50 protein-coding genes and 1 pseudogene (1 of these 51 only partly in view) are annotated in these 56,607 nt (G+C 71.6%); 25 read left to right on the top strand and 26 right to left on the bottom strand.

The features are described from left to right. Positions 1-419, top strand: partial view of a pyridoxal phosphate-dependent aminotransferase gene (locus ACWC94_RS24835; protein ID WP_450799116.1) — the 3' end only. 793 nt of this gene lie to the left of the window's left edge; only the last 419 of its 1,212 coding nucleotides appear in the window; its start codon lies beyond the left edge, outside the window; the stop codon is at positions 417-419. Between the two features lie 112 nt (positions 420-531). After that, entirely contained in the window at positions 532-954 is a 423-nt protein-coding gene (locus ACWC94_RS24830) for an SCO4983 family protein (RefSeq protein ID WP_450799115.1), read from the top strand. A 261-nt stretch (positions 955-1,215) separates the two neighbouring features. On the opposite strand, the gene ACWC94_RS24825 is transcribed toward ACWC94_RS24830, so the two are convergent. Next, complete coding sequence (locus ACWC94_RS24825) at positions 1,216-3,036, bottom strand: phosphoenolpyruvate carboxykinase (GTP) (protein WP_450799114.1); 1,821 nt, start codon at positions 3,034-3,036, stop codon at positions 1,216-1,218. 308 nt (positions 3,037-3,344) lie between these two features. Between ACWC94_RS24825 and trhA the strand changes: the two genes are divergently transcribed. The 4 genes from trhA (at position 3,345) to ACWC94_RS24805 (ending at position 7,139) form a co-directional block, all read left to right on the top strand. Further along, a complete protein-coding gene (trhA, locus tag ACWC94_RS24820; RefSeq protein ID WP_450799112.1) occupies positions 3,345-4,058 on the top strand; it encodes a PAQR family membrane homeostasis protein TrhA in 714 nt (237 codons plus the stop codon). A 112-nt stretch (positions 4,059-4,170) separates the two neighbouring features. Further along, positions 4,171-5,736, top strand: a complete 1,566-nt coding sequence (locus ACWC94_RS24815; RefSeq protein ID WP_450799111.1) for an MFS transporter — start codon at positions 4,171-4,173, stop codon at positions 5,734-5,736. Between the two features lie 5 nt (positions 5,737-5,741). Beyond that, positions 5,742-6,374 (top strand): TetR/AcrR family transcriptional regulator, encoded by a 633-nt coding sequence (locus ACWC94_RS24810; protein ID WP_450799110.1) that lies wholly within the window; start codon positions 5,742-5,744, stop codon positions 6,372-6,374. Between the two features lie 33 nt (positions 6,375-6,407). Next, positions 6,408-7,139 (top strand): Mut7-C RNAse domain-containing protein, encoded by a 732-nt coding sequence (locus ACWC94_RS24805; protein ID WP_450799109.1) that lies wholly within the window; start codon positions 6,408-6,410, stop codon positions 7,137-7,139. A 151-nt stretch (positions 7,140-7,290) separates the two neighbouring features. Here the strand turns inward: ACWC94_RS24805 and ACWC94_RS24800 are convergent, their stop codons facing one another. The 6 genes from ACWC94_RS24800 to ACWC94_RS24775 all read right to left on the bottom strand — a co-directional run bounded on the left by ACWC94_RS24800 (position 7,291) and on the right by ACWC94_RS24775 (position 16,610). Then, positions 7,291-9,693 carry a galactose oxidase-like domain-containing protein gene (locus ACWC94_RS24800; RefSeq protein WP_450799108.1) on the bottom strand — a complete coding sequence of 801 codons (2,403 nt, stop codon included), beginning with the start codon at positions 9,691-9,693 and terminating at the stop codon, positions 7,291-7,293. Next, positions 9,690-10,868: a glycosyltransferase gene (locus tag ACWC94_RS24795; protein WP_450799107.1), complete on the bottom strand. Its 1,179-nt coding sequence runs from the start codon at positions 10,866-10,868 to the stop codon at positions 9,690-9,692. Before ACWC94_RS24795 ends, ACWC94_RS24800 begins: the two co-directional genes overlap by 4 nt. Beyond that, positions 10,865-12,517 (bottom strand): ArnT family glycosyltransferase, encoded by a 1,653-nt coding sequence (locus ACWC94_RS24790; RefSeq protein ID WP_450799106.1) that lies wholly within the window; start codon positions 12,515-12,517, stop codon positions 10,865-10,867. Before ACWC94_RS24790 ends, ACWC94_RS24795 begins: the two co-directional genes overlap by 4 nt. Beyond that, positions 12,514-13,782, bottom strand: a complete 1,269-nt coding sequence (locus ACWC94_RS24785; RefSeq protein WP_450799105.1) for a glycosyltransferase — start codon at positions 13,780-13,782, stop codon at positions 12,514-12,516. The genes ACWC94_RS24790 and ACWC94_RS24785 overlap by 4 nt, the downstream gene beginning before the upstream one ends. A gap of 223 nt (positions 13,783-14,005) precedes the next feature. Then, complete coding sequence (locus ACWC94_RS24780) at positions 14,006-16,039, bottom strand: thioredoxin domain-containing protein (RefSeq protein WP_450799104.1); 2,034 nt, start codon at positions 16,037-16,039, stop codon at positions 14,006-14,008. Further along, a complete protein-coding gene (locus ACWC94_RS24775) occupies positions 16,020-16,610 on the bottom strand; it encodes an ArsR/SmtB family transcription factor (RefSeq protein ID WP_450799103.1) in 591 nt (196 codons plus the stop codon). Before ACWC94_RS24775 ends, ACWC94_RS24780 begins: the two co-directional genes overlap by 20 nt. Positions 16,611-16,710: 100 nt before the next feature. Between ACWC94_RS24775 and ACWC94_RS24770 the strand changes: the two genes are divergently transcribed. Next, a complete protein-coding gene (locus ACWC94_RS24770; protein WP_450799102.1) occupies positions 16,711-17,115 on the top strand; it encodes a hypothetical protein in 405 nt (134 codons plus the stop codon). A gap of 26 nt (positions 17,116-17,141) precedes the next feature. Here the strand turns inward: ACWC94_RS24770 and ACWC94_RS24765 are convergent, their stop codons facing one another. Beyond that, entirely contained in the window at positions 17,142-17,333 is a 192-nt protein-coding gene (locus ACWC94_RS24765) for a hypothetical protein (RefSeq protein WP_450799101.1), read from the bottom strand. Between the two features lie 156 nt (positions 17,334-17,489). Here ACWC94_RS24765 and ACWC94_RS24760 point away from each other — a divergent pair, with 156 nt between their 5' ends. Continuing rightward, the gene (locus ACWC94_RS24760) at positions 17,490-20,693 is read left to right on the top strand and encodes a tetratricopeptide repeat protein (RefSeq protein WP_450799100.1); all 3,204 of its coding nucleotides are present in this window, start codon (positions 17,490-17,492) and stop codon (positions 20,691-20,693) included. Between the two features lie 9 nt (positions 20,694-20,702). Here the strand turns inward: ACWC94_RS24760 and ACWC94_RS24755 are convergent, their stop codons facing one another. Together ACWC94_RS24755 and mca are read right to left on the bottom strand one after the other, a co-directional pair. Further along, positions 20,703-20,948, bottom strand: coding sequence for a hypothetical protein (locus ACWC94_RS24755; RefSeq protein ID WP_450799099.1), 246 nt, complete (start codon positions 20,946-20,948; stop codon positions 20,703-20,705). Continuing rightward, positions 20,941-21,822, bottom strand: a complete 882-nt coding sequence (gene mca, locus ACWC94_RS24750) for a mycothiol conjugate amidase Mca (protein WP_450799098.1) — start codon at positions 21,820-21,822, stop codon at positions 20,941-20,943. The genes ACWC94_RS24755 and mca overlap by 8 nt, the downstream gene beginning before the upstream one ends. Positions 21,823-21,936: 114 nt before the next feature. Here mca and ACWC94_RS24745 point away from each other — a divergent pair, with 114 nt between their 5' ends. Beyond that, entirely contained in the window at positions 21,937-22,335 is a 399-nt protein-coding gene (locus ACWC94_RS24745; protein ID WP_450799097.1) for a DUF4307 domain-containing protein, read from the top strand. A gap of 188 nt (positions 22,336-22,523) precedes the next feature. Further along, positions 22,524-23,024: a transcription elongation factor GreA gene (gene greA, locus ACWC94_RS24740; protein ID WP_450799096.1), complete on the top strand. Its 501-nt coding sequence runs from the start codon at positions 22,524-22,526 to the stop codon at positions 23,022-23,024. An 81-nt stretch (positions 23,025-23,105) separates the two neighbouring features. Here greA and ACWC94_RS24735 read toward each other — a convergent pair whose 3' ends face one another. The 3 genes from ACWC94_RS24735 to ilvA all read right to left on the bottom strand — a co-directional run bounded on the left by ACWC94_RS24735 (position 23,106) and on the right by ilvA (position 26,417). Further along, positions 23,106-23,963 (bottom strand): ABC transporter permease, encoded by an 858-nt coding sequence (locus ACWC94_RS24735; protein ID WP_450799095.1) that lies wholly within the window; start codon positions 23,961-23,963, stop codon positions 23,106-23,108. After that, on the bottom strand, positions 23,960-24,958 hold the full coding sequence (locus ACWC94_RS24730; RefSeq protein WP_450799094.1) for an ATP-binding cassette domain-containing protein: 999 nt from the start codon (positions 24,956-24,958) through the stop codon (positions 23,960-23,962). The genes ACWC94_RS24735 and ACWC94_RS24730 overlap by 4 nt, the downstream gene beginning before the upstream one ends. Before the next feature lie 229 nt (positions 24,959-25,187). Beyond that, positions 25,188-26,417 carry a threonine ammonia-lyase gene (gene ilvA / locus ACWC94_RS24725; RefSeq protein WP_450799093.1) on the bottom strand — a complete coding sequence of 410 codons (1,230 nt, stop codon included), beginning with the start codon at positions 26,415-26,417 and terminating at the stop codon, positions 25,188-25,190. 162 nt (positions 26,418-26,579) lie between these two features. Between ilvA and ACWC94_RS24720 the strand changes: the two genes are divergently transcribed. From ACWC94_RS24720 to ACWC94_RS24710, 3 genes are all read left to right on the top strand, one after another. Next, the gene (locus ACWC94_RS24720; protein ID WP_450799181.1) at positions 26,580-27,086 is read left to right on the top strand and encodes a MarR family winged helix-turn-helix transcriptional regulator; all 507 of its coding nucleotides are present in this window, start codon (positions 26,580-26,582) and stop codon (positions 27,084-27,086) included. A 143-nt stretch (positions 27,087-27,229) separates the two neighbouring features. Continuing rightward, the gene (locus tag ACWC94_RS24715) at positions 27,230-27,730 is read left to right on the top strand and encodes a sigma factor-like helix-turn-helix DNA-binding protein (RefSeq protein WP_450799092.1); all 501 of its coding nucleotides are present in this window, start codon (positions 27,230-27,232) and stop codon (positions 27,728-27,730) included. 187 nt (positions 27,731-27,917) lie between these two features. Beyond that, complete coding sequence (locus tag ACWC94_RS24710; RefSeq protein ID WP_450799091.1) at positions 27,918-28,166, top strand: hypothetical protein; 249 nt, start codon at positions 27,918-27,920, stop codon at positions 28,164-28,166. A gap of 162 nt (positions 28,167-28,328) precedes the next feature. On the opposite strand, the gene ACWC94_RS24705 is transcribed toward ACWC94_RS24710, so the two are convergent. Continuing rightward, a complete protein-coding gene (locus tag ACWC94_RS24705) occupies positions 28,329-29,483 on the bottom strand; it encodes a cystathionine gamma-synthase (protein WP_450799090.1) in 1,155 nt (384 codons plus the stop codon). Between the two features lie 216 nt (positions 29,484-29,699). Between ACWC94_RS24705 and ACWC94_RS24700 the strand changes: the two genes are divergently transcribed. Further along, a complete protein-coding gene (locus ACWC94_RS24700) occupies positions 29,700-30,818 on the top strand; it encodes a hypothetical protein (RefSeq protein ID WP_450799089.1) in 1,119 nt (372 codons plus the stop codon). A gap of 52 nt (positions 30,819-30,870) precedes the next feature. Here ACWC94_RS24700 and ACWC94_RS24695 read toward each other — a convergent pair whose 3' ends face one another. Next, the gene (locus ACWC94_RS24695; protein ID WP_450799088.1) at positions 30,871-31,137 is read right to left on the bottom strand and encodes a hypothetical protein; all 267 of its coding nucleotides are present in this window, start codon (positions 31,135-31,137) and stop codon (positions 30,871-30,873) included. A 506-nt stretch (positions 31,138-31,643) separates the two neighbouring features. Between ACWC94_RS24695 and ACWC94_RS24690 the strand changes: the two genes are divergently transcribed. Genes ACWC94_RS24690 through ACWC94_RS24680 form a run of 3 tightly spaced genes read left to right on the top strand, consistent with a single transcriptional unit; the run spans position 31,644 to position 34,695 of the window. Beyond that, positions 31,644-32,312, top strand: a complete 669-nt coding sequence (locus ACWC94_RS24690) for a hypothetical protein (protein ID WP_450799087.1) — start codon at positions 31,644-31,646, stop codon at positions 32,310-32,312. 20 nt (positions 32,313-32,332) lie between these two features. Then, positions 32,333-33,922 (top strand): hypothetical protein, encoded by a 1,590-nt coding sequence (locus ACWC94_RS24685; protein ID WP_450799085.1) that lies wholly within the window; start codon positions 32,333-32,335, stop codon positions 33,920-33,922. Then, positions 33,919-34,695, top strand: a complete 777-nt coding sequence (locus ACWC94_RS24680) for a TIR domain-containing protein (protein ID WP_450799084.1) — start codon at positions 33,919-33,921, stop codon at positions 34,693-34,695. The genes ACWC94_RS24685 and ACWC94_RS24680 overlap by 4 nt, the downstream gene beginning before the upstream one ends. Positions 34,696-34,770: 75 nt before the next feature. On the opposite strand, the gene ACWC94_RS24675 is transcribed toward ACWC94_RS24680, so the two are convergent. Then, complete coding sequence (locus ACWC94_RS24675) at positions 34,771-35,709, bottom strand: macro domain-containing protein (RefSeq protein WP_450799082.1); 939 nt, start codon at positions 35,707-35,709, stop codon at positions 34,771-34,773. Positions 35,710-35,810: 101 nt separating this feature from the next. On the opposite strand from ACWC94_RS24675, the gene ACWC94_RS24670 reads away from it, so the two are divergent. Together ACWC94_RS24670 and ACWC94_RS24665 are read left to right on the top strand one after the other, a co-directional pair. Continuing rightward, positions 35,811-37,172: a macro domain-containing protein gene (locus tag ACWC94_RS24670; RefSeq protein WP_450799081.1), complete on the top strand. Its 1,362-nt coding sequence runs from the start codon at positions 35,811-35,813 to the stop codon at positions 37,170-37,172. A gap of 169 nt (positions 37,173-37,341) precedes the next feature. Then, positions 37,342-38,106 carry a hypothetical protein gene (locus ACWC94_RS24665; protein WP_450799080.1) on the top strand — a complete coding sequence of 255 codons (765 nt, stop codon included), beginning with the start codon at positions 37,342-37,344 and terminating at the stop codon, positions 38,104-38,106. Positions 38,107-38,370: 264 nt separating this feature from the next. Here the strand turns inward: ACWC94_RS24665 and ACWC94_RS24660 are convergent, their stop codons facing one another. Further along, positions 38,371-39,417: an NAD(P)-dependent alcohol dehydrogenase gene (locus ACWC94_RS24660; RefSeq protein ID WP_450799079.1), complete on the bottom strand. Its 1,047-nt coding sequence runs from the start codon at positions 39,415-39,417 to the stop codon at positions 38,371-38,373. 169 nt (positions 39,418-39,586) lie between these two features. On the opposite strand from ACWC94_RS24660, the gene ACWC94_RS24655 reads away from it, so the two are divergent. After that, on the top strand, positions 39,587-40,480 hold the full coding sequence (locus ACWC94_RS24655) for a helix-turn-helix domain-containing protein (RefSeq protein ID WP_450799078.1): 894 nt from the start codon (positions 39,587-39,589) through the stop codon (positions 40,478-40,480). Positions 40,481-40,556: 76 nt separating this feature from the next. Here ACWC94_RS24655 and ACWC94_RS24650 read toward each other — a convergent pair whose 3' ends face one another. The 4 genes and pseudogenes from ACWC94_RS24650 to ACWC94_RS24635 form a co-directional block, all read right to left on the bottom strand. Continuing rightward, entirely contained in the window at positions 40,557-43,856 is a 3,300-nt protein-coding gene (locus tag ACWC94_RS24650; RefSeq protein WP_450799077.1) for a S8 family peptidase, read from the bottom strand. 180 nt (positions 43,857-44,036) lie between these two features. Further along, positions 44,037-44,183: pseudogene (locus tag ACWC94_RS24645) on the bottom strand (ABC transporter ATP-binding protein); the annotation flags it as partial. 60 nt (positions 44,184-44,243) lie between these two features. Beyond that, the gene (locus ACWC94_RS24640; protein ID WP_450799076.1) at positions 44,244-45,491 is read right to left on the bottom strand and encodes a L,D-transpeptidase; all 1,248 of its coding nucleotides are present in this window, start codon (positions 45,489-45,491) and stop codon (positions 44,244-44,246) included. Between the two features lie 230 nt (positions 45,492-45,721). After that, complete coding sequence (locus ACWC94_RS24635) at positions 45,722-46,066, bottom strand: hypothetical protein (RefSeq protein ID WP_450799075.1); 345 nt, start codon at positions 46,064-46,066, stop codon at positions 45,722-45,724. Positions 46,067-46,176: 110 nt separating this feature from the next. Between ACWC94_RS24635 and ACWC94_RS24630 the strand changes: the two genes are divergently transcribed. Both ACWC94_RS24630 and ACWC94_RS24625 read left to right on the top strand, forming a co-directional pair. Further along, positions 46,177-46,497 (top strand): hypothetical protein, encoded by a 321-nt coding sequence (locus ACWC94_RS24630; RefSeq protein WP_450799074.1) that lies wholly within the window; start codon positions 46,177-46,179, stop codon positions 46,495-46,497. A gap of 42 nt (positions 46,498-46,539) precedes the next feature. Then, entirely contained in the window at positions 46,540-47,298 is a 759-nt protein-coding gene (locus tag ACWC94_RS24625) for a hypothetical protein (protein ID WP_450799073.1), read from the top strand. Between the two features lie 80 nt (positions 47,299-47,378). Here ACWC94_RS24625 and hutH read toward each other — a convergent pair whose 3' ends face one another. From hutH to ACWC94_RS24610, 3 genes are all read right to left on the bottom strand, one after another. Further along, positions 47,379-48,917, bottom strand: coding sequence for a histidine ammonia-lyase (hutH, locus tag ACWC94_RS24620; RefSeq protein ID WP_450799179.1), 1,539 nt, complete (start codon positions 48,915-48,917; stop codon positions 47,379-47,381). 88 nt (positions 48,918-49,005) lie between these two features. Next, positions 49,006-50,148, bottom strand: coding sequence for a diguanylate cyclase domain-containing protein (locus ACWC94_RS24615; protein WP_450799072.1), 1,143 nt, complete (start codon positions 50,146-50,148; stop codon positions 49,006-49,008). 315 nt (positions 50,149-50,463) lie between these two features. After that, the gene (locus ACWC94_RS24610; RefSeq protein WP_450799071.1) at positions 50,464-51,258 is read right to left on the bottom strand and encodes an enoyl-CoA hydratase/isomerase family protein; all 795 of its coding nucleotides are present in this window, start codon (positions 51,256-51,258) and stop codon (positions 50,464-50,466) included. 194 nt (positions 51,259-51,452) lie between these two features. On the opposite strand from ACWC94_RS24610, the gene ACWC94_RS24605 reads away from it, so the two are divergent. Then, the gene (locus tag ACWC94_RS24605) at positions 51,453-52,115 is read left to right on the top strand and encodes a hypothetical protein (RefSeq protein WP_450799070.1); all 663 of its coding nucleotides are present in this window, start codon (positions 51,453-51,455) and stop codon (positions 52,113-52,115) included. On the opposite strand, the gene ACWC94_RS24600 is transcribed toward ACWC94_RS24605, so the two are convergent. Together ACWC94_RS24600 and ACWC94_RS24595 are read right to left on the bottom strand one after the other, a co-directional pair. Next, entirely contained in the window at positions 52,090-53,196 is a 1,107-nt protein-coding gene (locus ACWC94_RS24600; protein ID WP_450799069.1) for an adenylate/guanylate cyclase domain-containing protein, read from the bottom strand. The two genes, ACWC94_RS24605 and ACWC94_RS24600, sit on opposite strands and share 26 nt — an antisense overlap. Positions 53,197-53,684: 488 nt before the next feature. Further along, positions 53,685-54,545 carry a biotin--[acetyl-CoA-carboxylase] ligase gene (locus tag ACWC94_RS24595; protein ID WP_450799067.1) on the bottom strand — a complete coding sequence of 287 codons (861 nt, stop codon included), beginning with the start codon at positions 54,543-54,545 and terminating at the stop codon, positions 53,685-53,687. A gap of 110 nt (positions 54,546-54,655) precedes the next feature. Between ACWC94_RS24595 and ACWC94_RS24590 the strand changes: the two genes are divergently transcribed. Together ACWC94_RS24590 and ACWC94_RS24585 are read left to right on the top strand one after the other, a co-directional pair. Further along, positions 54,656-56,239, top strand: a complete 1,584-nt coding sequence (locus tag ACWC94_RS24590; protein WP_450799066.1) for an acyl-CoA carboxylase subunit beta — start codon at positions 54,656-54,658, stop codon at positions 56,237-56,239. A gap of 9 nt (positions 56,240-56,248) precedes the next feature. Beyond that, the gene (locus ACWC94_RS24585) at positions 56,249-56,458 is read left to right on the top strand and encodes an acyl-CoA carboxylase epsilon subunit (protein ID WP_450799065.1); all 210 of its coding nucleotides are present in this window, start codon (positions 56,249-56,251) and stop codon (positions 56,456-56,458) included. Positions 56,459-56,607: the final 149 nt, after the last annotated feature.

The following is a 56,607-nucleotide window of genomic DNA, read 5'->3' as shown; positions in this document are numbered from 1 at the left end:
GCCTGACGATCCTGGCGAACATGCGCCTGTGCGCGAACATGCCGGGACAGCACGGGGTGGTCGCCGCGCTCAGCGGACGCCAGTCGATCAACGACCTGGTACTGCCGGGCGGACGGCTGAAGGAGCAGGTGGACACCGCCTACGAGCTGCTGACGCAGATCCCGGGCGTGAGCTGTGTACGGCCCAAGGGCGCGCTGTACCTCTTCCCGCGCCTCGACCCCCAGGTCTTCAAGATCAAGGACGACCGGCGGATGGTCCTGGACCTGCTGCGCCAGGAGAAGATCATGGTCGTCCAGGGCACGGGCTTCAACTGGCCGGAGCCGGACCACTTCCGCGTGGTGACCCTCCCGACGGTCGGCGATCTCCGGGACGCGATCACCCGGATCGGGCACTTCCTGGACGGGTACAGCCAGCCCTGACCCCCCCGCACCCGGAGCGGGAGGACTGCGGGAGCAATTCCTGACCCGACTCAACTTTAGACGAAATCCAAGCTAGGATGGCTTCCTGTCAGAGCACAGGAGGCCATCACCCATGTACGAACCGATCCGCACCAAGTCGGTCCACAGCACGATGGCCGGCACCCCCTCCGACTTCCCCCACCGGTCGCGCGAGGAGGAGCTGGACATCCAGCTCGCCGGGCACCTCGCGGCCCTGCTCGCCGTGACCGACGAGCTGCGCGGGCTGACCCCGTCGGCCGACCTGGAGACCTCCGCCGAGCGGCTCGCCGCACAGGTGGCCCGCCTCCGGGGAGGACGCGCCCCGCTGCGGGCGACGCCGTCCGCGGCCGGCGACCCCGCAGCGCTGCACCGGCGCGCGCACACCCTCGCCGGGCGTGCGCTCGTGGTCGCCGCCTCGCGCGCGGACACGGCGGCGGCGATCCTCGCGGCCGAGCGGATGGACGCCCACGGTGCCGCCCTGTCGGCCGACCCGAAGAAACTCAGCGCGGCCCGCTGACCCCGCCTCCCAGGGGTCCCCTGATCGGCCCCGGTCCGCGTGCACCCGCAGCGACGCGCGGACCGGGCGCCCTGCACCGCACTGGCTCCGGCCGGCTTCTCCAGGTGCGGTGCTCTTCCTCTTCGAGCGCTGCTGCACTTGCAGCAACGCAAACCGGGGCCCCGCACGTCGTGGTGCGGGGCCCCGGTGGGTGGTGTCCACGGCCGGCCGTGACGATCGCTGGTCAGGGCATCCAGACCGGCCGTGGAGTCTCGGGCGGGACTAGCCCAGGCGCTCCACCAGCGCGCGGTACTGGTCCCACAGCTCCTTCGGGGTGTGGTCGCCGAAGGTGTTGAGGTGCTCGGGGACCAGGGCGGCCTCCTCGCGCCAGACCTCCTTGTCGACCGTGAGCAGGAAGTCCAGGTCGGACTCGGACAGTTCGAGGCCCTTGGTGTCCAGCGCGCCCTTGGCCGGCAGCACGCCGATCGGGGTCTCGACACCCTCCGCCTTGCCGTCCAGGCGCTCCACGATCCACTTCAGGACACGGGAGTTCTCGCCGAAGCCCGGCCAGACGAACTTGCCCTCGTCGTTCTTGCGGAACCAGTTGACGTAGTAGATCTTCGGCAGCTTGGACTGGTCCTTGCCCTTGGCGACGTCGACCCAGTGGCCCATGTAGTCGCCCATGTTGTAGCCGCAGAACGGCAGCATCGCGAACGGGTCGCGGCGCAGCTCGCCGACCTTGCCCTCGGCGGCGGCGGTCTTCTCGGAGGCCACGTTGGCACCCAGGAAGACACCGTGGTTCCAGTCGAAGGACTCCGTCACCAGCGGCACCGCGCTGGCGCGCCGGCCGCCGAAGAGGATCGCCGAGATCGGCACGCCCTTGGGGTCCTCCCACTCCGGCGCGATGATCGGGCACTGGGACGCGGGGACCGTGAAACGGGCGTTGGGGTGCGCGGCCGGGGTCTCGGACTCCGGCGTCCAGTCGTTGCCCTTCCAGTCGGTGAGGTGGGCCGGAGCCTGTTCGGTCATGCCCTCCCACCACACGTCACCGTCGTCGGTGAGCGCGACGTTGGTGAAGACCGCGTTGCCCCACAGGGTCTTCATCGCGTTGGCGTTGGTGTGCTCGCCGGTGCCGGGCGCGACGCCGAAGAAGCCGGCCTCGGGGTTGATCGCGTACAGACGGCCGTCCTCGCCGAACCGCATCCAGGCGATGTCGTCGCCGATGGTCTCCACCGTCCAGCCGGAGATCGTGGGCTCCAGCATGGCGAGGTTCGTCTTGCCGCAGGCGCTCGGGAAGGCGGCGGCGACGTACTTGGACTCGCCCTGCGGCGGGGTGAGCTTGAGGATCAGCATGTGCTCGGCCAGCCAGCCCTCGTCGCGCGCCATGACGGAGGCGATGCGCAGGGCGTAGCACTTCTTGCCGAGCAGGGCGTTGCCGCCGTAGCCGGAGCCGTAGGACCAGATCTCGCGGTCCTCGGGGAAGTGGGAGATGTACTTGGTGGAGTTGCAGGGCCACGGCACGTCCTCCTGGCCCTCCTCCAGCGGGGCGCCGAGGGAGTGGACGGCCTTCACGAAGAAGCCGCTGTCGCCCAGCTCGTCCAGGACGGCCTGGCCCATGCGCGTCATCGTGCGCATGGAGACGGCGACGTAGGCGGAGTCGGTGATCTCCACGCCGATCGCGGACAGCGGGGAGCCGAGCGGGCCCATGCAGAACGGGACGACGTACATGGTGCGGCCCCGCATGGAGCCGCGGAACAGGCCCTTCTCACCGCTGAAGATCTCCCGCATCTCGGCGGGGTCCTTCCAGTGGTTGGTCGGGCCGGCGTCCTCCTCCTTCTCGGAGCAGATGAAGGTCCGGTCCTCCACACGCGCGACGTCGGTCGGGTCGGAGGCGGCGTAGTAGGAGTTCGGGCGCTTGATCGGGTCGAGCTTCTTGAAGGTGCCCTTGGCCACCAGCTCCGCGGACAGCCGGTCGTACTCGGCCTCGGAGCCGTCACACCAGACCACGCTGTCCGGCTGCGTCAGTTCGGCGATCTCGTCGACCCACGAGATCAGTTCCTGGTGTCGGGTGGGAACGCTGGAAGCCGAGTTGTCGCGCGCCACGGTTGCTCCTAAGTGAGGGATTTATACCCTTGTAAGGGATTTTTTTCCTTGTTGCCCCGTGGGGGCTGCGACCCGGACGCTTCGTTGGTGCTCATCCGGTGCCGACCGCACTCATTTGATCATCCGACGTGAGTGCGCATATGTCCAGGGGGTCTCACAGGTGAGCGACGTGAGGAAAACCACGGTTTCCAGGCCCGTTTACGTTTCCTTTACGTCCAGGTTTGCGTCACCTGAAGGTCTTTTTGCGTTCGATCGACCAAGAGCCGCGCTGATACCCGACTTACGGCGGCGTAGGTACCATGCCCCGCATGACTGCGTCCGCCCCCGACGCGCGCACGGAGACGCCGGCCAGCGGCCGCGGTCCCGTCGCGCTCTCGTTGCCGCATCCGGTCAAGCCCAGGCTCCGCGGCTGGCTGCACCTCGGCATGTTCCCGGCCGTACTCATCGCGGGCCTCGTGCTCACCGCCCTCGCCGACTCCGGCAGAGGCCGTGTCGCCTGCGGGATCTACGTCCTGACGGCCTGCCTGCTCTTCGGCGTCAGCGCGCTGTACCACCGGGGCAACTGGAGCCCCCGCATGGACGGCGTCCTGCGCCGGCTGGACCACGCCAACATCTTCCTGATCATCGCGGGCACCTACACCCCGCTGACCCTGCTGCTCCTGCCCGGCGCGAAGGGGCAGTGGCTGCTGTGGGGCATCTGGGCCGCCGCCGCGGCCGGCATCGTCTTCCGCGTCTTCTGGGTCGGCGCCCCGCGCTGGCTCTACACGCCCTGCTACATCGCGATGGGCTGGGCGGCCGTCTTCTTCCTGCCCGACTTCCTGCGCACCGGCGGCATCGCGGTGCTGGTCCTGGTGATCGTCGGCGGCCTGCTCTACAGCGCCGGCGGGGTCGTCTACGGCATCAAGCGGCCGAACCCGTCCCCGCGCTGGTTCGGCTTCCACGAGGTCTTCCACTCCTTCACGCTCGCCGCGTTCGTCGTCCACTACGTCGGCATCTCACTGGTGGCCTACCAGCACGCGTAACCCCCGTCCCGCCTCCTTTTCCGGCCACGGCTCACCCGCCGTGGCCGTTTTCGTGCGCCTGACACCGACTCGATATTGACAGTTGAACACTTTTGAGAGTTACTCTCATTTCATGGTTACTGTCACGCACACCGACGAGACGCGGCACGACCCCCGCCGCTGGTGGGCCCTCGGGGCCCTGGTCGCGAGCATGCTGGTGCTCGGCTTCGACACCACGATCCTCAACGTGGCGCTGCCGACGATGGCCGGGCAGCTCGGCGCCACGACGGGCCAGCAGCAGTGGATGGCGGACGCGTACGTCGTCGTCTTCGCCGCGCTGATGCTCCCGGCCGGACTCCTCGGGGACCGGTTCGGGCGCCGCCGGATGCTGATCACCGGGCTCGTGGTCTTCCTGGCCGGCTCCGTCCTGGGCACCCTGGCCGGCGAGGTGACCGTGGTGACCGCCGCGCGCGCGGTGATGGGCGTCGGTGCCGCGCTGATCATGCCGCTGGCGATGTCCGTGCTGCCGTCCCTGTTCACACCCGACGAGCAGGGCAAGGCCATCGCCCTCGTCTCCACCGGCTCGGCGCTGGGCATGCCCCTGGGCCCCATCATCGGCGGCTGGCTGCTGGAGCACTTCTGGTGGGGCTCGATCTTCCTGATCAACGTCCCGATGGTCGCGATCGCCGTCCTCGCCTGCGTGTTCCTGCTGCCCGAGACCCGCGACCCGGCCACTCCCAGGGTGGACGCGCTGTCCACCGCGTTCACCACCGCCGGACTCGGCGCCCTCATCTACGCGATCATCGAGGCCCCCGACCGGGGCTGGGGCGACCCGCTGGTTCTCGGCATGTTCGCCGGGGCGGCGGTCCTGCTCACCGGGCTGGTCCTGCGCTCGCGCCGCGTCGAGCGCCCCATGCTCGACATGACGCTCCTGGCCCACCGCGGCTTCCTGCTCAACACCGTCGCCGCGACCCTGGTGATGTTCGTCCTGTCCGGCCTGATGTTCGTACTCCCGCCCTACCTCCAGGCGGTCCTCGGCAACGACACCCTCGGCACGGGCCTACGGATGCTGCCGATGGTCCTCGGTCTGTCCGTCGCGGCGAAGCTCGCCCCGCCGGTCACCGCCCGCTTCGGTGCGCGCGCCTCGGTCACGGCCGGTCTGGTGGTCCTCGCCTTCGCCGCCCTCCTCGGCAGCCGTACGACGACCGACTCCGGCTACGGCTTCACCGCACTGTGGCTCACCATCGCCGGCCTGGGCTTCGGCTTCGCGCTCGTCCCGGCCATGACCGGCGCGCTCGCCACCCTGCCCCGGGACCGGGCCGGCAGCGGCTCCGGGCTGCTGATGACCCTGCGCCAGGTCGGCTCCGCGATAGGCATCGCCCTGCTCGGCAGCCTGCTGGCCAACGCCTTCCGCGACCGGCTCGACGTGACCGGCCTGCCCGCACCGGCCGCCCACACCGCCGGGGACTCGGTCGTCGCCGCCCGTCTGATCGCCGAGAAGACCCACTCCGCCCACCTCGCCGCCTCCGCGAACAGCGCGTACGTCCACGGCACGACCGTCGTCCTGCTGGTGTGCGGTGCCGCCGCCCTGGTCTCCGCGCTGCTGGCGGCGGCGTTCCTGCCCGGGACGGCGGCGGCGCGGCCCGCGGAGGCCGTCGCTCCCGGCGTGGCCGCCGCGGTGGAGGATGCCCGACAATGACCCGCATGACGGCCGCACGTTCCTCCTTCTCCCCCGCCGACCGCCCGCAGCTGAGTCTCCGCGAGCGCAAGAAGATCAAGACCCGTGAGGCGATCCGCACCGCGACGTACGCACTGATCGGGGAGCAGGGGTACGACGCCACGACGATCGACCAGATCGCCGATCGGGCCGAGGTGTCGCCGTCGACCGTCTTCCGGTACTTCCCGACCAAGGAGGACATCGTCCTCACGGACGAGTACGACCCGGTCATCCTGGAGGAGATCCGGACGCGGCCCGCCGACGAACCCTGGTCCGAGACCATTCGGTACGTCCTGCACCGGGCCATCGAGTCCGGCATCGACGACGACCCCGCGGTCTCCCGGCTGCGCACCCACCTCATGGTCCAGGTCCCGGCGGTGCGCTCACGGATGATGGAGAGCATGTCGGCCACCGGCCGCATGCTCTGCCAGGCCATCGGCGAACGCACCGGACGCGACCCCGAAGGCCTGGAGGTCCGGGTGCACGCCATGTCCCTGATCGGCACCCTGATGGAGACGACCATGTACTGGGCGGAGAACGACCACCGGGACGACTTCCACGGCCTGGTCGACCGCGCCCTCGACGTCCTGGAGCACGGCCTGCCCGCCGAAAACCGCTGAGGTCCGGGCGGCCCCCCGTGCGATGCTGACGGGGTGAACCGAGCCGAGATCCACGTCGAAGTCGCCCCCGCGCTCCACCTGTTCGTACCGGCCGCCCGACGGGCCGGTGCCACGCCGCTCGGCACCGACGGCGTCTCGACGCTCGGCCACGTCATCGAGTCCCTCGGCGTCCCGCTGACCGAGGTCGGCGCGCTGGTCGTGGACGGCCGCGACGTGCCCGTCTCGCACATCCCGGCGGCGGGCGAGACGGTGTCCGTCCGCCCCGTCACCCGCCCCCAGCGGATCCCCGGCGCCCCGCTCCGCTTCCTCCTCGACGTCCACCTCGGCACCCTGGCCCGCCGGCTGCGCCTGCTCGGCGTGGACACGGCGTACGAGTCGACGGACATCGGCGACCCGGCGCTGGCCGCGCGCTCGGCGGCCGAGAAGCGGGTGATGCTCAGCCGCGACCGGGGCCTGCTGCGCCGCCGCGAACTGTGGGCCGGGGCCTTCGTCTACAGCACCCGCCCCGACGACCAGCTGCACGACGTCCTCGACCGCTTCGCCCCCGACCTGAAGCCGTGGACCCGCTGCACCGCCTGCAACGGCCTGCTGAGGCAGGCCACGAAGGCCGAGGTCGCCCACCAGCTCAAGCACGGCACGCAACGCTCGTACGACGTCTTCGCCCAGTGCACGGCATGTGGCCGCGCCTACTGGAAGGGCGCACACCACGACCAGCTGGAGGCGGTCGTGGAGCGGGCGTTGAGCATGCGCACCCAGAGGGACTGAGTACCCGGCCCGATCCACGGGGGCCGGTTCTGGCTGGCGGTCTTCGCCGGTCTCGCGGCACTGGTGCGGCCCAGGGCCCGGTGGACGTACGCCAGGCTCTGGACCGTGTTCCCGCGGTGGAGCGCCCGGCTCACCCTGGGCGCGATGATCCTCAGCGGCGCGTGACGTCCCCCTTCCCGCACGCCACCCCGTCCCGGTTGCGGTCCAGGCCCAGCGGGTCGTCGCCACCGTTGACCTTCAGCCGGCCGTAGTGGTTCTGCTTGAGCCAGGTGCAGCGCGCCGCCGCCGTCTTCTTCACCCTGGGCGGGAAGACCGTCGGCACACAGACGTTGACCGAGCCGTAGTGCCGGTCGCAGCCGGAGATCGTCGGACTGACCGCTTGCGAGGCGCGCTTCTGGCCCGGGCCGGACTCCTTGCCGGTCAGAGCGTCGGCGAAGGCGTGGACGTGCGGGGCGGCGGTGGTGGGGCCGAGGGCCGCCGGGCCCGTCAGGTGCACCCACCTGGCCACCGAGGGAACCCCGTTGGCGTCGACCGCGAAGAGCATGTACCAGCCGGGCGGGGCGATGTTCGGGTTGTTCGTCACGTTCAGGTCGACGTTGTTGCCGTCCACGCTCAGCGGCAGGTCGACGAAACGCTGGTTCGGGTCGGAGGAGTGGGTGACCGCGGCCGGGCGGATCAACTCGGCCTTGGCGACGGGGTGGTCGACGGTGATCCGCTGGGTGTCGCCGTACTTCCACTCCTGGTTGATCACCGAGGTGATCGTCGGCCGGGTGCCCTTGTAGAGGTAGGGCGGGGTGTAGACCGACACGTTGTGGTTCCAGCTGCCGTTGCCCGGGTTGTCGCCGGTGGCCATCACCCGGCCGTCGGGCAGCAGGAACGCCGTGGAGTGGTAGCCGCGGGACTCGGGGTCGGCGGCCACGGGGTCGAAGGTGTTGGTGCCGGGGTCGTAGAGCGAGGACTCGTACACCGCATTGGCCCGGTTGTGCAGGGCGCCGCCGGTCTCCATCACCTTGCCGTCGGGCAGCAGGACCGTGGAGACGTACATCTTGCCCTGGTTACCGCTCTCGGCGACCTTTCCGGCTCCGAGGTCGACCGTGCCCTGCGGGAGCGGCGGCCCGGCGACGTACGACGGGCTGGCCTGCTTGAGGTCGATCACGTCGGTCAGCCGGTTCGCGTCCGGGTTGGATTCGATGTTGCCGCCGCCGATGGTCAGCACCCTCTGGTCCTGCGCCGGGGGCAGCAGCACGGACGCCGACTGGTCGCGCTGGTCCTTGTTCTGCAGGCCGGGGATCTGGGTGATCGTGTTGGCGTCGTAGTCGTAGATCGCCGATCCTGTGCCGGGGATGTTGTTGCCGAAGACATGGCTGCCCGTGTAGAAGAGGCGGCCGTCCTGCATCAGGACCATCGCCGGGTACAGGCCCCAGAAGGACCAGGTCTGGTGGACCTTCCAGCTCGGCAGCCACTGCTGGTCCTTGTCCGACCAGCGGTCGGCGGTCACCGAGCCCGTGGAGTCCTCGCGCAGCCCGCCGAAGGTGATGACGTCACCGTTGCCGAGTTCGGTGGCCGACGGGTACCAGTGGCCGTCGTTGAGGTCGTTGGTCTTGGTGTACGTCTCCGTCCCGGGGTCGAAGACGTACGAGTCCTTGAACCCCTCGTAGCCGTGCCCGCCCGCAACCGAGTACGCCTTGTTGCCGCTCAGGACCAGCACCCGGCCGTCCTGGAGCTGCACATGCCCGGCGCAGAACAGGTCCTTCGGTGTCGGGATGACCTTGTAGGTGCCGTTCGCCGGGTCGTACACCGCGGAGGTGAACGTGCCCGCGTTGAAGGCGTCCTCGCTGTTGCCCGAGCCGGCGATCAGCAGCACCTTGCCGTTGTTGAGGACCACGGAGTGCATGGAGCGGACCGGGTTCTGCGTCGGCAGCACCGACCAGCTGCCGTTGGCGCACTGGTCGCTCGTGCCGGTGCACTGGGCGGGCGGCAGCGGGTCGGGGACCTGCTCCATGGTGTAGTCGTCGGTGGTCGCCGAGCCGGTGCCGTAGACGGAGACACCCCAGGTGATGCGGTCGGTGCCGGCCGGTATCTCGGGGGTGCGGACCGTGGCCCGGGTCCAGTCCGACGCCATCTGGAGGGTCTTGACGTCGGTCCAGTACTGCCAGCCGGTCGTGCTGTCGTGCCGGAAGAGGGTGACGTTCGCGTCCGGGGTCGTGGTCTTGTACCAGAGCCCCAGGTCGTACTGCTTGCCGACACCGACGGCGGGCGCGCAGTCGGTGGACTCCAGGAACATCGCCTTGCGGTCGCCGTCGACCCGGCGCGTCAGGGTGACCTTCATGGCCTTCGCACCGGAGTGCGCGTCGGAGGTGGTCTCGTAGGTGAAGTCGTTGTCGCCCCAGCCCGCCTTCTCCCAGCAGTACGGCATGTCGCCGGTGCCGGCGGTCTCGAAGCCGGGGTTCTTGATCAGGTTGGCGGCCTCGGCGCTCTGCGGCGAGGTGAGGAGCAGACCGGCGGTCAGGGCGCCCACCCCGACCAGTGCGGTCCGTCTGCGGTATCTGCTCACACGGCTCTCCTTGCGGTCGTACGGTCCCCACGGCGGCGACGGGGGAGATAAACCAGCGCCTCGGTGCCGACGAAGCGCAGGACGAAGGTCAGCACCAGCGCCAGCGAGGTGGCAGGCAGGGCGCCCATCCCGAAACGGGCGACGAGCAGCGCGATCAGCGGGATGCGCAGCACCAGGTCGGCGTTGGCGAGGAGCGCGAACCGGCCGAGCCGGTCCCACCAGCGGCGGTGCGCGCGCCGGTCGCGGAACAGCAGGTGCTCGATGAGCAGGAAGTTCCAGGCGACGCCCACCTGGTTGGCGAGGATCTCGGCGGGCACGTAGTGCGTGCCGAGAGCGGTGAGGGCGTAGAGGCCCACCAGGTTCGGTGCGAAGCCGCTCGCGCCGATCAGCCCGAAGCCGGCCATGCGGGCGGCGGGTGAGGCGGTGCGCAGGCCCCCCAGGTGGCGCAGGAACCGGAGCCCCTCCCGCGCAGTGGACTTGGACTCGCCGGCGAACCGGTCCTGGAAGACGAACGGCACCTCGGCGACCCGGCCGGGACGGCCGCGGACGGCCAGCTCCAGCAGGATCTTGTAGCCGAGAGGCTTCAGCACGTCGGCGGTGACCGTGCTGCGCCGGATGGCGAAGAAGCCGCTCATCGGGTCGCTGATGCCGTGCAGCCGGCGCGGGAAGAGGGCCTTGGCGGGCCGGGTGGCGCCGCGCGAGACGGCCACCCGGTAGCCGCCGGCGAGCCCGGCCCCGCTGCCTCCCTCGATGTACCGGGAGGCGACGACGAGCCCGGCGTTCGCCCGCTCGCCGGTGGCGATCAGCTCCGGTACCAGCGACGGCGGATGCTGGCAGTCGCCGTCCATGACGACGATCCACTCCGAGGTCGCCGCCCTCAGCCCCTCGACCACCGCCCCGCCGAGCCCGCCGACGGGTTCCTCGCGGTGCAGTACGGCCACCGGGAACGGGCAGTCCTGGGCGGCCCGGCGGATCACCTCGGGGGTGTCGTCGGTGGAGTCGTCCACGAAGACCACCTCGCAGGGCAGCCGCGCGGGCACCGAGTCGGTGATCTGCCGCAGCAACCGCCGGATGTTCGCGGACTCGTTGAAGGTCGGTACGACGATGGTGACGGCACCGGGTTCGGGGACTTCCACGGCGTCGAGGCCGGGTACCGGAGCGGTGTACTCGCTCATCGGGCACCCCCCGTGGCGGTGGCCCGGATCCGCCGGATCTCGATGCGGTCCTCTGCGGTGCCGAAGGTGGCGACCGGCGTGGAGTGCTGGAGGGCGGCCCTGACGGTCGGCAGGTCCTTGGCGTCGCGGCGGACGGTCGGCGAGGCGACGACGTAGTCGAGGTCCCGCCAGCCGTGCGGCAGGGTCCTGGTGACGGCCGGGTCGAGGTCGGCCTTGTAGAACCAGATGGCGCCGAGCCCGGGCCGGTAGCCGGCGTGCACGAGGTCCAGCCAGAGGGCGTCGTCGACGAGGACCCGGGTGTCCTCCGGGTCCGCCACCCGCGTGCCGAGCCAGTGGGAGGCCTGCCGGTAGGGCCGGTTGGCGTCGGCGGTGACGGCGGTGCGGTCGCCGTCGTACCAGTGCGGTACGACGTAGGCGCCGGCGGCGAGCGCGAGGACGGCGGCGAGCGCGTACCGGCCGCCGGTGACGTACCGCTTCTCGTTCCCGGACCGCCCCCGGCGGGTGACCACGTGGGCGACGGAGGCGGTGCCCCCGGCGAGGACCAGGGCGAGGAAGGGCAGCGCACCGATGACGTACATGGCGGGCAGATAGCCGCCCGGGCGCAGGGCGACGGCGGCGAGGACGGCGACCGTGAGCGCCGGTCCGGCCAGCGCGCGGGCGGTGACCGACCAGCGCCAGGTGAGCAGCAGGAGCAGGGCTCCGGCGAGGCCGCCCAGCGGCAGGACGCGGTCGTAGTACAGCCAGGACTGCAGGACGCCGTACGAGCCGGAGCCCGCATCGAGGATGAATCCCGAACCCGGCCTGGACATCTGGTAGGTGATGCCGTCCCAGAGCGAGACGTGTCCGGCGCCGGGCAGCAACTCGCCCTTGAGCAGGGCGAACAGCGGATAGGAGAAGCCGGTCAGGGCGCAGGCGGTGACGGCTCCGGTGAGGGCGAACTTGCGGGTGTCACGGTGACTGTGCCGCCACATGGTGACGAACAGGGCGGGGAGGACGACGAGCATCGTCTCCTTGGTGAGGACGCCCGCGGCGGCGGCGAGGCCCGCGCCGAAGTGGTGCCAGAGGTGGCGGCTGGGCGAGGCGGCGAGGCAGAACGCCAGCAGCAGCCACATCACGGCGATGTTGTCGAGGAAGATCTCCCGGCTGAGGACGACCGCGAGCGGGGACAGCCCGAACAGGGCCATGCCGAGTCCGGCGGCCCAGCGGGGCAGCGAGAGCCGGCGCCCGAGGACGTAGAGGAGGACCGCGCTGACCCCGCTGATCCCGAGCATGACGAGCCGCATGGTGCCGACGGTCATCGAGCCGGGGCTGAGGGCCGAGGGGAGCCGGCTGAGCAGGGCTATCTGGATCCAGCCGAGCGGTGGATGGTCGTACCAGTAGGTGTAGTGGGCCAGACCCCGGCCCTGCTGGACGGCCCAGGCCTGGGCGAGGTAGGTGCCCTCGTCGTCGCTGAGGGTCGGGTAGGCGGAGATGTTCCAGCCCTGGACGACGAGGACCGCCGTGAGCAGGACACCGCACAGGAGCAGGTCGGGGCGGGAGGAGCGGAGCCGGAGCGGCGGCTGTGTTCGACCGGCCGAACGGGCTGTGGGCGCAGGTGTGTGCTGCGCGGGGACCTTCGCTGCGGTCACCGCGGGAAGTGTGGAGGTCACGCAGGAACGTCCTCTCGGGCGGGCTCGGCCGCAGTGAGGTGCGCGCCGACGTGCGTGGTCAACTCCCAGTCGTTGCGGCCACGTTGCTCGCGCCACACGGCGCGGATCGCGGCACCGGCGAGGAGGACCTGGTAGAAGGGGCCGCCCACGATGAGCTTCACGTAGTGGACGAAGCGGACCCTCAGGTCGTACTGCTTGCCGAAGTCGTGCAGCCCGACCACCTCGAAGACGAAGGTGACGGCGGCGGTGACCAGCGGCAGGAAGGTGAGGAAGGCGACGCCGACGGGGACGTCGAGGAAGAGCGCGACGGCCGCGTTGAGCGGGATGACCACGCCGGAGAAGGCCTGCAGGAACGGCGTCACCAGCGTGTACCGGGCGAGCAGCCGCTGCCCGAACGCGGGCAGTTGCTTCCAGTCCTTCTTCCGGTACACCTGCAGGAAGCCCTGGTTCCACCGGGTGCGCTGCTTGAGCAGCGACATCAGCGAGCCCGGGGTCTCCTCGCGGGTGACCATGTCGGAGTCGTAGGCGACGACGACCTTCTTGCCGACACTGGACAGCCGGACACCCAGGTCGCAGTCCTCGGCGAGGCAGTCGGGGTCCCAGCCGTCCGCTTCCCTGAGGACGTCGGTCCGGACGAAGACGGTGTTCCCGCCGAGCGGGATGAACCCCTTCTGCGCGTGCAGGTGCAGCCGGGAGCGGAACCAGAAGAAGTACTCCAGACAGTTGCGCAGGCTGTACCAGCTGGAGTGGAAGTTGATGAGCTGGACGCCGCCCTGGACGACGTCCGCGCGGGTGGTGCGGAAGGCGTGGTCGACGTGGGCGAGCAGCTCCGGGTGGACCTGGTCCTCGGCGTCGAAGACGCCGACGACGTCACCGCGGCAGTGCGGCAGCGCCGTGTTCATGGCCTTCGGCTTGTTCTTCTTCTCGTGGGTGTCGACGACGACCCGGACGCGCGCGTCCCGCGCGGCGGCCCTCTCGGCCACCTCGGTGGTCTCCGGATCGTCGTGCCCGACGATCACGATGATCTCGAAGTCGGTGTGTGTGGATTCCAGCAGCCGCTGGATGGTGTGGTCCAGCACCGCCTGCTCGTGCCGGGCGGGCAACAGCAGTGAGAACGAGAGGCCTTCGCCGCCGTCCGGTCTGCCGAACCGGGTGGAGGCCAGCACCTCGGGCGTGCGCCACGCGTGCATCTGCCACCACAGGGTGAAGGCCGCCATCCAGAACAGAGCCAGCGAGACGGCACCGATGAAGACAGACGTGAGCAAAAAGATCCCCCCAGATCCCTGAATCCCCCTGTGCGGGAGACGGTGAGTGATCACTCGTCGACCCGCTGTGGAGAGAGTAGGTGGGATCTGTGAAGCGCGGGAGCTGTTCCGATAAATAGCTTGTTTCGGAACGGTGGTACCGGTAGCAGGATCTATCCGCTTATCCGAACATATGCTCCTCTTTCGTACAGTTCACACCTTCCGGCACCGGGGTTCCTGACGCTCAGCGCCTGTTCAGGGACGCCCGCAACCTCTCCGGATCGGTGGTCGGCGCGTCGCAGGTGAAGTGACGGCAGACGTACGCCGCCGGTTCACCGGCCACGAGCGGGCGGTCGGCGAGAAGCGGGAACTCGTCACTGTCCACGGCGCCGACGGCGACCACGGCACCCGGGGCCGTACCCAGAAGTGCCGTACGGTGCAAGAGGGTCGTCCGTTCGTCCCCGAGGCCGGGGCCGACGACGGCGACCTCCTTCGGCCCGTCGAGGAGGGCCTCGGCGACGGCGAGCCCCCAGCCGATGAACCGGGGCACACGCGGCCCGAGGGTCTTCACGACCCCCAACGCGCGTTCAGCGGCCGTGCGATGGGCCTCGGATCCGGTGTGCGCGGCATAGCCCAGCAGGGCGCCGGCCGCGGCGGTCCAGCCGGACGGGGTGGCGTTGTCGGTGGGGTCCTGCGGCCGGCGGATGAGCCGCTCGGCGTCGGAGGCGGTGTCGTAGAGCGCACCGGTGTCCGGGTCGGTGAAGCGGGCGAGCACATGGCCGAGGAGCAGCCCGGCGAAATCGAGCCAGACGCCCTCGCCCGTCACGGACGCGAGCGCGAGGAAGCCCTCGGCGACATCGGCGTAGTCCTCCAGCACACCGGCGTTGGGGCCGACGCGTCCGTCCTTGCTGGTGCGGGCGAGGCGGGCGTGCTCGTCGAGGTGGACGCGGACGAGGAGGTCGGCGGCGCCGAGGGCGGCCTCGATCAGGTCGGGCCGGTCGAAGTAGGCGCCGGTCTCGGCGAGCGCGGCGACGGCGAGACCGTTCCAGGCGGCGACGACCTTGTCGTCCCGGCCGGGCGCGGGACGCTGCGCGCGCTCCCGGAGCAGGCGCTCCTTGACGGAGGCGATCCTCCGGGCGTCGGACAGGACGTCCTCCTGCGGGAGCTGGAGGACGGACTGCCCGTGCTCGAAGGTCCCTTCCTCGGTCACGCCGAAGTACTGGGCGGCGAGTTCCCCGTCCGCGTCCCCGAGGAGCGCACGCAGCTGCTCGGGCGTCCACACGTAGTACGCGCCCTCGACATGCCGCCCGCTGCCGTCGTCACTGTCGGCGTCGAGCGCGGAGGCGAACCCTCCCTCGTCCGTGCGCAGTTCACGCACGAGGAAGTCGGCGGTCTCCAGGGCGACGCGCCGGGCGAGGTCCGAGCCGGTGGCCCGCCACAGGTGCGCGTACACCCGGCACAGCAGGGCGTTGTCGTACAGCATCTTCTCGAAGTGCGGCACGACCCAGTCGCGGTCGACGGAGTAGCGGGCGAACCCGCCGCCGAGCTGGTCGTAGAGACCGCCCCGGGCCATGCGCTCGCAGGTGTCCTGCGCCATCTGCAGCGCGCCCTCGGCACCCGTGCGCGCATGATGCCGCAGCAGGAACTCCAGCACCATGGACGGCGGGAACTTCGGCGCCCCGCCGAACCCGCCGCGCTGCGGGTCGTACTCGCGGGTCAGCCCCAGGAGAGCCTGGGCGAGTTCCGCTTCGCCGGGCGGCTGCGGGGCCTGCTGGACGATCTCCCGCTGGGCGAGGTCACGGACGATCTTCCCGGCCACCTCGGAGACCTCGTCACGCCGGGTGTCCCAGGCCTGCCGGACCCCTTCCAGGACCTGCCGGAAGGAGGGCATCCCGTGCCGCGGCGCGGGCGGGAAGTACGTCCCGAAGTAGAACGGCTCGGCATCCGGGGTGAGGAACACCGTCATCGGCCAGCCGCCCTGCCCGGTGGCGGCCTGTACGGCCTCCATGTAGACGGCGTCGACGTCGGGCCGCTCCTCGCGGTCGACCTTGATGTTGACGAAGTGCTCGTTGAGGTAGTCGGCGGTGGCCTGGTCCTCGAAGGATTCGTGAGCCATGACGTGGCACCAGTGACAGCTGCTGTATCCGACGCTCAGCAGCACGGGTTTGCCGGTCCCGCGGGCCTCGTCGAAGGCCTCGGCCGACCAGGGCCACCAGTCGACGGGGTTGTCGGCGTGCTGGAGCAGATACGGGGACGTCTCATGGGCCAGTCGGTTCACCGTTCCACTCTCCCACGGGCTCGGGCAGCGCGTAGAAACGCATGAACACCGGGCGTGCCCCTTCGGGGGCCTCCTCGCGCGGGTGGCCGTAGCGCCCGAGCAGGGCGTGGTACTCCCGCATGAAGTCGAGCAGTTCCTCCCTGGTCAGCCAGGTGCCGTGGCGCTGGATCTGGGACCAGCCCCCGGGGCCGCGGTACTCCTGGTAGGCGCGGTGGTAGAGGGCGGTGTCCAACTCGATCTTGATGCGGGCGACCTGGGCGGCGGCCGCGTACTCCTCCGGGGGCATCGCGGCCGGGTCGGGGGTGGTGTGGTTGAAGGGCAGGCTCCGCCACCAGCGCTCCCGGCCGCCGGACTTCTCCGGGATCTCCTCGATGAGCCGCTGCTCGGCGAGTTTGCGCAGGTGGTAGCTGGTGGTGCCGGAGCTTTCGCCGAGTTCGCGGGCGAGGACCGTGGAGTTCGCCTCGCCGTGCCGGCCGAGGTACTCGAGGATCCGGCGGCGCAGGGGGTGGCCGAGGGACTTGTAGAGGGCGGTGCGCTCCAGGCTGGTCATCTCGGGCATGCCGTCGGTCATGCGGCCACCGTAACCCCGAGAACCCTGAGAAGCCCCTGAGGTCTGCCCACTTTTCTTTGCAAAATTTCCTCTGCGATCTACGGTGGGAGCAGTCGGAGAGATGACGGTGAGGGAGGGCGCGACCGTGCGGAAGAAGTGGCCGTGGGTCCTGCTGGGCGCGGCGGGGGCCTTGCTGGTGCCGTGGATGGTGGTGCTGGCCGTGACCCTGCCGGGCAGCACCGAGGTGGACAACTGGCCGCTGGCCTGGATCGGCCTCGACGTCCTCATGGCGACGGGCTGCTCGGCAACGGCCCTCCTCGGCCTGCGCGGTGACGCCAGGGCCCGCCTGACGGCCTCGGCGACGGCGTCGGTGGCGGTGCTGGACGCCTGGTTCGACATCACGACGGCGGGCACGGGAGCTCCGCTGGCCGAAGCGCTGCTGTGCGCGGTGGCGGAGGGGGCGTTGGCGGGGGCCTGCGTGTACCTGGCGGTGTCCAGGCGGCGAGGACCGGCGGACACCCGCTGAGACGCCCGGGCACACCCCGGACGCGCTCAGCCGGTGAGCGTGCCCAGCACCCGCACGGGGCTGATCCGTATCACCACCCGCGTCACCTCCGGTGGCAGTTCCCGGTACCCCCGGCCGGCGTCCTCGGTGACCGTCGCCGTGCCCCGCACCTCGGCGTAACGCAGGGGGTCAGCCGGGTCGTACGGGGTCGCCCGACGGCTGCCTGTCGATCGGACCACCTCCGCCCGACCCTCCTTCCCGCACGCCGAACGGCACACGCACACCAGGACGTTGCCGCACCTCCCCAACTCCCCACCGACGACCACCTCTCCCGCTTCCGCCCATGTCGAAGGACACTCATACGCAAGGACGGTGCGGCCAAAGGGGGACGGGACATGCGGGACGGGCATCGGGCGGAGGCCGAGCGGCTGCTGGTGCGGGCGGTCGAGGAGGAGGTCCGGCGCTCGGGCGGGCGGATCGACGGGCAGGTGCTGCTGTCCCGGGCGCGCGGTGCGCTGGACGCGATGGCGGGGGCGGCCGGCGAGGAGTACGAGGTCTACACCCGTGCGCTGGACGAGGCCGAGGCGGGCCGGCTGACCTTCGGGCAGCGGTACGCCCGCCAGGGCGCCGGAACCGCCTTACTGGTGGCGGCCGTTGCCGCGGTGGCCGCCACCGTGGCCGACCTGTCGCTCGGCACCGGCACCGCTACGGCCGTCGGCGCGGGCGTCACCGCGGGCGTGGTCGGGGCCGCCGCCTCCGTGGTGAAGGCGGCCGGGGCCCATGTGCCCGCCGCGCACCACCGCGCGGGCGCCGCCGGACAGCCGGGGGGACCCGAGCAGCTGCGGCTGCAGTGGCTGACCGCGCTGGAGGTGCGCGGCATCCGCCCGTTCCTCGACCAGCAGCGGGTGATCAGTGCCTCCACGGGCCCGAAGAAGACCGGCGGCCCCGCGCTGCGCGGCGCGGACAAGAGCGCCGCGGCCCGCCGGCGCACGGTACTGGAGCAGTCCTTCGGTCAACTCCCCGACCCGGACGGTCCGTTCGCGGGGCGCCGGGCGGAGCTGGCGCGGATCCGGCAGTGGGCGCAGGCGGCCAGAGCGGCCACGGAGACGCGGCCGACCGTTGTCGTGCTGCACGGCGAGCCCGGCTCCGGCCGGACCACGCTCGCGGTGCGCGCGGCGCACGATCTGCGGGACCACTTCCGCGGCGCGGTGGTCGTGGACCTGCGCGGCGGCACGCGCGAGGAGGCACCGCTCGCGACCCGGGACGCCCTGCTGCATCTGCTCAACCGGCTCGGCGCACCCCGCGAGCAGTTGCTCTTCCGGGAGCGCTCCTCCCCCGACCAGCAGGTCAAGCGGCTCGGCGAGCTGTACCACCAGCACCTGGCCGGGCTGCCGGTGACGATCGTGCTGGACGACGCCTCGGACCCGGAGCAGGTGCGGGCGCTGGTGCCCGAGCGCTCCGACAGTCTGGTCCTGGTCACCGCCCGTACCGCCCTCGAACTCCCGGCCGACCTGCCGGCCTGGGTGCACCACCTGCCGGTCCAGGCGCTGGACGCGGCCGGTGCCGAGGAACTGCTCGGCGCGGCGGCCGAGGACGCGTCGGGTCCGTACGACGCCGAGTCCGCCGAGCGGATCCAGGCGCTGTGCGCCGGGCTGCCGCTGGCGCTCAGGGTCGCGGGCTCCGCGCTCGGCCCGCGCTCGCCCCGGCAGCTGGCCGCGGACCTGGGCGCGTACGGCCCGGTGGAACCGGTGGAGCGGGCCCTGTGGCTGCGCTACACCGACCAGCCCGAGCCGGCGCGCCGGCTGCTGCGCAGGCTCGCGCTCGCGGGCCGGGCCTCGCTGGGCGCCGCGGCGGCCGCCGCCCTGCTCGCCACGGACGAGTCGGAGGCCACGCGCCACCTCGCCGCGCTCGCCGCGGCCGGCCTCATCGACCATGTGCGCGGCAGCCGCTACCGGCTGCACGACCTGGTGCGCGCCTTCGCCCAGGCCCGGCTGCTGGACGAGGAGGACCCGGCCGAGCGCACGGCGGCGCAGGAACGGCTGATCGTGAACTACGCCGAGCTGGCCGACTCGGTGCTGCGTCTGGTCGACGGGAACATGTCGACGCGCGCGCACCAGTTCGGCCCGCACGGCTTCACCTCGCTGGACGAGGCGCTGCGCTGGCTGGACGACGAGTCCAGCTTCATCACCGCGGCCCTGCGGCACGCGGAGGGCGTGGACCAGTCGGCGGTGCTGAACCTTCTGGGCGCGCTGTGCGACTACTGCCTGCTGCGCGGCGACCTGTACCGGCTCGGCGAGATCAGTGAGCTGACGCAGGCCGTGGACCAGGGGCTGCTGGTGCGGTCGGTGCAGTGGCGTACCGGTATCGCGGCCCGGCAGCTGGGCGAGCTGGACAAGGCGCGCACCACGCTGACCTCGGTGGTGGACCTGTACCGGGAGGCGCACCACGACGCCGGTGCGGCCCGCGCCCTGTGCTCCCTCGGGATCACGCTGCACCACCAGGGCAACCTCACCGAGGCCGCCGCCAGGCTGCAGGAGGCACTGGACCTGCAGGCGGCACCGGAGCTGGCGACGGACCGGGCCTGGACGATGCACGCCCTGGCCGCCGTCCAGCGCGACCGGGCCCGGCTGGCCGAGGCGCTGGAGCTGCTCACCCGCTCCCTGGTCCTGCACCGCGAGGGCGGTTCGCTGCACGGCGAGGCCTGGGCGCACTTCCAGCTCGGGCAGCTGGCCCTGCGGCTGGGGGACGCGCCGCGCGCGGAGACCGAGCTGCGGGCCGCCCTGGAGCGGTACGGCCGGACGCACGACGCACGCGGCGAGGCCTGGGCGCTGACCCAGCTGGCCCGGGCCCGTCTGGTCGACGGCGACGCCTCGCCGGCCGTGGAGGGCCTCAGGCAGGCCGCCGCCCGGCACCGGGAGAACGAGGACGCGCGCGGCGAGGCATGGACGCTCTACTACCTGGGCCAGGCGCTGGAGGAGACCGGCGAGCTGGATCCCGCGGTCCGTGACCTGGAGCGCTCCCGGACGATGTTCTCGCGGATGCGGGACGTCTACGGCCTCGCCTGCGCCCGGCACCACTCGGCCCGGGTCACCCGCGACCAGCGGGCCGCGCAGACCGGCTCGCTGCGCAACTCCGGCTTCGCCCGGCAGCTCCTCGTCGACGCCCGCACCGACTTCCAGCGCATCGGTGTCGCGCACGGCGAGGCATGGACCTGCCTGGAGCTGGTGGTGGTCGACGCGGGCAACGCCCGTACCCAGGCGGCGCTGGCCCTGTGCGACGAGGCACTGGACCTGTTCGCCTCCTACGGCGACCGGCGCGGCGAGGACTGGGCCCGCTTCCTGCGCTGCACCCTGCTGCCCTACGCGGCACCGGGCGGGGTGGAGGTGGGCACGGCGGTCGCCCAGGAGGAGCTGGCCCAGCTGGCCCGCGCCGACCACGCCCTGCGGGACGAGAAACTCGCCGACTACGTCTCGGCGTACGCCCTGCTGCTGGAACGCGGCGTCAGCCTGGAGGACGGCTGGCAGGCCTGGCGCCTGCGCATGACTCCGGACCGCCACGCCCGGGAGGTGATGGGGGTGGCGGTACCGGCGTGGCGCTGACGCTCGGGGTCAGCCCCGGCGGGCCGTGGAGTCGGCCTTCTCGGCCTGCTTCTCCTCGGGCTCCGGGGCTTCCTTGAAGTCGACCTTCCGCATGTGCTTGCTCATCGACTTCATCAGGCCCCACACCGCCAGGGCCATCACCGCGAAGACGACGAAGCCGAGGACACCGGGGGTGACCTTGTTCTGGTCGACCTCCTTGGCGAGGGGGACGAGGTGCGTCACTGCCAGGCTCACGCTTGCACTCATGTCAGGCATTGTCGCGGATGCCCGCGAAGAGGTCGTCCTCGGGGAGGGAGGTGTCGACGAGAGACTTCGCCAGCTCGTACTCCTCCGTCGGCCAGACCTCCTTCTGCAGCTCCATCGGCACCTTGAACCAACCGCCGTCGGGGTCGATCTGCGTGGCGTGCGCGATCAGCGCCTTGTCGCGGATCTCGAAGAAGTCCGCGCACGGAATGTGCGTGGTCAGGGTGCGCTCGGTGCGCTCGAACTCCTGCCAGCGCTTGAGCCACTCCCCGTACGGCGACTCCATGCCGCGCTCGAGCAGGGCGTTGTGCAGGGCCTCGGTGCGGGGGCGGTTGAAGCCCTGGTTGTAGTACAGCTTCAGCGGCTGGTAGGCGGGGCCGAACTCGGCCTCCGGGTACTTCTCGGTGTCCGCCGCGCCCTCGAACGCCACCATGGAGATCTTGTGGGTCATGATGTGGTCGGGGTGCGGGTACCCGCCGTTCTCGTCGTAGGTGGTGATCACCTGCGGACGGAAGGAGCGGATCTTGCGCACCAGCTCGCCGGCCGCCTTGTCGACGTCCTCCAGGGCGAAGCAGCCCTCGGGCAGCGGCGGCAGCGGGTCGCCCTCGGGCAGGCCCGAGTCGACGAAGCCGAGCCACTCCTGCGCCACCCCGAGGATCTCCCGGGCCTCGTCCATCTCCTTCTTGCGTACCTCGTGGATGTGCTCCTCGATGTACGCGTCGCCCTGCAGTTTGGGATTGAGGATGGACCCGCGCTCTCCGCCGGTGCAGGTCACCACCAGCACGTCCACCCCCTCGGACACGTACTTCGCCATGGTGGCCGCGCCCTTGCTCGACTCGTCGTCGGGGTGCGCGTGAACGGCCATCAGTCGCAACTGGTCAGTCAAGACTCAATCCTCGGTAACTCGGCGCCCCGTGTCTTCGGCGCGATCGCAGGCTTCTATAGTGACCGAATCGGGGGGCGAATAATTCCGGGTTCGGTTCCTGCCGAGAGGACGATCATGAGTACGGCGAGCGCACGGCTGCCCGAGGGCCGCTACGGCCGTTCCTCGGACGAGCGTGCCGACCACAAGCTCAAGGTCGCCGGTGCGGCGCTCGGCGCGGTGCTGCTCGCACTGGTCGGTTACTTCGCCTACCACTACGTCGTCCAGGCCGGGATCAGCGCCCAGGTGATCGCCTTCGACGCCACGGACAACGCGGTCAAGGTGCATCTGGAGGTCCACAAGGACTCCGGTACCTCGGGCTACTGCACCCTGCGCTCCCAGTCGGCGGACGGCGCCGAGGTGGGCCGGGCCGACTTCCGCTTCACCGGTTCGGCCACGCGTATCGACCGGGTCGTCACACTGCGTACGACGGCGAAGGGCACGACGGCCGAGCTGCTCGGCTGTCACACCGGCTGAGGGCCGCCGGACACCCCCGTCGTCACCGGAATACGTGCGCGCTGACCTGCGTTGATGCAATTCTGATGGCTTATGTCCTCCCCCTTCCGCCCCTGAATTGTTAGGCTCGTGGTTTCGCCCATCCAAGAGGGAACATGCTTCTGGGTAGGGCGATGCTTTGTATTCCCAGTACCGACGAGGAGCACCCTGTGACCCAGACCAGCGAGAACGTCACCTGGCTGACCCAGGAGGCGTACAACAAGCTCAAGGTCGAGCTTGAGTACCTTACTGGTCCTGCGCGCACGGAGATCGCCGCCAAGATCGCGGCCGCGCGCGAGGAGGGCGACCTGCGCGAGAACGGCGGGTACCACGCGGCCAAGGAGGAGCAGGGCAAGCAGGAGCTGCGCGTGCGGCAGCTGACCCAGCTTCTCGAGAACGCCAAGGTGGGCGAGGCTCCGGTCTCCGCCGACGGTGCCGTCGCGCCCGGTATGGTCGTCACGATCGCCTTCGACGGTGACGAGGACGACACGCTGACGTTCCTGCTCGCCTCCCGCGAGTACGCGAGCGCCGACATCGAGACGTACTCGCCGCAGTCCCCGCTCGGCACCGGCGTCATCGGCCACAAGGTCGGCGAGGACGCGGAGTACGAGCTGCCGAACGGCAAGAAGGCCTCGGTGAAGATCCTGAAGGCCGAGCCGTACTCGGGCTGATCCGCCTCCCGACAGGACCTCGAGCCCCCGGTGTCCGCCGGATTCCGCCGGACGCCGGGGGCTTCGCCTTGCCCGCCGCCGTCAGGCGGTGGCCGAGCGGTACTTGCGGACCGCGAGGGTACGGAATATCGCGGTGATCAGGACGGAGTAGAGCAGCGAGGCCAGGACCGAGTGCTGCATGGGCCAGGCCCCTGAGGTCGACTGGCCGGGGCTGCCCATCAGGACCCGGGCCGCCTGCACGGTGGCGCTGAACGGGTTCCACTCCGCGATGTGCCGCAGCCACGGGGTCATGTTGCTGATGTCGACGAACGCGTTGGACAGGAAGGTCACCGGGAAGAGCCAGATCAGGCCGCCGGACGTGGCCGCCTCCGGGGTGCGCACGCTCAGGCCGATCAGCGCGCCGATCCAGGTGAAGGCGTAGCCGAGCAGAAGCAGCAGGCCGAAGGCCGCGAGGACCTTGCCGGCGTTGGTGTCGTGGAACGTTCCGACCCGCCAGCCGACCAGCAGTGCGACCACGGCCAGGACGAGCAGGGTCAACGCCGTCTGGACCAGGTCGGCCAGCGTGCGGCCGGTGAGTACCGCGCCGCGCGCCATGGGCAGCGAGCGGAAGCGGTCGATGAGGCCCTTGTGCATGTCGTCGGCGATGCCCGCGCCGGAGCTGGCGGTGGCGAAGGTGACGGTCTGCGCGAAGATGCCGGCCATGAGGAAGTTCTTGTACCCCTCGGCGCTGGTGCTGCCGTCGATCTTCATCGAGCCGCCGAAGACGTAGGTGAACAGCACCACGAACATGATCGGCTGGATCAGCCCGAAGATGACCATCTCCGGGATGCGGGACATCCGGATCAGGTTGCGCTTGCCGACGATCAGCGAGTCCCGGACGGACCGGGTGAGCGGATTGCCCGGCGCCGCGATGCGCACGGTTTCCCTGACGGCACTCATTTCACGGCCTCCTTGCCGTTCGCCTCGTCCTGGTCGGCTGTCTCGGCCACGTGTCCTGTCAGCGACAGGAAGACGTCGTCGAGGGTGGGGCGGCGCAGCCCGATGTCGTCTATCTCGATCCCGCGGGTGTCCAGCTCGCGGATGATCTCGGCGAGCAGCTTCGCGCCGCCGGTGACGGGGACCGTGAGCTTGCGGGTGTGTTCCTCGACCGTGACGTCGCCCTTGCCGACGCCGCGCAGGCTGTACCTGTCCAGGAGAGCGGCGGCGCCGGCGATGTGGTCGCGCTCGTGCACCACGACCTCGACGCGCTCGCCGCCCGTTTGGGCCTTGAGCTGGTCGGAGGTGCCCTGGGCGATGACGCGGCCCTGGTCGACCACCGCGATGTCGTGGGCGAGGTGGTCGGCCTCCTCCAGATACTGCGTGGTGAGCAGCAGGGTCGTACCGCCGGAGACGAGCTGTTTGATGACCTCCCACAGCTGCTGGCGGTTGCGCGGGTCGAGGCCGGTGGTCGGCTCGTCCATGAACATCACCGGCGGCGAGACCACGAGGGCCGCGGCGAGGTCGAGCCGACGGCGCATGCCTCCGGAGTAGGTCTTGGCGGGGCGGTCGGCGGCGTCCGCGAGGTTGAACTGCTCCAGGAGCTCGGATGCGCGCTGCTTGGCCGCCTTGGCCCTCATCTGGTACAGCTGCCCGACCATCTGCAGGTTCTCACGGCCGGTCAGGTATTCGTCCACCGCCGCGAACTGGCCGGACAGGCCTATGGAGCGGCGCACGGCGTCAGGGTGCTTCAGCACGTCCACGCCCGCGACGACCGCCTTGCCGCTGTCGGGGCGCAGCAGGGTCGTCAGGCAACGGACGGTCGTCGTCTTGCCGGCGCCGTTCGGTCCGAGGAGGCCGAGGACGGTGCCCTCGGGCACGTCCAGGTCTACGCCGTCGAGAGCCTTTACGTCGCCGAAGGTCTTGACCAGGCCTTCGGCATGGATGGCGCCTGGCATGTCTGTCTCCACGTCGTCGGGGATTTCGGGCGGGATTCTTCGCAGCGGGTCAAAGCTGTTCGCATCGGGTCGCAGCGGGAATGTTCGCAAAGGCTAGGTTTCATCGGCCGGTTGCGCCTGCCCTTTTCCCAGTGCGGCAGGGCGGTCCGCGACCACAGCCACACCATAACGCGATGTATCGCGTTGTACAACGCTCTTCACCCGGACGGGTGGCGCGTGGTGCTTGGCGTCAGCCGATGACCGTGTAACCGGCGTCCCGCAGGGCTCGGCCGACCTCGGCGCAGTGCGCCGGCCCCTTCGTCTCCAGGTGCAGCTCGACGTCCGCCTCGGTGAGCCCGAGCCGGGGGTCGGTGCGCACGTGACTCACGTCGAGGACGTTGGCGTCGACCGCCGACAGCACTCCGAGGAGCGTGGCGAGGGCGCCCGGCCGGTCGGTCAGCCGGAGCCGGACGGCCAGGTAGCGGCCCTGCGCGGCCATGCCGTGGCGCAGCACGCGCTGCATCAGCACCGGGTCCACGTTGCCGCCGGAGAGCACCGCGACGACCGGGCCCTCGAAGGCGTCCGGTGCGGCCAGCAGCGCCGCGACCGGGCTCGCCCCGGCCGGCTCCACGACCAGCTTGGCCCGCTCCAGGCACAGCAGCAGCGCGGCCGACAACTGGTCCTCGCTGACCGTGCGCACCTCGTCGACCAGGTCCGCGATGATCCCGAAGGGCACCAGGCCCGGCCGCCCCACCTTGATGCCGTCGGCCATCGTCGCCGGGTTCCGCACCGACACCGGGTGCCCGGCGGCCAGCGAGGGCGGATAGGCCGCCGCGCCCTCCGCCTGCACACCGACGATCCTGACGTCCGGCCGTATCGCCTTCACCGCGACCGCGATCCCGGCCGCGAGTCCGCCGCCGCCGACCCCGACGACGATGGTGCGCACCTCCGGGCACTGCTCCAGGATCTCCAGGCCGACCGTGCCCTGCCCCGCGATGATGTCCGGGTGGTCGAAGGGGTGGATGAACACCGCGCCCGTCTCGGCCGCGTACTCCTCGGCGGCGGCCAGCGTCTCGTCGACCACCTGGCCGTGCAGACGCACCTCGGCGCCGTAGTCCCGGGTCGCGCTGACCTTCGGCAGCGGGGCGCCCCTCGGCATGAACACCGTGGAGTGCACACCGAGCAGAGCGGAGGCCAGCGCCACACCCTGCGCGTGGTTCCCGGCGCTCGCGGCCACCACACCGGCCGCCCGCTCCTCCGGCAGCAGCCCGGCGATCCGCACATAGGCCCCGCGCAGCTTGAACGAGCCGGTGCGCTGGAGGTTCTCGCACTTCAGGTGCACCGGCGACCCGACCAGCTGGGACAGGTGCCGGCTGCCCTCCAACGCGGTCGCGCGTGCTACACCCGAGAGCATCTTCTGGGCGCCGCGCACATCGTCGAGGGTGACGGAACGCAAGGTGTCAGCCGTGCGGTAGCTCATGACTCCAGCATCGCAGTTCGCGCTCGTACACGACTCGGGTGACCAAGCTCCGAGACCGGTTTGCACAGGGCCGGTACGGCCCGGCGCCGGGCCGCGTACCCTGTCCCCCAACCCAGCAGCCCTTCATGAAGCGAGCCTCCGGCCATGCCCACAACACCTGAAATGTCGATGGACATGACGACCGTCGGTGACACCGGTCTCCTCGACACCCTCCAGCACCAGGTGGCGGTGTTCGCCCGCCGTGCCGAACAGACGCGGCTCGGCGGTGTCGGGCAGGTGCGCAACTCCATGGACCGGGCGGCGTATCTGCTGCTCAGCCGCCTCGACAAGGAAGGCCCGATGGGCGTCAAGGCGCTCGCCGCGAGCATGGGCATCGACTCCTCCACCGTCACCCGGCAGGTGGCTCCGCTGGTCGACACCGGGCTCGTCAAGCGCACCTCGCACCCGGAGGACGGGCGTGCGGTGGTGCTCCAGCTGTCCCCGCGCGGGGTCGCCCGGCTCGAGGAGGTGCGCTCCTCCAGACGGCAGCTGATGGCAGAGCTGACACACGACTGGGCACCGGAGGAACGCGAGCAGTTCTGCACGCTCCTGACCCGCTTCAACACCGCGCTCTCCACGCGGATGACGGTCCAGGGAGCCGCGCCGGTGGAACAGTCGCCGGCGTCCTGACGGCTGTGGGCCCCCACCGGCACCGGTGGGTGCCGGAGTCTTGACCCCGGGCCGCCGCTGGCCTCATATGAGACCGGGTCCTGTGTCGTACGCGGTTCACCTGTCCCGTACCGGGCATCGGGGCCCCTCTGGGGGGAGGCGCGGTGCGTGATCGGCAGGTGTCCCGAGGGGTCCGCCGGGCCCGGGAGTTCGAGGCGTTCGTCGCGGGCGCGGCCGGGCGTCTGCTGCATGCCGCCACCCTGCTCACGGCGGAGGCGCCGCACGCCAACCCGCGCGCACGGCGCCTTCTGGCGCTGACGCTCGCCCACACCTACGCGCGCTGGGACCGGCTGCACGGTGAGGACCCGTACGACTGCGCCCGCCAGTACCTCGCCACCCGGTTCGCGCGCGCGACCTGGCACCGGTACGGCACCCTCGGCCGCGCCCGCCCCGATCCGCGCGGCCCGCTCGCCGCACTCACCCCGCAGGAGCGGCTGATCCTCGTACTGCGCCTCTACGAAGGCGTCGCCGAGGAACAGGCAGCGGCCCTCCTGGGGCTCCCCAAGGAACGCATCCACACCATCTGCGACCGCGCGACCGCCACCCTGCTCCATCCGTCCCGCCCTCCGGGCCCTCGTACGGACCGAAAGGTGGTGCCGTCATGAGGAGCTGCGGGAAAGGGAGCGGGGCGAGCGCGGGGGTGGTGGGCAGCGGCCGGGTCCGCGCTCGGGGACGCGACAGCGCCGGAGGCAACCGGTGGCGGCGGAACACCTCGGCAGGCACGACCGTCCCTCCGCGCGCGGGCGGCCGGCACGGCCCGGTGACCTCGGTGCCGCGCGAGGGGAGGGTGTGGTGAACCGGGCCGAGCGGGAGGCCGCCGCGCGGCGGATCATGGAGCAGGTTCCGGTGCCGGTGCCGCCGGATCTGTGCGCGGACGCGGTACACCGTGGCGAGCGCCTGCTACGGCGCAGGCTGATCGTCCGCCGGGTGCTGTGGCTGCTGGCGTGTGCCGCGGTCGTCGCGTTCAGCGTGTGGGCGGCCCGTGTGCACCCGTGGACGGAGCCGCCCTCGCAGACGACTCCGCCGATCACGGGCTGGTGAGCCGACCGTACGACGGCAGCACTCGCCGCAGACCCTGGGCCCGTGGCCGTACGACCACGGGCACTCGCGTACTGGGCGTACTGGGCGTACTCGGGTGGTCCGGCAACGCGGCGAGGTGCCGTGCCGGGCGTCGCGGACCCGGGCTGATCCAGACGAAACCCCCTAGCCCAGGGCCTGCTGCAGATCGGCCACCAGGTCGTCGACGTTTTCGATGCCCACGGACAGACGCACCAGGTCGGCGGGGACCTCCAGTGCGGAACCCGCCGCGGAGGCGTGCGTCATCCGGCCGGGGTGCTCGATCAGGGACTCGACGCCGCCGAGCGACTCGCCGAGGGTGAACACCTTGGCCCGGTTGCACACCTCGACCGCGGCCTCCTCGCCGCCCTCGACACGGAAGGACACCATGCCGCCGAACGCCCGCATCTGCTTCGCGGCGACCTCGTGGCCGGGGTGCTCGGGCAGGCCCGGGTAGAGCACGCTGGTCACGCGCGCGTGCCGGGTCAGCATGTCGGCGATCTTCGTGGCGTTCTCGCTGTGCCGGTCCATCCGCACCGCGAGGGTCTTGGTGCCGCGCAGCACCAGCCAGGAGTCGAAGGGGCCGGCGACGGCGCCCATCGCGTTCTGGTGGTAGGCCAGCTCCTCGCCGAGGCCCTGGTCGGAGACGATCAGCGCGCCACCGACCACGTCCGAGTGACCGCCCATGTACTTGGTGAGGGAGTGGACGACGACGTCGGCGCCGAGCGACAGCGGCTGCTGGAGGTAGGGCGTGGCAAAGGTGTTGTCGACGACGAGCTTCGCACCGGCGTCGTGCGCGACCTGAGCGAGGGCGGCGATGTCGGTGATGCCGAGCAGCGGGTTGGAGGGGGTCTCCACCCAGACGGCCTTGGTCTTCGGGGTGATCGCGGCCCGCACGGCGGCCGGGTCGCTGGTGTCGGCGACGGACCACTCCACACCCCAGCGCGTGGCGACCTTGGCGAAGAGCCGGAACGTGCCGCCGTAGGCGTCGTTCGGGATCACCACGTGGTCACCGGGGGTGAGCAGCGTGCGCAGCAGGGTGTCCTCGGCCGCCAGGCCCGACGCGAAGGCGAGGCCGCGACGGCCGCCCTCCAGCGCGGCGAGGTTCTCCTCAAGGGCGGTACGGGTGGGGTTGGCGCTGCGGCTGTACTCGTAGCCGCCCCGCAGCCCGCCGACACCGTCCTGCTTGTAGGTCGAGACCTGGTAGATGGGCGGGACCACCGCGCCGGTGAGGGGATCCGCGGTGTTGCCCGCGTGGATCGCGAGGGTCTCGAAGTGCTCACTGATATGCCTGTCGCTCATGTCCACCGAGCGTAGTGCGCTCGGCCGGATGCTGACGCCCGCGGAGCGCACGCACCGCCGAACCGAGGGATTTCCCCGCGTCGACCCGACAACAGACGGACCGGAGTGACCCGTCACAGGCCCGTCCGGAGGGTCCTGTCATGGACGGGACCGGAGTTTTCCACAGCTCGGGGGTGGGGTTGGCCAATTGTCGGCGGCGTCTGGTTCGCTTGAGGCATGTCGATTCTCTGGCTGCTGATGGCGCTGCTCATGCTGAGCTTCGTGCTGCTCCCGTTCATGCGGCGCAGGCGCGGGGTGATCGAGCAGGTGCCCCCGGGGCACCCGGACGCCGCCGACCCGGCGGCCTACGGCTTCGTGCGCCAGGAGGAGCTGGACGTGCGCATGCCCGGGCCGGACCAGGACCTGCTGGACGTCCTGGAGTTGGTGCAGCGCACGCAGGACTATCGTGCGGCCTCCCAGTTGCTGGCCGGCACCGGGTCCGAGGAGGAGCAGCGCTGGCAGCGGGTGCAGGCCTTCGCGGGCGCCGCCGCGCTGGAGCTGCAGCAGCGCCCCGGCGGGGTGCACGAGACGCCGGGCGGCCAGTGGCTGCGGGTGTGGCGGGTCGAGCAGCCCAAGGACGCGGGCGGCGCCGCCGTCTACGCGGAGTTCCTGGTGCAGCAGGCCTGGCGGACGTCGACGCCGGGCACGGACGACTTCCGGATCATCATGGAGGAGGCCCGGGACGCGTGCGGGCAGGCGGCCCTGCTCGCCCCCGGCGACCCGGTGCCGTACATCATCGAGCTGTCCATCGCCCGCGGACTCGCCTACCCGCAGGCCGAGTTCGACCAGCTGTGGCTGAAGATCCTCGACCGCGCCCCGCATCACATGGGCGCGCATCTGGCCGCGTTGCACTACTGGTGCGAGAAGTGGCACGGCTCGCGCGAGCAGGCGTACTCCTTCGCCGAGGCGGCCGCGGCCCGCGCCCCGCAGGGTTCGCTGCTCGCCGCTCTGCCCCTGTTCGCGGTCTTCGAGCACCTCCCCGAGGTGAACCTCGTGGCGGGCTTCTACCAGAGCGAGGTCGTCACCAGGGCGATGCACGGCGCCCTGCACGCGGTGCACTCGGCCCGCCCCGACGACCCGATGCTCGCGCACGTCCGCCATCTGCTGGTCTTCTTCCTGGTCCGCGCCGAGCGCTGGCAGGAGGCCATGCACCAGCTGATACACGTCGACGGGCACATCGGCGCGCTGCCCTGGACGCTGTCCGCCGACCCGGCCGCCGAGTTCGCCGTCTACCGCGCCCTGGCGGTGGCCGGTTACGAGGCCAACGGCGGCAGCCCGGCCACTCTCCCCGGCTGAACAGCCCCCCGACCGCCGCCTCGCGTGCCCGGCGCCGCCGAGGAACGCCCCCTCATCCCTCCGGTCCCTTCGCGTCGAACGGGTACACCCGCACCGGATCGAGGTGCAGCTCGTGCGGGCCCATGCAGTCGGCGGCGAGGGTGGCGACGAGGGCGCCGCATCCACAGGTCATGTTGCGGCCGCCGGTGCCGAGCGGGCCGCAGCAGCCCCGGTGCGGGCCGGCCCGGTCCAGCAGCCGCAGGCCCGGCACATCGTCGGGATGCACGATGACGGTGTTCCTCGGTCCGGCCGGGGTCCAGTCGGTCAGTTCGGGCGGCATGAGCAGCTGACGCGCATGGTGCTGCCGAGGTTCGCCGGTCGGAGGGACGAACGGCGCGCCCCACGGCTCGGGGTCGATCGCATAGTGCCCTCGCGGCACAGGGGAGGGAGCCAGGCGTGTCTCCCTGTCCCGGTCGGCGCCACGATCCGAGACCTCCGGCACGGAGGGCAGCCCCACCAAGTCCGAAGTGAGTGGGACCCCGCACCTCGCGCAGAAGAAGACCGTCATACAGGCGGTTGTAGCGGCCAGGTGCTGCCCGTCGCATCCTCGTTGTGCCGCGCGGGCGTTCCGGAGGGACGGCGTCCGGGTGGGGACCGACAGAAGGCTGATCATGGGGCAGACAGGTGGCCGGGGCCGGCTGGGGCAGCCCGCTCGCCGGGCCCGGATCGGAAGCGTATCGGAAGCGCGAAACCGGCTCCCACCCGCCGGATGTCGGGCAAGGTGACTCTCGCCACGCCGTTGGAACGAGCCAGATCCCGGCTGTCCGCCGGGAGTTGCGAGGGCCCATGAACCACACCTACGAGCCGCCGAGTCTGATACCCACCGCGGGTCAGGAACGGACGTACGCGCTCGTCATCGCCGGTGTCCCCCTTCTGATGATCCTGCTGATGGCGGTCCTGCCGCTGGTGGCCCCGGGTGGCGGAAACGCATCCGGGGCCACCCCGGTGGACGGCCAGGGCGGCTACAACTACGCACCGCCGCCGACGGACCCGCCGGCACCGGACACCCCCACGGCGTACGGAACGGACCCGTCGACGCCCCTCGGCGGCAACGACGGCACGGACCTGTCCCCGACCCCGCTGGACAGCGAGAGCACGCAGAGCACAGAGGGCAACGGCACGGACGGCACCGTCGGAACGGACGGCACTGACAGCCCGGACAGCAGCACCGGTCCCGGCAAGACCGTCAACGACTTCTTCGACGCCATCAACCGCCGCGACTTCAAGACCGCCTGGGCGCTGGGCGGCAAGAACCTCGACAGGGACTACGACTCCTTCGTCGCGGGCTTCGACACCACCCAGCACGACGACGTCACCGTCGAGTCCGTCGACGGCGACACGGTCTCGGTGGACCTGAACGCCCAGCAGACCGACGGCACACAGAAGTCGTACACGGGTCGGTACACCGTGGTCGACGGGGTCATCACCCACGCCTCGATGACCTCGGCCGGCTGAAGAGAGCGGAGAACACAGCCATGGCGAGTGCATTCCTTTCCGTTCCCGCCCCGCCGCCGGGGTCCGGCGGGCCGGTCCCGTCCCGCCCGTCCGCGGACGCCACCAGCGATGCCACCCGGCTGCTGTGCGCGGGCACGTATCTGGATCCGGTGTACCGCGCCACCGTCATCCGCGAGCTGCTGACCCACCGGTTCCGGGTGGTGGCGCCCTCGTACGGGTACGACGCGGTTCCCGTGCTCGCGCACGCCCTGGCGGCGCGCCGGCTGCACCGGGCCCGGCTGGCCGTCCTCCTCGCGGGCCTGTTCGTCACGTACGTCCTCATGGCCGCCGGTGTCCTGAACGGGTTCACCGGGCTGCTGGCGACGGCGTGGCTGCTGTGGGTCACCGCGTTTCTGCGGCGCGTCGTCACCCTCCAGCTGCTGACCTCCCGGCTGGGGATCCGCACCGGTGGGGCGCGCCGGACGAGCGGGTTCGACGGCTCCTATCCCAGACATCCGCAGCTGACGGGTGAACTCGTCGCCAAGATCAACCGGGAGCAGACCTCGGACGGCAGTCTGATCTGCTACGGCGGCTACAAGCCGTTCGTCGGCGCGGGCCAGCAGGTGCGGCGCTGGTCCACGGCCGAGCTGCTGATCGGCGCACCCGTCACCGTGTTCGACGGCCGGCGCGAAGCGGGCCTGCCCAAGGCGCCCGGCGTGAACGGCCACGCGACGGGCGAGGAGCCGAAGCGGAAGGACATCATCCCCTTCACCGTCGAGGACCTCTCCGCCTATGTCTCCGCCCGTATGACGTCCGGACTGCGCGACCACGCGAGCCGGTTGGCGCGGATCGAGGGGCTCGCCGTGGAGCGGAGCACGTTCACCACGGCCGTGACCACCCTCCCCGGCGCGTGGGCGGCGATCCCGGAGCAGACCGACGGGCACTGGCAGGACACCTACGGCTCGGGGCGCGCGTACCTGTGCGTCCGGGTGGGCTCGTGGAACCAGGAGCTGGTCACCACGGCGTTCGTGGGCTTCGACCTCAAGGGGAACACCCTGCACACCGAGTTCTACTCGTATGTGCTGGGGCCGATCCAGGCCAGTTTCCACCTCGTGGACCGGCTCCCCGCGGCGCTGGACGCCGGGACCCTGCTCAAGGTCGGCTGGCACACCCTGCGGGCCACGCCCGAGGCGGCGCTGCGGCCCGTCCTCTCCCGCGCCCGCTCGGCGCTGTCCGGCCTGCTGCCGTGGGCCAGGAACACCGTCCTGCTGCCGCAGCCGGCCGACACCAGTGAGTTCGGACTCGGCCGCTACGCGGACACCCTGGTGAACCGCGGGGCGCTCACCAGCATCCGGGAGATGGCGACCAGCGACGGCTTCCACGTCTTCTTCCAGGAGACGGACACGATCAAGTACACCCAGATCGTCGAGCGTCAACTCCTGCAGTTCATCCGGGAGTTCCTGCAGGAGCACAACGTGGACCTGGCGGAGCACGAGGCCCGCCAGACGAACATCCTCAACGACTACGGGAGCAACAACAACTTCGTGAACGGCGACAACAACACCACCAACTCGGGCACGCAGAATCACTACGGCGCCTCCGACGGCGGCCGGGGGACGGGATCGGTATGACGGACAGCTCCACGGGCCCGGGCACCGGCTCGGGCTCCGGCAACAGCAGCCACTACGGAAGCGGAAACACCTTCGGCAGCGGCAACAGCTTCGTCACCGGCAACGGCAACAGCACCAACTCGGGCACGCAGAACTTCTACGGCGGCACACAGCAGGCCCGCAGGGACGACGACCGCCTCGGGCCCGCCCAGGACCGTCCCGGCCCCTCCGGGGACCGCAGCCGCAACGTCTTCGTCGTCCACGGACGGGACGAGGAGGTCCGGACCAAGATGTTCGGCCTGCTGCGCAAGCTCGATCTGCGTCCGCTGGAATGGGAGGACCTGGTCAGGGCCACCGGCAAGACGGCACCCTTCCTCGGTGAGGTCGTCGCGAAGGCCCCCGAGCAGGCACAGGCGGCCCTCGTGCTGCTCACCCCGGACGACGTCGTCCAGCTGCACCCGGAGCTGCGGGGTGCGAACGAACCGCCGTACGAGACCGAGCCGACCGGGCAGCCCCGGCCGAACGTGCTGATCGAACTGGGCATGGTCCTGATGGCCTACCCGGAGCGGACGCTGATGGTGGAGGTCGGTGAGCTGCGCACGATCGCCGACATCGCCGGCCGGAACGTCATCCGGTTCGACGGCTCGGAGGCCGCCCTGAGCAAGATCGTGCAGCGGTTGCGGATCGCCGGCTGCACGGTCGACGACACCGGCTCCGAATGGCGCCAGACCTGGCCGTACAGCCATCTGTCGGCGTACGGACGGACGGGGCGGCAGCTGCCGCCGGCCCGCTGAGCCACGGTACGGGCCCAGCGGCCGTTCGGCCGCGCTCCGGGGGAGGGCCCGTACCGCCCCCGCGGGCGCCCGGTGTCAGACATGGCGCCGGGCGCCCGCCGCCAGGCCGGCCAGGAACGCGCCGGTCTCCGGCAGGTCGATCCGCCTCAGTTCGCCGGGGCGGATCACCACGTGCAGTTCGCGGCAGACCGGCCGCTCCCACGAGTGGACCACGAACGACAGCAGTATCAGCCGCAGCAGGCTGTCCTCGTCGAGGTCGTGCAGCCGGGCGAGCCCCGCACCGGTCAGCGGCATGGTGACGCGTTCCAGCTGGCCGTGCTGGTGGACGGCGTCCCACAGCCGGTCCAGGCCGAGCCACAGCTCCTGCACCCCGCAGGAGGCGACGCAGTCGTTGCCCATCCGGCTGTAGGCGACGGCGAAGACCAGCTGCGGGCGACCGCCGAGGACGGCGACGGTCCCGACCGGGTACCGGGTGCGCTTGCCGCGCGGCTTGTCCCGCACGCTCTCCCGCGCCACCGGAGCCACCCCGTCCAGCGCTGCGGCCAGCTCCGCGTCCAGCCGCTGAACGTCCCCCGCGTAACGGCGGGCGAGCAGCTGTCCCTGGGCGCTGTCGTCATTGATGACGACACCGTCGTCCACCAGGGTGTCGAAGGTGTCGGAGAACCCCACCACCAGATGGCCGGGCTGCTCGAAGAGGTCGCCCTCCTCGACCACCACGGTCATGTGCGGACGGGTGAACTCCTGCCGTACGCCGGCCTGCGGGCGCGCCCGGGCCAGTCCCCACAGCAGGCACAGGGCCACGGAGCCGGCCAGCACCGGACCGGGCCGGGACACGACGCGCGGGAACAGCTGGCCGGCGAACTGCACGACGGCCGACACCCCGCCGAAGGCCGCCAGCACGTTGCCCAGGAACACCCGCCACCCGCGCCAGGAGCGCGGCAGCCGGGATCGCGCGGGGCGCAGCGGCGATCGCGCGGGGCGGGACGACGACGGGTCCGGGACGGTCGATCGCATGCGTCACTCCGAGTCATCTTGGTAGGCTGAAAGCCCTGTTGACGGGCCGTCATGCGGCTGAGGGGGCGAGGCGCGTGCAGAGCCGCACACCGTCCGTACACGTGCGCGTACTGGGCCCCGTCCGGCTGGACGTGGACGGGGTTCCGGTCCGACTGACCCCGCTGACCGCGCGTCTGCTGCTGCGCCTGGTCGCCGCCGACGGCGAGGCCGTGACCGCCCGCCGGCTGTACCGGGACGTCTGGCAGCAGACCGTGGAACTGCCGCACCAGCGCCTGCGCAACCGCAACGAGGTGCAGAAACGGATCCTGGAACTGCGGCGCGCGTTCGACCGCGCGGGACCGGGTACGGGCAACCGGATCGTACGGACCGGACAGCTGCCGACCGCACACGGCGCCGAGGGCACCTACCACCTGGACCTCTCGGTGGACGAGTTGGACAGTACGCAGTTCACGCGCCTGGTGGGCGACGCCCTGCACGCGGCGCCGGCCTCGGCCGTCCGGCTCCTCGCGGACGCCCTGCGGCTCTGGCGCGGCCGGCCGCTGGCCGAGGTGGAGGGCGAGGAGTTCGCGACCGCGCCGGTGCGACGGCTGACCCACCTCAGGGAGACCGCGCTGCGGGAACTGGTCGCCGGACACACCGCACTGGGCCGCTACGACCTCGCCCTGCCGGTGGCCGAGCAGACGGCCCGGGAACGACCGGACGACCCGGAGGCCGCCGCGGTCCTCGCCCGGCTGAACGCCCGGCTGCGCGAGCGGCACGGCGACGAACTGCTGCGCCACACCCTGCGCGGGCTGCGGGTGGACGTCGTCGTGCTGCGCGGCGACCTGTTCGAGCAGGAGGACGCCAACCTGGTCGTCGGCTTCTGCGACACCTTCGACACCTTCCCCGACGACGTGGTGATCAGCCGGGAGAGTGTGCAGGGCCAGTTGGTCGACCGGCTCTTCGAGGGCCGGTACCGGCTGCTCGACGACCGACTGCGCCGGGGTTTGAAGGAGTTCACCCCGCTGGCCACGGAGAGCGTCCAGGCGAAGCGGCGCGGCCGGCGCACCCGCTTTCCGATCGGCACGGCGGTCGCGGTCCCGGCCGGCAGGCGCAAGGTCTTCGCCCTCGCCTACTCCCGGCTGGGCAACGATCTGCGTGCCCGGTCCGCCCCGGCGGACCTGCGGCTGAGCCTGGAACACCTGTGGCCGGCGGTCGCCCGGCACGGCCTGTTCAAACCGGTGGCGATCCCGCTGATCGGCGCGGGCCTGTCCCGCATCGTGGAACTCGACCGCACACAGCTGCTGTTGCTGATCGTCGGGACCTTCGTCCGGAGCCTGCGCCAGGACGCGGCCGTGTCCCCCGAGTTGCGCATCGTCATCCGCGCCGACGAGCTGGAGCGGACCGACCTGTCGGCGGTCGAGGAGTTCCTGCGCGGTGCGGACGAGCAGGGGCCGGCGCTCCCGCCGACCGCCGCCGGCTGACCTCTTCACCCCTCCAGCAAAGGTCCGCCGCCGCTTCCGCCGACAGCCGTCGCCCGATTCCGGAACGCTTCCGGAACGCTTCGGGGGCACTTGCGGTAATTGCGGCGACGGGAGCGGCCCCTGCGCCGTACATTCGCCGCTCGTGAGGAGACCAGGGGAGGCGGCGGGGATGAGCACGTTTCTGATCGGCGGGGGCTGGGACACGGCCGAGGTGTACGAGCCGTTCGTGCGGGCGGTCGGCGGCCGGCGGCGCACCGGGTGTCTGATCGTCGACGAGGGGGACGGGGCGGCGCGGTTCGAGCGGTACGCCGAAGCGCTGCGGAAGGCGGGGCCGTGCACGCCCGTGCCGCTGCTCGTGCCGCTCGGCGGCCGGTTCGAGCCGGAACACGCGCTGGACGGGGTCGACGGGCTGCTGGTGTGCGGCGGCCTGACCCCCGCCTACCAGGAGGCGCTTGAGGGCGGTCTGTCGCGGTTGCCGGCGCTGCTCGCCGGGCGCGGGATGCCGTACGCGGGCTTTTCGGCGGGTGCCGCCGTGGCCGCGCGGCGGGCCGTGGTCGGCGGATGGCTGGTGGAGGGGGTACCGGTGTGCCCGGAGGAGACCGGGGAGGACCTGGCGGAGGTCGAGGTGCGTGCGGGGCTGGGGCTGGTGCCGTTCGCGGTGGACGTGCATGCCGCCCAGTGGGGAACGCTCGCGCGGCTGGTCGCGGTGGTCGGGCGGGGTGCGGCGCCGTACGGGGTCGCCGTGGACGAGAACACCCTGCTGGAGGTGGCGGACGGAGAGGTCCGGGTGACGGGGCTGGGGCGTGCGCATGTCGTACGGCCGGACGGGGACGGCGGTGTGCTCGTGCGGGTCCACGGGCCGGGAGAACGGTTCCCGCTGGCTCGGGGGGGCGGGCGGCACCGCGATCAAGTAGAGGTGAGACCTACTTATTGATCGGGAGTGCGAGTCGTGCGTGCGTGGGGGGCGAGGGATCGCCTCGCGCGGGCGGGGGTGGCCGCGGGCCGGGCCCTTGGCCGCCGTCCTCGGGCTGTGTCTGCCCGGACCGCTGTGGGCGGGGTGGGCCGCCCGGCCGCTGGGCTCGGCGACGAGACCGCGGCCGGGCTGGGCGTCCGGGTGGACCGGATCCGGCTCGCCCTTGGCGGACCGTATCCGCTGTGGCTGCTGGGTCGCGGACGGAACCGGTGACCCGGCCGGGACTCAGATCGTGGCCGTGTCGATCACGAAGCGGTAGCGGACGTCACTGTTCACGACCCGCTCGTAGGCCTCGTTGATCTGGTCGGCGCGGATCAGTTCGATCTCGGCGCCCAGCTGGTGCTCGGCGCAGAAGTCGAGCATCTCCTGGGTCTCCGGGATGCCGCCGATGCCGGAGCTGCTGATGCTGCGGCGGTGGCCGAACACCGAGGAGAGCAGGATGTTCACCGGCTCCTCGGGGATGCCGACGTTGACCATCGCGCCGTCCGTGCGCAGCAGGGACAGGTAGGCGCCGAAGTCGAGCGGCGCCGACACCGTGTTGAGGATGATGTCGAAGGTGCCCTTGAGGTCGTCGAAGGTCTTCGGGTCGCTGGTGGCGTAGTAGTGGGTGGCGCCCAGCTTCAGACCGTCGTCCTTCTTGCGCAGGGACTGGGACAGGACCGTGACCTCCGCACCGAGGGCGGCGGCGATCTTCACTCCCATGTGCCCGAGGCCGCCCAGACCGACGACCGCGACCTTCTTCCCGGGCCCCGCGTTCCAGTGCTTCAGGGGCGAGTAGGTGGTGATGCCGGCGCACAGCAGCGGGGCGGCCACGTCGAGGGAGAGGCCGTCGGGGATGCGGACGACGTAGTTCTCGTCGACGACGACCTTCTGCGCGTAGCCGCCGTAGGTGGGCTGCCCGTCCTTGCCGACGGAGTTGTAGGTCCAGACGGGGCCGCCACCGGTGCAGTACTGCTGCAGACCGGCCCTGCAGTTGTCGCACTCCCGGCAGGAGTCGACCATGCAGCCGACGCCCACGCGGTCGCCGACGGCGTACTTCGTGACACCCGGGCCGACCTCGGAGACGACGCCCGCGATCTCGTGGCCGGGCACCATCGGGAAGATGGCGGTGCCCCAGCCCTCCCGGGCCTGGTGGATGTCGGAGTGGCAGATACCGGCGAACTCGATGTCGATCAGGACGTCGAACTCACCGACCGCGCGCCGCTCGATCGTGGTCCGCTCCAGCGGTGCCTTCGCGGCGGGCGCGGCGTAAGCAGCAACAGTGGTGGTCATGCCGGGGTTCTCCTAGCGATGTGATCGTGCCCGGTTGCCTTCCCACCGGGCACGCAACCAGCCTCTCCCACGCTACGACGGCCACCCAGACCACGCTTGTGCGTACGTCTGCCGTGCCTACCACTGGCGGGGTCAGGTTCCTGTACGTACGACCGTGAATACTGGTTGTATGGAAAACCAGCCCCTGCCCTCCTCCCCGCCCCTGGACCGGCGGGCCGAACTGAGCGAGTTCCTGCGCAGTCGGCGGGCCCGGCTGAAGCCTCAGGACGTGGGACTGCCCGACTTCGGCCGGCACCGGCGGGTGCCGGGGCTGCGCCGCGAGGAGCTGGCCCAGCTGGCCGGGGTGTCGGTGGCGTACTACACCCGTCTCGAACAGGGCAACGGGCGGAACGTCTCGGCGGAGGTCCTGGACGCGATCGCCCGGGCACTCAGGCTGACGGACGCCGAGCACGCGCACCTCACGCATCTGGCCAAGCCGAAGTCGCACAAGAAGAAGCCGGCGGCGCGCCAGCAGCAGGTCCGCTCCTCGCTGCGGCAGCTGCTGGACACGATGGACGGCGTACCGGCGTATGTCGTCGGGCGCCGCTCGGAGATCCTCGCCTGGAACCGGATGGCGGCGGCACTCTTCGGCGACTGGGCGGAACTGCCGCCTGCCGAGCGCAACTGGGCCCGTCTGGTGTTCCTGCGTCCGGACTACCGCGAGCTGTTCGTCGACTGGGAGCAGAAGGCGATCGACATCGTCTGCGCCCTGCGCATGGACGCGGGCTGCTATCCGGACGACCCGCGGCTGTCGGCGCTCGTCGGGGAACTCTCCGTCAAGAGCGAGGAGTTCCGCCGGCTGTGGGCGACGCACGACGTCAAGGAGAAGAGCCACGGCGTCAAGCGGCTGCACCATCCGCTGGTGGGCGACCTGTCCCTGAACTTCGAGTCCTTTCGCCTGACGGACGACTCGGACCAGTCCCTGCTGACCTACCACGCCGAGCCGGGCTCCCCGTCCGCCGACTCCCTCCGGCTCCTGGCCAGCTGGGGCACGGACGCGACGCACGCGGTGCACTCGGCCTGAGTCTTCCTGGACGGCGAGGGGGCACCCGGAGCCTGTGGCCCGGATGCCCCCTCGCCTCGTCAGGGAGCGCTGTGGCTCACTTCCCGAAGTACGCGTCGTAGATCGTGATCTCCGACGTGTTGCCCTGCTTGTCGGTGATCTCGGAGCGGAGGGAGAGGGACTTGCCCTGCGCCGGGTTCCTGACGGTGATCCCGCCGCCCCGGACGTCGGCCTTCGTGAAGGTCCGGCCGTCGTAGGAGACGTACACGGCGAGGGACTTCAGGTTGCCGTCCGCCGCCGAGCCCTCGACGGTGACCGGGAAGGTGACCGTCCGGCCGGCCCCGACCCGGCTGTCCAGGCCGGTCGTGACGCCGTAGTGCAGGACGGAGGCGGGGAGCTGGACGGCGGTGCCGGAGACCTTCCGGGAGCGGAAGGTCCAGGTCGCGTCGATCCGGGAGGAGGCCCGGGCGACCTTCGCCGAGCGCTTGACCGAGGTGGTCAGCCGGTAGGCGGCGTCACCGGCCGGCACCTTGAAGGCGGCGTCGCCGAACAGCGGGTCGTCGGTGGAACCGACCTCGGTGCCGTCGCGGTACAGGGTCGTGTGCACCGAGGTGAAGGCCGAGTACCCGGCGTGCCTGGCGGAGTCGGCGAACAGCGGCAGTGATCCGTAGATCTCGTCGCCGGAGCGGTAGAGGCCGAGGTCCTTGTCGACGTGCGGGCCGAAGACCGCGGTGTTGACCGTCTTCGTGTAGCTCTTGCCGGCCTTGAAGGAGGACTCGCCGAGCGCGTACGCGGCGTCGGACAGCGGGAACCCGTCCGGGTCGACCCCGCCGTACTGGGTGAAGTGCAGGTCCCACAGGACCCCGCCGCCGGCGGACAGGTGCAGGGTGCGGGTGCCGGGCAGCTGCTGCGGGACGTCGATGGACGAGGCGCCGACGCTGCCGGGCAGCCAGCCGGTGGCACCGACCGAGCCGGTCCTGCCGCTCGCGGACGCCCCCAGCCGGGCCTTGACGGTGGCCAGCTCACTCGCCCTGTAGTGCTTGGTGTAGCCGGTGGCGAGCCGGGTGACCGGGCCGCCGGAGGTGACGTCGTACTGCTCGCCCCTCCCCTTGGTCCAGTGGCCGTCCCACTGCTGGAACAGCTGTCCCGCGGGGAGTTCCGGGCCCAGGTGGGCGGTGCGGAAGTCCTTGTACGTGTCCAGGAACCAGCTGTAGCCGTACTCGTTGTCGCCGATCGTGAGGGTGTACCCCGGCGAGGCGAACCGCGACCTCACGCCGTGGGCCGGGACGGTGATGTCGACCGGCTCGGTCCTGCGCGCGTCGATCGTGACGGTCTGCTTCCTGGCGACGGTCAGCTTCGGCTGGGCGATCCAGTCGGTGCCGTGGGTGCCGTTCCGGTCGGCGAAGACGGCGGAGTTGAGGAGGTAGGTGCCCCTGGGCACGCGGACCTTCACCGTGCCGGACGGGTCGTACGGGGTCAGCTCCGTGCCGCCCGCCAGGCCGCCCACGCCGCTGAGGCCGGCGTTGTAGTACTTCGCCGGCCTGCCGTCACGGCCGGTGAACTTCAGCGTGAGGTCGTACGACTCCACCTCGCGCTGTACCGCGGCGGCCGTGCGGACGCTCTGGCCGGCGCCGGTCGCGGTCACGTACGCGCAGTAGGCGCCGTCGAGGCGGCCGCCCAGCCTGGTGTTGGCGGTGAGGCCGACGGAGGCCTTGCCGTGCGCCGGGACCGTCAGCCGCGTCGCGCCCAGCGTGAAGAAGCCCGACGGGGCCGCGTGGCCCTCGGGGTCGGTGGCGGTGCTGCCGAGGGTGAGCGTGACGTCCTGGTCGCCGAGGTTGCGGTACGTCACCTTCCTGGTGACCGGCTTGTCGTCGGTGTGCGGCCACTGCTGCACACCGAAGCTCACCGAGACCGGGTCGGCGATCACGGTCTGCCGGTAGGCCCGGTCCACGGCGATACGGCCCGAACCCTGCTGGAACGGCGTGTACGCGCCGCCCTTGGCGGAGCCGGTCAACGCGCCCTTCAGCTCGGCGTACCCCCAGCCGGGGTGCTCCTGCTTCAGGATCGCGGCGGCGCCCGCGACATGCGGGGTGGCCATCGAGGTACCGGAGAGGGTCAGGTAGCCCGCGGGCTTCTCGCCGACCTCCTTGTCGAGGACGCTGCCCTTGGCCGCGGCGGCGGTGATGTCCACGCCGGGCGCGGTGACGTCGGGCTTGATGGCGCCGTCGCCGAGGCGCGGGCCGGTGGAGGAGAAGTCGGCGAGCCGGTCCTTCTTGTCGACGGCGCCGACGGTGAGCGCGGCGTCCGCGCTGCCCGGCGAACCGATCGAGTGGGGGCCGTCGTTGCCCGCGGCGATCGCGAACAGGATGCCCTTGGTGGCGGAGAGCTTGTTGACCTCGGCCTCGAGGGGGTCGATGCCGGGGCTGTCGTAGCCGCCGAGGCTGAGGTTGACGACGGAGGCGCCCTGGGAGGCCGCCCACTCCATGCCGGCGAGGATGCCGGAGTCGTCTCCGGAGCCGGTGTCGTCCAGGACCTTGCCGTTGAGGATCTCGGCGTCCGGAGCGACACCCCTGTACCTGCCGCCCGACCTCTCGCCGGTGCCCGCCACGATGGAGGCGACGTGCGTGCCGTGGCCGAAGTGGTCGGTGGCGTCGGCGGCGGAGGTGAAGTTCCGGGAGCCGACCACCTGGTCCTTGAGGTCGGGGTGGCGGGTGTCCACACCGGTGTCGAGGACGGCTACCTTCACGCCCTTGCCGGTGTAGCCGGCCTTCCACGCGACCGGGGCGCCGATCTGCGGCACGGACGTGTCGAGTGAGGCCCTGCGGACGCCGTCGAGCCAGACGTGCGCGATGCCGGAGGCGGCCCGGTCGCCGTCGGTGACGGCGTGCCACAGCTCCGCGGTGTCCTTGACCGGTGTCTGCACGGCGTCGGCGTCGAGGGCGCCGAGGCTGCGGCGCAGGTGGCCCGCGCCCCGGACGTCCGCCTTGGCCGCGGCGGCGGAACCGCGGTAGCCGACGATGACCTTCAGGCCGCTCTTCTGGGCCCTGCGGGTGACGGCCTTGTTCAACTCGGTGACGTCGAACAGGCGCTGGTCCAGCGTGCCGGAGGACACCAGGCGGGCCGCGTCGACCGGGACGACCAGGGTGTGGCCCTTGGTCCTGCGGACCTGGAAGGGTATGCGCTCACGGCCCTTGGCCCGCTGCAGGCCGACGATCCGGCCCTTGGCGTCGAGGGCGACGCGGTCACCGGTGATGAGGGTGACGTGGGTCCTCGCGGTGAGCGCGGAGGCGGTGCTCGGGGTGTGCTCCACGGGTCTCGCCGACGCCGGGCTGGTCATACCCGCTGCGACGGCGACGGCTGCGGCCGTGGCGACACCGGCCGCAGCAGCTCTTTTCACTTGTCTGCGCAAGTTCTCCCCCAGGAGACGGAGTACCGGGCGAATTCCCCGTTCGACCGGCCGGGGGAGGTGGCGTACGCGTGCACGCCGCACGTCTCCCCCCGGGCCACGCAGTATGCCGGGGGGCGTTCAGACGGCTCAACGGTTGAGAGGAGGGTAAGAGAGAGCGACGGAAAACTGTTACGCCGTGGGCGGGACACCGTTACAGACCCGCGCGGCGTTCTGCTTCACGGTGATCCCTCCCTTGCGGAGGGTGGCCAGCCGCGGGGCCTTCTGCGCGATCGCGGCGCCGTGGGTGACCATGACGAAGGTCAGCCCGTGCTCCTCAGGACCCGGAAACGCCGGTGCCGCCCCAAGGGGGGCGGCACGGGCGGGGTTGAGGGGGTGTCAGACGGCCGAACCGGCCTTCCACTGGGCCCAGCTCAGGTTCCAGCCGTTGAGGCCGTTGTCCGGTGCGACCGTCTTGTCGCCGGTGTTCTGGACGACCACCACGTCACCGACCAGGGAGTTGCTGTAGAACCAGGCGGCCGGCATCTTCGCGTCGCCCGCGCCCTTGACGTCCTGCAGGCCGATGCAGCCGTGACTGGTGTTGACGCTGCCGAAGACGGACGGGGCGCCCCAGTAGTTGCCGTGGATGAAGGTCCCGGAGTTGGTCAGGCGCATGGCGTGCGGCACGTCCTTGATGTCGTACTCGCCCTTGCCGTCGTCGTCGGTGAAGCCGACCGTGGCGCCGTTCATGCGGGTCTGCTGGAACTTCTCCGAGATCACCATCTGGCCCTCGTAGGTGGTGTGCTCGGGGGCGCCCGCGGAGACCGGGATGGTCTTGACGACCTTGCCGTCCTGCGTGACCTTCATCTCCTTGGTCTTCGCGTCGACGTAGGAGACCTGGTTGCGGCCGATGTGGAAGGTGACCGTCTTCTGCTGGACGCCGGTGATGCCGGGCGCGCCCTCGACGCCGTCGAGCGCGAGCTTCAGCGTGACGGTGGAGCCTTCCTTCCAGTACTGCTGGGGGCGGCAGTCCATGCGGTTGGCGTTGAACCAGTGGCAGGCGACCTCCTGGCCGCTGCTGGAGCTGACCGTGATGCCCTTCTGCACGGCCGCCTTGTTGGTGATCGCCTTGTCGAAGTTGATCGAGACCGGCATGCCGACACCGACCGTGGAGCCGTTGTCCGGGGTGAAGGTGCCGATGAAGCTGTTGGCCGGGGAGACCGTGGTGAAGGAGGCGTTCTCGTGGGCTATGCGGCCCTCGGAGTCCTTGGCCTCCGCGGCGATCTTGTAGGTGGTCGAGCGCTGCAGCGGGACGGTCGGCTTCCAGCTGGTCCTGTCGGCGGACACCTGACCGGCGACGGTCCTGCCGTCCTGGGTGGTCATCGTGACGCCGGTGAGCGTGCCCTTGGCGACCTTCACGCCGGCCGAGTTGTTGATGGAGGCGTTGTCGGAGCCGTCCTTGGGTGTGATGGTGATCTGGGCCGCGGACGACTTCTTGGCCGCTGCCTCGTCGGCCTTCGCCTGCGAGCTCTCGCCGTGGTCGGACGCCTTGGCGTTGCCGCCGCCGGAACAGCCCGTGACCGCCAGTACACCACCGAGCAGTGCGGACGCGACCATCAGGCCCTTGCGCCGCTTACTGTCCGTCATCACACGCTTCTCCATCGTTGCCGAATTCGTGAAAACCCCGAGGCCCCCGTTTGCGAACCATCCACGCTACGGGCGATCCGTCCCTTTCCACATCGTTCGCATGTGTTAGGCGCACCACGCTCGCCACGGTCGCCCGAGGCCGGTGGTGCGGAATTCGTCCGTGCGCCCCCCTGAGACGACGAAACCCCGGACGGCGGTTGCCGTCCGGGGTCATGGGTGCCCCGGGACGCTCAGCCGATGCCGTCCTCTTCTTCGTCGTCCTCCCCATCATCCTCGTCGAGATCCCAGTCGGGCGAGTCAGGGTCGTAGTCGATCCGCTCGCTGGACCAGGACGCCTGCTGGAGCTCCACCCCGGGCACCTCGCTGACCAGGTCGAACGGGTCCACGAGATACGCGAGGGCCTCCGCGGTGTCGTCCGTCACAGCCGCTTCGCCCTGGGTCCGCTCCGACTCCGGAAGCTCCGTGTCCCGGGCGAGCCGGCGCAGCGCGGCCTTGGTCAGCTGGTCCTCGTCCTGCACCTCGAGGACCAGCTCCACCCGAAGCCGTACAAAACGTGATGTCTCTTCAGCACTCATGGCGTGAGCGTACGATCGAAACCTCCCGTGACTTTCCTGTGACCCGCGACTTTCACTAACATCGCCCCACACGGCCAATTCGCCAGCGTCACAAGGGGGATCGATATTCCGTGTCATCCGCTCGCCGCCCGCTGCTGACCGCCACCGCCGCGGGCACCCTCCTGTGCGCGCTGTGGTTCGTCCCGTCCGCGAAGGCCTCGCAGGACTCGGCCAGAGCGGACACGGAAACCGCCACGACTCATGTGACACAGCAGGCCAGGGCGATGTCACAGGCCGCCGCGGACAGCGCGCGGGACGCGGCGGACGACACCGAACTCGCCGACACCGGCAGCCCCGACACCACGCCGTACGTCGTCGGCGGCACTCTTTTCCTCGGCGTCGGCGCCGGATTCGTGGTGTATTCGGTGCGCCGCGAACGCATGGGTTTTTAATTCCCCTTGACGGTTTGTTGACGGCGCGCACATAGTGCGCCCATGAAGAGATCATCGGGCGTGCGACGGTGCGCCACCGCGGTGGTGGGTGCGCTGTCGCTCGCCCTTGTCACGGGCTGCTCCGGCACGGATGCGGCGAAGCCGGCCGTGCGGGCGCGGAGCGCCGCGGAGTTGAAGAAGCTGATCATCGCCGAGGGCGAGGTGCCGGGGTACAAGGTGGGCCCGGTGCCGGCCGCCCGCGCCAAGCCGATCACGACCGACAGCGCGCAATGCCGGCCGCTGGTCCGCGTGATGAGCGGGCTTCCGCCGGTCGAGGCGGCGGCGAAGACGGACCGGCTGGCCACACAGGACCCGAGGAAGGCGCCCTCGGCCAAGCCGACCTCGCTGGACGACCTCGACGAGAAGAAGCTCGAGGAAGAGATGCACAAGTCCCTGGACCGGGACGTCACCACGGTCGCCCTGGCCTCGTACGACGGGGACGGCGCCGAGAAGGCCCTCGCGTCGGTCTCGGCCGCCGTGAAGGCCTGCGCGAGCGGCTTCTCGGGCAAGCAGGCGGGGACGAAGATGACGTTCACCAAGGTCGCCGAGGAGAAGCCCACGGGCACCGGGGACGGGGCGGTGGCGTTCGCCGCGACCACGGACACGAACGGCAAGGACGCGGCGCCCGTCCACACCCAGGTCGTCCGGGCCGGGAACACCCTGTCGGTCTACTTCACGATGAACCTGGGCGCGATGATGGACAAGAAGGCGTACGCGGTCTCGCCCGAGGTCGTCAAGGCCCAGCAGACCAAGCTGAAGTGACGTAGCGGCACGTGGCGCCGGAACAGGCGCGGGAACGGGGGCCCTGCACGCGGCAGGGCCCCCGTTCTCGTGCGGGAACCTTACTGCAGCGGGCCGGTGACCGACTCCGCCGCGGTGACGAGGTGGCCGCCGCGCACGAACGCGTCGGCGGCGGCCAGGTCGGGCGCCAGGAACCGGTCCGGGCCCGGGCCCCGCACACCGGCGGCGCGCACGGCCTCGATGACGGCCCGGGAGGCCGGCGCCGGGGTGAGGCCCTCGCGCAGCTCGATGGCGCGGGTGGCCGCGTACAGCTCGACGGCGATGATCCGGGTGAGGTTGCCGACGGCGGTGCGCAGCTTGCGCGCGGCCGACCAGCCCATGGACACGTGGTCCTCCTGCATCGCGGAGGACGGGATGGAGTCCGCGGAGGCCGGTACGGCGAGCCGCTTCATCTCACTCACCAGGGCGGCCTGCGTGTACTGGGCGATCATGAGCCCGGAGTCGACGCCCGCGTCGTCGGCGAGGAACGGCGGCAGCCCGTGGCTGCGGTTCTTGTCCAGCAGCCGGTCGGTGCGGCGCTCGGCGATGGAGCCGAGGTCGGCGGCGGCGACGGCGAGGAAGTCCAGGACGTAGGCGACCGGGGCGCCGTGGAAGTTGCCGTTGGACTCCACGCGCCCGTCGGGCAGCACCACCGGGTTGTCGACGGCGGAGGCCAGCTCGCGCTCGGCGACCAGCCGGGCGTGCGCCATGGTGTCGCGTCCGGCACCCGCGACCTGCGGGGCGCAGCGCACCGAGTAGGCGTCCTGGACGCGGGGCGCGTCGTCCTGGTGGTGGCCGGTGAGCTGGGAGCCCTCCAGCACGGCGAGCATGTTGGCGGCGGAGGCGCCCTGCCCGGGGTGCGGCCGGATGGCGTGCAGCTCGGGCGCGAGCACCTTGTCCGTGCCGAGCAGCGCCTCCAGGCTGAGGGCGGCCGTGATGTCGGCGGACTTGTAGAGGGTGTCGAGGTCGGCGAGGGCCATGATCAGCATGCCGAGCATGCCGTCGGTGCCGTTGAGAAGGGCGAGCCCCTCCTTCTCGCGCAGCTCGACGGGCTGGATCCCGTGCGCGGCGAGCAGCTCACCGGCGGGGCGGACGGTCCCGTCGGGGCCCTCGGCGTCCCCCTCGCCCATCAGCGTGAGGGCGCAGTGGGACAGCGGGGCCAGGTCGCCGGAGCAGCCGAGGGAACCGTACTCGTGCACCACCGGGGTGATCCCGGCGTTCAGCACGTCGGCCATGGTCTGCGCGACCTCGGGCCGCACACCGGTGTGCCCGGAACAGACCGTCTTGAGCCGCAGGAACATCAGGGCCCGTACGACCTCACGCTCCACCCTCGGCCCCATGCCGGCGGCGTGCGAGCGGACGATGTTGCGCTGCAGCTGGGCGCGCAGTTCCTGGCTGATGTGCCGGGTCGCCAGGGCTCCGAAGCCCGTGGAGACGCCGTAGACCGGCTCCGGCTTGGCCGCCAGGGCGTCCACGATCTCGCGGGCCGCGGCCAGGGCCGCCACCGCCTCGGCCGACAGCTCGATGCGGGCACCGCCGCGCGCCACGGCGAGAACGTCGGACGCCGTGACACCGGACGTCCCCACCACCACAGTGTGCATATCCATATTCAGGAGCGTACGCATTGAATGCGGGGATGTCACTAGTGGGGCACGGGAGCACCCCTTACCGATCCGTGTGGCCTTCGCCTCACGGCAGGCGCCCCCGGAACCGGCGCCGCTCGGCCTGCGCGGGCGGCGGCTCGTCGGCCAGCCGTACGACCGGATCCTGAGGCCCCTCCCGCCCCGCGACCACCGGCCGGCCGACACGCAGGGCCTTGGCCCGGTACTGGGCGGCGTCGGCGAGCCGGAACAGCCGCCGGGCGTCGCGCACCTCCCCGATCGGGTCCTCGGTCGAGGCGATCCCGCACGCCACCCCCTCACCCGGCTCCAACTCCCCTGCCCTGCGGCACAGTTCGTCGGCGGCCTTGACCACGTCGTCGGCGGGCGACCCCACCGCCAGCAGACAGAACTCGTCCCCGCCGAGCCGCGCCACGAGCGCACCCGGCACCATCGCCCCGCACAGCGACAGCACCGAGCCGAAGCGCTCCAGGAGCCGGTCGCCGACGGCGTGCCCGAGGGTGTCGTTGACCCGCTTCAGCCCGTTGAGATCACAGACGACGAGGCTGACGGCCGCACCCTCCGTGCGGTGCCGCTCGACGGCCTCCTCCAGGCGAACGTCCACGGCGCGGCGGTTGGCGAGTCCGGTGAGCGCGTCGGTGTACGCGAGCCGGCGGGCCTCCTCCAGCCGCTCGGTCTGCGCGAGCCCGGCGGCGACGACGGCGGCCAGCACGGTGGCGAAGTCGGCGTCGCCCCGGTCGAACACGGGGACGTCGACGGGGCGGGCGACGTACAGCTCGCCCCAGGCTCTGCCGTGCAGCACGACCGGCGCGACGACGCAGCAGCCGCGCCCCCTGCGGCGCAGGGCGGCGACGCGCCGGTGGAAGTAGCCGGGGGTGCCGGCGGCGGTCCCCTCGGCGGTCTCCACCCAGGCGTTGGGTCCGCCTCCGCCGGCCCACCGCTCGTGCAGGAACTCGGTGATCTCCGGGAACTGGTGCACCGGGTAGGCCTCGGACTCGGGGAACTCCTCCTCGTCCGGGCGCCGGTCCCCCACGTTCACGAGGACGCGCAGGCGGCCGAGCTCCCGCTCCCACACGGACAGCGCGGCGAAGGCGCCGTCCAGCGCCCGGCACGCGCCGAGCGCCGCGGCCTGCCACGAGTCCCGCGGGGTGTGGGCCGCCGCCATACCCTGCGCCAGCGCCACGACCGCGGCCAGCCGCCTGTCCTCGCCCATTACTCCAGGTTAGGGAGTTTTGCGGGGATTCGGGATATTGGTGCTGCGATCAGGTGCTGTGCGGCCGGCAGCCCGGGTCCGTGGACCGTTGCCGGGTGCGCCCACCATGCCGGTCGCCCCCCACGCGGCGGAGTCGCACACCGATGAGTCGCATACCGATACAGCCCCGCGCCCCCGGGGAGCCGCGGCGACGCCCGGCTGCGCGGCACCGCCGTCGCCGCGCGGTACCGCCGCCGCTGCGGGCAGCACCCACTCGGGGAGGCACCCGCCCGGCGTGACCGGTACCCCTCGGCCCCCCGGAAGGGCGCGGGCCCGCTACTCCCCCGGCCATTCAGGCGCCCGCTTCTCGTTGAACGCCGCCACCCCCTCGGCCCGGTCCCCCGAGAACGCCACCGCGCGCCACGCGGCGTCCTCGACCTCCAGGCCCGCCCGCAGGTCCAGCCCCTGCCCGAGGCGCAGCGCCCGCTTGGCGGCCCGCAGCCCGACCGGCGAGTTACCGGCGATGCGGGCGGCCAGCGCGAGGGCCTCCTCGCGGTCGCTCCCCGCGTCCACGAGCCGGTCGACCAGCCCCAGCCCGGCCGCCTCCGGCGCCTCCACCCGCCGCGCCGAGAAGATCAGCTCGGCCGCGCGCGCCGCCCCGACCCGCCGCGGCAGCAACTGCGTACCGCCCCCGCCCGGGATCACCCCCACGGACACCTCCGGCAGCCCCACCACCGCCGTACGGTCGGCCACGATCAGATCGCACGACAGGGCCAGCTCGAACCCCCCGCCCAGCGCGAACCCGTGCACCGCCGCGATCGTCGGCATCGGCAGCTCCAGCACCCCGGTGTACGCCCCGCGCGCCACCGGCCGCTGCCGCAGCAGATCCGCGTCACTGAAGGAGTTCCGCTCCTTCAGGTCCGCCCCGACACAGAACGCCCGCTCATGGGACGAGGTCAGGACCACCACCCGGGCGTCCCGGTCGGCGGCCAGGGCCGTGCACGCGCCGGCGAGGGAGCGGGCCATCTCCGTCGAGACGGCGTTCATGGCCTTGGGCCGGTCCAGCACCAGTTCCGCGACGAACCCGTGCCGCCGCACCAGCACGAACTCCCCGAACCGCTCCTCGCTCATGACACCCTCCGGCTCACGTGTTAACGCGGGTTAACCACTGTCGGCCCGATCATCGCAGCCGTACCCGGCCTCGGGAAAGCCCAGGGGGCTACGCCCGTTCGAGTGACATCCCGGCCGTCTCACCCCACATCGCCCACAGGACCGCATAGCGTGCGTCCGCCATGGCGCACGGGGGCGCAGCGGGGAGGGGAACCATGTCACCGATACGTGCACAGTCCCGTACGGAAGAGGAGCCGGAGCGGCAGCGGGAGCACGGCGAGCCGGCCGGCGCGCCCGCCGTACGACGCGGACGGCACCGCAAGCCGCGCCCCCGCAAGGTGCTGCTCGCCGCCGGCGGACTCGCCCTGGCCGCGGGCGTGCTCAGCCTGGTCCGGGTCGCGTCGGACTCCGGCGTCGGCGTCCCGGGCACGGCGGAGGCCGAGCCGCGCCCCGACGCGGGCGGCGTCGCGGCGGACCCCGCGGCGAACAGCGCCGCCACGGTCGCCGCCGCCCCCACCGCGCTGCCCTCGGCGACCTCCGTCATGGGCGGCCGTGCCCTGACGCCGACGACCACCCGTCCGGCCGGGGCCCGCCCCGACCCGGCCGTCCCCACGGCGCCGCCCGGCACCACCGCCGCACCGAGCACCGCCCCCGGCGGACCGGCCGCCACCCACGGCACCCCGTCGAGGCCTTTGGTGACGCCCTCCGCCCCGCCGCCTGCCCCGACCGCCTCCCGGCCCGCACCGACCAGCCCGGCGCCCACCCGCAGCACGGCGGACCCGGCTCGGGGCGGACCCGGCGGGCTGTGCGTGCCGGTGCTCGGCCTGTGCGTGGACCGCGGGGGCGAAGGGGCTACGACTGGCCGTCGCGTCGGGTGAGCAGCCAGGGCTCGACCACCCCGAGCCCGCGGACCGGGCGCTGCCACATCGGCTGGAGCGCGAAGCGGTACACCGGCGGCTCCTCGCCCTCCTTCTCGGCCGCCGCCGCGGCCTCGGCCGCCTCCGCCTCGGAGGCGGGTGCCTCGCCGGTACGGATCAGCTCCTCGGCGAAGGCACTGTCAAGCAGCACGGCGTCCCGCGGGGCTATCGAGGTCAGCCGCGAGGCCAGGTTCACCGTCGTACCGAACACATCACCCATACGAGTGGTGACCGTGCCGAAGGCCATGCCGACCCGCAGCTCCGGCATCGTCTCGTCGTTCGCGAGCGTCTCGACCAGCCGCAGCGCGATGTCCGCGGCGATCCCGGCGTCGTCCGCCGCGAACAGCACCTCGTCGCCGAGGGTCTTGATCAGCCGGCCGCCGCGCGCGGCCACCAGGTCGGCGGCGGTCGTCTCGAACGCCTCGACCAGCTCGCCCAGCTCCTCTTCCTCCATCCGGCGGGTCAGCCGCGTGAACCCCACGAGGTCGGCGAAGCCGACGGCGAGCCGCCGGTCGACCATCTCCTCGTCGTCCGCCGACTGCACGACCCGTCCGGCCGAGGCGGCGAGCTGGCGGCGCCAGACGTAGACCAGGAACTCCTCCAGCTCGGGCAGGAGCAGCTCGACGATCGGGTACGTCACCTCGGTGCGGGTCATCCCGGGCTCGGGCGGCTCGGTCAGGCCCTCCAGGAACGAATCCATCTGCCACTCGGCCAACCGGGCGGTGGTCTGCCCGGTGGACCGGGCCACCTGCACCGCCATGGCCTCGCTGAGCAGCCCCGCCTCGACCAGACCGGCGAGACGGCGCAGGGCCAGTACGTCGGCCTCGGTGAGCGCCTTGGCCTGGCCGATGTCGGCGAAGCCCATGGCCCGCCAGAACCGTGACGCCAGCTCCATGGAGACGCCCGCGCTACGGGCCGCCTGGAACGGGGTGTAGCGGCGCTCGGCGCCCAGGATGAGCTGTTCGAGGCGCAGGGCCAGCGGATCCTCGCCGGGGTCGGCGGCGTCCGCGCCCGCGCCGGAGCCCGTGTCGTCGACGGTCACGCCTGCTGCCCTTCCGATCTGCCGCGGTCACGTTTCGACCGGCCTCAACTCTACGGCAGGTGTGCGCCAGCTCACTCCGTTGGGTTCGGCCGACGATCCACTTCCCGGCATCGGGTGCGCTGACCGGCGTTGCTGCCGGACACCCCGGGGGCCGCGCCCCGGGCCCCCGCATCCAGGCAGGTCCGGGGGTGCGCCCACCGCCCCCGACCGCGCGTCCGTCGTGGCTGGTCGCGCAGTTCCCCGCGCCCCTTCGGGACGCTGCGCATGCCGTCGGCCCCATGGCCACGGCGCCGCAGCGGCCCACGGCCGGAAGGGGTCGTGCCGGGGGGTGCCCGCCCGCAGCGGCGGGCGTCAGTCACCGGGCCACCCGCCAAGAGACAGAACCGCCCGACCGAGGACGGACACCCCCCGGCGCGGCCCCGACCCCAAGGCCACATCACGCGCTACGCGCACCCCCACCGAAGCCGCACAGGCGCCGCGGGCATCCGTCACGCAGGCCGCAGATGGACGATGTCGCCCGCCCCCACGGGCTTCCGCACCCCGGCCTCCGTCGCGATGACCAACCGGCCGTCCCCGTCGACCGCGACCGCCTCACCCACGAGCGCGCGATCCCCGGGCAACTCCGCCCGCACCGTGCGCCCCAACGTCGCGCACCCCGCCGCATACGTCTCCTGCAGCCCGCTCACCGCCGCGTCCCCGCCGGAGCGACGCCACCGCCCGTACCAGTCCTCCAGCGACCGCAGCACCGCCCGCAGCAGCGGGTCCCGGTCCGTGGTCACCGCCCCGGCCAGCGCCAGCGACCCCGCCTGGGGCACCGGCAGCTCCTCGGCCCGCAGCGTGACGTTGATACCGACGCCGATGACCACACCGTCCTGTCCGGCCCCCTCCGCAAGGATGCCGCCGGCCTTGCGCTCCTCCCCGCCCACCGTCACCAGCAGGTCGTTGGGCCACTTCAGGGCCGTGTCCACGCCCGCCGCCAGGGACAGCCCGGTCGCCACGGCGACACCCGTGAGCAGCGGCAACCAGCCCCACCGCGCCACCGGGACCTCGACGGGCCGCAGGAACACGGAGAAGAACAGGCCCGAGCGCGCCGGTGCCGTCCAGCGGCGGTCCAGGCGCCCCTTCCCCGCCGTCTGCTCCTCCGCCACCAGCACCGCCCCTTCCTCGGCCTTGCCGGCGGCGGCCCGGGCGACCAGGTCGGAGTTGGTGGACCCGGTGCGCTGCACCACGTCCAGCGCGCTGTACAGGCCCCCCTCCCGGACCAGTGCGCGCCGCAGTGCCGCGGCGTTCAGGGGCGGACGGTCCAGATCGGACCAGCGACTGTCATCTGATGCATTGTGCGGCGTCATGCAAGTCACCCTAGGTGTGGGAAACGCCGCACTGCCGACCCACAGGCCCGCCACTACTCTACGGATGAGTAACCGTCCCCCCTTTTGAGCAGGCAGGGAGCCGCATCCCGATGTCCGAGCCGGAAGAGATCGACATCCACACGACCGCTGGCAAGCTGGCGGATCTCCAGCGCCGCATCCACGAGGCGACGCACGCCGGCTCGGAACGCGCCGTCGAGAAGCAGCACGCCAAGGGCAAACTGACGGCCCGTGAGCGCATCGGACTCCTCCTCGACGAGGGCTCCTTCGTCGAGCTGGACGAGTTCGCCCGCCACCGCTCCACCAACTTCGGGCTCGACAAGAACCGCCCCTACGGCGACGGCGTCGTGACCGGGTACGGGACCGTCGACGGACGCCCCGTCGCCGTGTTCTCGCAGGACTTCACCGTCTTCGGCGGGGCGCTGGGCGAGGTCTACGGGCAGAAGATCGTCAAGGTCATGGACTTCGCCCTCAAGACCGGCTGCCCGGTCATCGGCATCAACGACTCCGGCGGCGCCCGCATCCAGGAAGGTGTCGCCTCCCTCGGCGCGTACGGTGAGATCTTCCGCCGCAACACCCACGCCAGCGGCGTCATCCCGCAGATCAGCCTGGTCGTCGGCCCCTGCGCCGGCGGAGCCGTGTACTCCCCGGCCATCACCGACTTCACGGTCATGGTCGACCAGACCTCGCACATGTTCATCACCGGCCCGGACGTCATCAAGACCGTCACCGGCGAGGACGTCGGCTTCGAGGAGCTGGGCGGGGCCAGGACCCACAACACGGCCTCCGGCGTCGCGCATCACATGGCCGGCGACGAGAAGGACGCCATCGAGTACGTCAAGCAGCTGCTGTCGTACCTGCCGTCCAACAACCTCTCCGAGCCCCCGGTCTTCCCCGAGGAGGCCGACCTCGCCGTCAGCGACGAGGACCGCGAGCTGGACACCGTCGTGCCCGACAGCGCGAACCAGCCGTACGACATGCACACCGTGATCGAACACGTCCTGGACGACGGCGAGTTCTTCGAGACGCAGTCCCTGTTCGCGCCGAACATCCTCACCGGCTTCGGGCGGGTCGAGGGCTTCCCGGTCGGCATCGTCGCCAACCAGCCCATGCAGTTCGCCGGCTGCCTGGACATCGACGCGTCCGAGAAGGCCGCCCGGTTCGTGCGCACCTGCGACGCCTTCAACATCCCGGTGCTGACCTTCGTGGACGTGCCGGGCTTCCTGCCGGGCGTCGACCAGGAGCACACCGGCATCATCCGGCGCGGCGCCAAGCTGATCTTCGCCTACGCGGAGGCGACGGTCCCGCTGATCACCGTCATCACCCGCAAGGCCTTCGGCGGGGCGTACGACGTCATGGGCTCCAAGCACCTCGGCGCCGACCTCAACCTGGCCTGGCCCACCGCCCAGATCGCCGTCATGGGCGCCCAGGGCGCGGTCAACATCCTGCACCGCCGCACCATCGCCGAGGCCGACGACGTCGAGGCCACCCGGGCCCGGCTGATCCAGGAGTACGAGGACACCCTCCTCAACCCGTACGTGGCGGCCGAGCGCGGCTACATCGACGCGGTGGTCATGCCGTCCGACACCCGCGCCCACATCGTCCGCGGCCTGCGTCAGCTGCGCACCAAGCGGGAATCCCTGCCTCCGAAGAAGCACGGCAACATCCCCCTCTAAGGAGCCGCTGTGACGATCAAAGTCGTACGGGGCAACCCGACCCCGGAGGAGCTGGCCGCCGCCCTGGCGGTGGTCCGCGCCCGCGCCGCGGCGGCAGCGGCGACGCCGCCCGGCGCGCAGGGCCCGAGGGACGCGTGGTCGGACCCGAGCAGGATCGCTTCGGCCCGCTCTCCCAAGCCGGGCCCGGCATCGTGGACGCGCACCTACTGGCCGAGCTAGGAGCAGCTCCCCCGCGTGGCGGGCCCCCCCGACAAGGCGCCCCCCCCCGGGGGGCCCCCCGGGCCCGCGCACGGGGGCCCATGAGGACCCCGAACCACGCGCCCCCCCCCGCCCCAACCCCACGGCGGGGGCCATCAGGGGGCACTGCC

This window comes from Streptomyces sp. NPDC001135 (genome assembly GCF_053598395.1).
This window is presented reverse-complemented; position numbering and strand designations above follow the sequence as displayed.

Coding starts and splice junctions, on each gene's coding strand:
- ACWC94_RS24635 (WP_450799075.1), bottom strand. CDS start 46,066: ATGAGTGCTGAAGAGACATCACGTTTTGTACGGCTTCGGGTGGAGCTG.
- ACWC94_RS24590 (WP_450799066.1), top strand. CDS start 54,656: ATGTCCGAGCCGGAAGAGATCGACATCCACACGACCGCTGGCAAGCTG.
- ilvA (WP_450799093.1), bottom strand. CDS start 26,417: ATGAGCTACCGCACGGCTGACACCTTGCGTTCCGTCACCCTCGACGAT.
- ACWC94_RS24830 (WP_450799115.1), top strand. CDS start 532: ATGTACGAACCGATCCGCACCAAGTCGGTCCACAGCACGATGGCCGGC.
- ACWC94_RS24660 (WP_450799079.1), bottom strand. CDS start 39,417: ATGACCACCACTGTTGCTGCTTACGCCGCGCCCGCCGCGAAGGCACCG.
- ACWC94_RS24605 (WP_450799070.1), top strand. CDS start 51,453: ATGTCACCGATACGTGCACAGTCCCGTACGGAAGAGGAGCCGGAGCGG.
- ACWC94_RS24700 (WP_450799089.1), top strand. CDS start 29,700: ATGTCGATTCTCTGGCTGCTGATGGCGCTGCTCATGCTGAGCTTCGTG.
- ACWC94_RS24735 (WP_450799095.1), bottom strand. CDS start 23,963: ATGAGTGCCGTCAGGGAAACCGTGCGCATCGCGGCGCCGGGCAATCCG.
- trhA (WP_450799112.1), top strand. CDS start 3,345: ATGACTGCGTCCGCCCCCGACGCGCGCACGGAGACGCCGGCCAGCGGC.
- ACWC94_RS24675 (WP_450799082.1), bottom strand. CDS start 35,709: ATGCGATCGACCGTCCCGGACCCGTCGTCGTCCCGCCCCGCGCGATCG.
- ACWC94_RS24640 (WP_450799076.1), bottom strand. CDS start 45,491: ATGACGGACAGTAAGCGGCGCAAGGGCCTGATGGTCGCGTCCGCACTG.
- ACWC94_RS24795 (WP_450799107.1), bottom strand. CDS start 10,868: ATGAGCGAGTACACCGCTCCGGTACCCGGCCTCGACGCCGTGGAAGTC.
- ACWC94_RS24655 (WP_450799078.1), top strand. CDS start 39,587: ATGGAAAACCAGCCCCTGCCCTCCTCCCCGCCCCTGGACCGGCGGGCC.
- ACWC94_RS24815 (WP_450799111.1), top strand. CDS start 4,171: ATGGTTACTGTCACGCACACCGACGAGACGCGGCACGACCCCCGCCGC.
- ACWC94_RS24690 (WP_450799087.1), top strand. CDS start 31,644: ATGAACCACACCTACGAGCCGCCGAGTCTGATACCCACCGCGGGTCAG.
- hutH (WP_450799179.1), bottom strand. CDS start 48,917: ATGCACACTGTGGTGGTGGGGACGTCCGGTGTCACGGCGTCCGACGTT.
- ACWC94_RS24755 (WP_450799099.1), bottom strand. CDS start 20,948: ATGCCTGACATGAGTGCAAGCGTGAGCCTGGCAGTGACGCACCTCGTC.
- ACWC94_RS24665 (WP_450799080.1), top strand. CDS start 37,342: ATGAGCACGTTTCTGATCGGCGGGGGCTGGGACACGGCCGAGGTGTAC.
- ACWC94_RS24595 (WP_450799067.1), bottom strand. CDS start 54,545: ATGACGCCGCACAATGCATCAGATGACAGTCGCTGGTCCGATCTGGAC.
- ACWC94_RS24610 (WP_450799071.1), bottom strand. CDS start 51,258: ATGAGCGAGGAGCGGTTCGGGGAGTTCGTGCTGGTGCGGCGGCACGGG.
- ACWC94_RS24775 (WP_450799103.1), bottom strand. CDS start 16,610: ATGACCGACGGCATGCCCGAGATGACCAGCCTGGAGCGCACCGCCCTC.
- ACWC94_RS24720 (WP_450799181.1), top strand. CDS start 26,580: ATGTCGATGGACATGACGACCGTCGGTGACACCGGTCTCCTCGACACC.
- ACWC94_RS24705 (WP_450799090.1), bottom strand. CDS start 29,483: ATGAGCGACAGGCATATCAGTGAGCACTTCGAGACCCTCGCGATCCAC.
- ACWC94_RS24680 (WP_450799084.1), top strand. CDS start 33,919: ATGACGGACAGCTCCACGGGCCCGGGCACCGGCTCGGGCTCCGGCAAC.
- ACWC94_RS24625 (WP_450799073.1), top strand. CDS start 46,540: ATGAAGAGATCATCGGGCGTGCGACGGTGCGCCACCGCGGTGGTGGGT.
- ACWC94_RS24770 (WP_450799102.1), top strand. CDS start 16,711: ATGACGGTGAGGGAGGGCGCGACCGTGCGGAAGAAGTGGCCGTGGGTC.
- ACWC94_RS24745 (WP_450799097.1), top strand. CDS start 21,937: ATGAGTACGGCGAGCGCACGGCTGCCCGAGGGCCGCTACGGCCGTTCC.
- ACWC94_RS24730 (WP_450799094.1), bottom strand. CDS start 24,958: ATGCCAGGCGCCATCCATGCCGAAGGCCTGGTCAAGACCTTCGGCGAC.
- ACWC94_RS24685 (WP_450799085.1), top strand. CDS start 32,333: ATGGCGAGTGCATTCCTTTCCGTTCCCGCCCCGCCGCCGGGGTCCGGC.
- ACWC94_RS24695 (WP_450799088.1), bottom strand. CDS start 31,137: ATGCCGCCCGAACTGACCGACTGGACCCCGGCCGGACCGAGGAACACC.
- ACWC94_RS24760 (WP_450799100.1), top strand. CDS start 17,490: ATGCGGGACGGGCATCGGGCGGAGGCCGAGCGGCTGCTGGTGCGGGCG.
- ACWC94_RS24810 (WP_450799110.1), top strand. CDS start 5,742: ATGACGGCCGCACGTTCCTCCTTCTCCCCCGCCGACCGCCCGCAGCTG.
- ACWC94_RS24615 (WP_450799072.1), bottom strand. CDS start 50,148: ATGGGCGAGGACAGGCGGCTGGCCGCGGTCGTGGCGCTGGCGCAGGGT.